At 47.2% G+C, this 55,497-nt stretch carries 43 protein-coding genes and 4 pseudogenes; 24 read left to right on the top strand and 23 right to left on the bottom strand.

Annotated elements, in window-relative coordinates; translation table 11 throughout:
* Positions 1 to 59: 59 nt before the first annotated feature.
* The 21 genes and pseudogenes from KGF70_RS08110 to dnaA form a co-directional block, all read right to left on the bottom strand.
* Positions 60 to 803, bottom strand: a pseudogene (locus KGF70_RS08110) (glycogen synthase); the annotation flags it as partial.
* The gene (gene glgD, locus KGF70_RS08105; RefSeq protein ID WP_216786431.1) at positions 796 to 1,968 is read right to left on the bottom strand and encodes a glucose-1-phosphate adenylyltransferase subunit GlgD; all 1,173 of its coding nucleotides are present in this window, start codon (positions 1,966 to 1,968) and stop codon (positions 796 to 798) included. The pseudogene KGF70_RS08110 and the gene glgD, both read right to left, overlap by 8 nt.
* A complete protein-coding gene (locus KGF70_RS08100) occupies positions 1,965 to 3,104 on the bottom strand; it encodes a glucose-1-phosphate adenylyltransferase (RefSeq protein ID WP_003637282.1) in 1,140 nt (379 codons plus the stop codon). Before KGF70_RS08100 ends, glgD begins: the two co-directional genes overlap by 4 nt.
* The gene (gene glgB, locus KGF70_RS08095; RefSeq protein ID WP_216768310.1) at positions 3,094 to 4,995 is read right to left on the bottom strand and encodes a 1,4-alpha-glucan branching protein GlgB; all 1,902 of its coding nucleotides are present in this window, start codon (positions 4,993 to 4,995) and stop codon (positions 3,094 to 3,096) included. The genes KGF70_RS08100 and glgB overlap by 11 nt, the downstream gene beginning before the upstream one ends.
* Positions 4,996 to 5,482: 487 nt before the next feature.
* Positions 5,483 to 7,099, bottom strand: coding sequence for a peptide ABC transporter substrate-binding protein (locus KGF70_RS08090; protein ID WP_216768311.1), 1,617 nt, complete (start codon positions 7,097 to 7,099; stop codon positions 5,483 to 5,485).
* A gap of 31 nt (positions 7,100 to 7,130) precedes the next feature.
* Positions 7,131 to 7,256, bottom strand: coding sequence for a hypothetical protein (locus KGF70_RS17590; protein ID WP_260197975.1), 126 nt, complete (start codon positions 7,254 to 7,256; stop codon positions 7,131 to 7,133).
* A 1,300-nt stretch (positions 7,257 to 8,556) separates the two neighbouring features.
* A pseudogene (locus KGF70_RS08085) lies at positions 8,557 to 9,795 on the bottom strand (glutamate-5-semialdehyde dehydrogenase).
* A gap of 23 nt (positions 9,796 to 9,818) precedes the next feature.
* Positions 9,819 to 10,616 carry a glutamate 5-kinase gene (gene proB, locus KGF70_RS08080; protein ID WP_216768312.1) on the bottom strand — a complete coding sequence of 266 codons (798 nt, stop codon included), beginning with the start codon at positions 10,614 to 10,616 and terminating at the stop codon, positions 9,819 to 9,821.
* Between the two features lie 20 nt (positions 10,617 to 10,636).
* Positions 10,637 to 11,854, bottom strand: a pseudogene (locus tag KGF70_RS08075) (MDR family MFS transporter).
* 230 nt (positions 11,855 to 12,084) lie between these two features.
* A complete protein-coding gene (dnaB, locus tag KGF70_RS08070) occupies positions 12,085 to 13,515 on the bottom strand; it encodes a replicative DNA helicase (RefSeq protein WP_088770332.1) in 1,431 nt (476 codons plus the stop codon).
* Positions 13,516 to 13,530: 15 nt separating this feature from the next.
* Complete coding sequence (gene rplI / locus KGF70_RS08065; protein WP_050338056.1) at positions 13,531 to 13,983, bottom strand: 50S ribosomal protein L9; 453 nt, start codon at positions 13,981 to 13,983, stop codon at positions 13,531 to 13,533.
* A 13-nt stretch (positions 13,984 to 13,996) separates the two neighbouring features.
* Positions 13,997 to 16,009 carry a DHH family phosphoesterase gene (locus KGF70_RS08060; RefSeq protein ID WP_050338057.1) on the bottom strand — a complete coding sequence of 671 codons (2,013 nt, stop codon included), beginning with the start codon at positions 16,007 to 16,009 and terminating at the stop codon, positions 13,997 to 13,999.
* 176 nt (positions 16,010 to 16,185) lie between these two features.
* Positions 16,186 to 16,422: a 30S ribosomal protein S18 gene (gene rpsR / locus KGF70_RS08055; protein ID WP_003637273.1), complete on the bottom strand. Its 237-nt coding sequence runs from the start codon at positions 16,420 to 16,422 to the stop codon at positions 16,186 to 16,188.
* Positions 16,423 to 16,460: 38 nt separating this feature from the next.
* Positions 16,461 to 17,054, bottom strand: a complete 594-nt coding sequence (ssb, locus tag KGF70_RS08050) for a single-stranded DNA-binding protein (protein ID WP_216768313.1) — start codon at positions 17,052 to 17,054, stop codon at positions 16,461 to 16,463.
* 36 nt (positions 17,055 to 17,090) lie between these two features.
* Entirely contained in the window at positions 17,091 to 17,390 is a 300-nt protein-coding gene (rpsF, locus tag KGF70_RS08045; RefSeq protein ID WP_003637271.1) for a 30S ribosomal protein S6, read from the bottom strand.
* A gap of 1,414 nt (positions 17,391 to 18,804) precedes the next feature.
* Complete coding sequence (gene gyrA, locus KGF70_RS08040; protein ID WP_216768314.1) at positions 18,805 to 21,414, bottom strand: DNA gyrase subunit A; 2,610 nt, start codon at positions 21,412 to 21,414, stop codon at positions 18,805 to 18,807.
* Positions 21,415 to 21,586: 172 nt separating this feature from the next.
* Entirely contained in the window at positions 21,587 to 23,533 is a 1,947-nt protein-coding gene (gene gyrB, locus KGF70_RS08035; RefSeq protein WP_120769445.1) for a DNA topoisomerase (ATP-hydrolyzing) subunit B, read from the bottom strand.
* A complete protein-coding gene (gene recF, locus KGF70_RS08030; protein ID WP_216768315.1) occupies positions 23,530 to 24,654 on the bottom strand; it encodes a DNA replication/repair protein RecF in 1,125 nt (374 codons plus the stop codon). The genes gyrB and recF overlap by 4 nt, the downstream gene beginning before the upstream one ends.
* Entirely contained in the window at positions 24,655 to 24,888 is a 234-nt protein-coding gene (yaaA, locus tag KGF70_RS08025; protein WP_216768316.1) for a S4 domain-containing protein YaaA, read from the bottom strand.
* A 523-nt stretch (positions 24,889 to 25,411) separates the two neighbouring features.
* A complete protein-coding gene (gene dnaN, locus KGF70_RS08020; protein WP_003637266.1) occupies positions 25,412 to 26,551 on the bottom strand; it encodes a DNA polymerase III subunit beta in 1,140 nt (379 codons plus the stop codon).
* 175 nt (positions 26,552 to 26,726) lie between these two features.
* Complete coding sequence (gene dnaA / locus KGF70_RS08015; RefSeq protein WP_056952913.1) at positions 26,727 to 28,094, bottom strand: chromosomal replication initiator protein DnaA; 1,368 nt, start codon at positions 28,092 to 28,094, stop codon at positions 26,727 to 26,729.
* A 507-nt stretch (positions 28,095 to 28,601) separates the two neighbouring features.
* On the opposite strand from dnaA, the gene rpmH reads away from it, so the two are divergent.
* The 11 genes from rpmH (at position 28,602) to KGF70_RS07960 (ending at position 42,239) form a co-directional block, all read left to right on the top strand.
* The gene (rpmH, locus tag KGF70_RS08010) at positions 28,602 to 28,736 is read left to right on the top strand and encodes a 50S ribosomal protein L34 (RefSeq protein ID WP_003640225.1); all 135 of its coding nucleotides are present in this window, start codon (positions 28,602 to 28,604) and stop codon (positions 28,734 to 28,736) included.
* Between the two features lie 112 nt (positions 28,737 to 28,848).
* Positions 28,849 to 29,193: a ribonuclease P protein component gene (rnpA, locus tag KGF70_RS08005; RefSeq protein WP_003640224.1), complete on the top strand. Its 345-nt coding sequence runs from the start codon at positions 28,849 to 28,851 to the stop codon at positions 29,191 to 29,193.
* A 15-nt stretch (positions 29,194 to 29,208) separates the two neighbouring features.
* Complete coding sequence (gene yidC / locus KGF70_RS08000) at positions 29,209 to 30,042, top strand: membrane protein insertase YidC (protein ID WP_082230195.1); 834 nt, start codon at positions 29,209 to 29,211, stop codon at positions 30,040 to 30,042.
* Positions 30,043 to 30,879: 837 nt separating this feature from the next.
* A complete protein-coding gene (locus KGF70_RS07995) occupies positions 30,880 to 32,517 on the top strand; it encodes a peptide ABC transporter substrate-binding protein (RefSeq protein ID WP_216768318.1) in 1,638 nt (545 codons plus the stop codon).
* Between the two features lie 132 nt (positions 32,518 to 32,649).
* Positions 32,650 to 33,903, top strand: coding sequence for an amidohydrolase family protein (locus KGF70_RS07990; protein ID WP_050338064.1), 1,254 nt, complete (start codon positions 32,650 to 32,652; stop codon positions 33,901 to 33,903).
* A gap of 545 nt (positions 33,904 to 34,448) precedes the next feature.
* Positions 34,449 to 35,567 (top strand): RNA-binding cell elongation regulator Jag/EloR, encoded by a 1,119-nt coding sequence (gene jag / locus KGF70_RS07985; protein WP_216768319.1) that lies wholly within the window; start codon positions 34,449 to 34,451, stop codon positions 35,565 to 35,567.
* Positions 35,568 to 35,798: 231 nt separating this feature from the next.
* Positions 35,799 to 37,190, top strand: coding sequence for a tRNA uridine-5-carboxymethylaminomethyl(34) synthesis GTPase MnmE (gene mnmE / locus KGF70_RS07980; RefSeq protein WP_003640219.1), 1,392 nt, complete (start codon positions 35,799 to 35,801; stop codon positions 37,188 to 37,190).
* 18 nt (positions 37,191 to 37,208) lie between these two features.
* Positions 37,209 to 39,122 (top strand): tRNA uridine-5-carboxymethylaminomethyl(34) synthesis enzyme MnmG, encoded by a 1,914-nt coding sequence (mnmG, locus tag KGF70_RS07975; protein WP_216768320.1) that lies wholly within the window; start codon positions 37,209 to 37,211, stop codon positions 39,120 to 39,122.
* A gap of 526 nt (positions 39,123 to 39,648) precedes the next feature.
* Positions 39,649 to 40,236 carry a signal peptidase I gene (gene lepB, locus KGF70_RS07970; RefSeq protein WP_003640217.1) on the top strand — a complete coding sequence of 196 codons (588 nt, stop codon included), beginning with the start codon at positions 39,649 to 39,651 and terminating at the stop codon, positions 40,234 to 40,236.
* A gap of 239 nt (positions 40,237 to 40,475) precedes the next feature.
* The gene (locus tag KGF70_RS07965; RefSeq protein WP_216768321.1) at positions 40,476 to 41,792 is read left to right on the top strand and encodes a C1 family peptidase; all 1,317 of its coding nucleotides are present in this window, start codon (positions 40,476 to 40,478) and stop codon (positions 41,790 to 41,792) included.
* Between the two features lie 12 nt (positions 41,793 to 41,804).
* A complete protein-coding gene (locus KGF70_RS07960; RefSeq protein WP_216768322.1) occupies positions 41,805 to 42,239 on the top strand; it encodes a helix-turn-helix domain-containing protein in 435 nt (144 codons plus the stop codon).
* A 374-nt stretch (positions 42,240 to 42,613) separates the two neighbouring features.
* Here KGF70_RS07960 and KGF70_RS07955 read toward each other — a convergent pair whose 3' ends face one another.
* Positions 42,614 to 43,486, bottom strand: a complete 873-nt coding sequence (locus KGF70_RS07955) for a DegV family protein (protein WP_216768323.1) — start codon at positions 43,484 to 43,486, stop codon at positions 42,614 to 42,616.
* A gap of 147 nt (positions 43,487 to 43,633) precedes the next feature.
* Between KGF70_RS07955 and KGF70_RS07950 the strand changes: the two genes are divergently transcribed.
* From KGF70_RS07950 to KGF70_RS07910, 10 genes and pseudogenes are all read left to right on the top strand, one after another.
* On the top strand, positions 43,634 to 44,101 hold the full coding sequence (locus KGF70_RS07950; RefSeq protein ID WP_216768324.1) for a GNAT family N-acetyltransferase: 468 nt from the start codon (positions 43,634 to 43,636) through the stop codon (positions 44,099 to 44,101).
* 734 nt (positions 44,102 to 44,835) lie between these two features.
* Positions 44,836 to 45,639 (top strand): 2-keto-4-pentenoate hydratase, encoded by an 804-nt coding sequence (locus KGF70_RS07945; RefSeq protein WP_216768325.1) that lies wholly within the window; start codon positions 44,836 to 44,838, stop codon positions 45,637 to 45,639.
* A gap of 732 nt (positions 45,640 to 46,371) precedes the next feature.
* Positions 46,372 to 46,641, top strand: coding sequence for a helix-turn-helix domain-containing protein (locus KGF70_RS07940; RefSeq protein ID WP_216768326.1), 270 nt, complete (start codon positions 46,372 to 46,374; stop codon positions 46,639 to 46,641).
* Positions 46,577 to 46,777 (top strand): annotated as a pseudogene (locus tag KGF70_RS17760) (hypothetical protein); the annotation flags it as partial. The gene KGF70_RS07940 and the pseudogene KGF70_RS17760, both read left to right, overlap by 65 nt.
* Positions 46,778 to 46,816: 39 nt before the next feature.
* Positions 46,817 to 47,563: a replication initiation factor domain-containing protein gene (locus tag KGF70_RS07935; RefSeq protein ID WP_253954783.1), complete on the top strand. Its 747-nt coding sequence runs from the start codon at positions 46,817 to 46,819 to the stop codon at positions 47,561 to 47,563.
* A 148-nt stretch (positions 47,564 to 47,711) separates the two neighbouring features.
* Complete coding sequence (locus KGF70_RS07930; RefSeq protein ID WP_105960699.1) at positions 47,712 to 48,275, top strand: TetR/AcrR family transcriptional regulator; 564 nt, start codon at positions 47,712 to 47,714, stop codon at positions 48,273 to 48,275.
* A gap of 58 nt (positions 48,276 to 48,333) precedes the next feature.
* Entirely contained in the window at positions 48,334 to 49,179 is an 846-nt protein-coding gene (locus KGF70_RS07925) for an SDR family oxidoreductase (protein WP_105960698.1), read from the top strand.
* Positions 49,180 to 49,191: 12 nt separating this feature from the next.
* Positions 49,192 to 49,722, top strand: a complete 531-nt coding sequence (locus KGF70_RS07920) for an RICIN domain-containing protein (RefSeq protein ID WP_120769434.1) — start codon at positions 49,192 to 49,194, stop codon at positions 49,720 to 49,722.
* Between the two features lie 251 nt (positions 49,723 to 49,973).
* Positions 49,974 to 50,285, top strand: coding sequence for a transposase (locus KGF70_RS07915; RefSeq protein WP_162937054.1), 312 nt, complete (start codon positions 49,974 to 49,976; stop codon positions 50,283 to 50,285).
* Positions 50,252 to 50,509: a hypothetical protein gene (locus tag KGF70_RS07910; RefSeq protein WP_120769432.1), complete on the top strand. Its 258-nt coding sequence runs from the start codon at positions 50,252 to 50,254 to the stop codon at positions 50,507 to 50,509. The genes KGF70_RS07915 and KGF70_RS07910 overlap by 34 nt, the downstream gene beginning before the upstream one ends.
* A gap of 97 nt (positions 50,510 to 50,606) precedes the next feature.
* Here the strand turns inward: KGF70_RS07910 and KGF70_RS07905 are convergent, their stop codons facing one another.
* Positions 50,607 to 51,143: a phenolic acid decarboxylase gene (locus tag KGF70_RS07905; protein WP_050338072.1), complete on the bottom strand. Its 537-nt coding sequence runs from the start codon at positions 51,141 to 51,143 to the stop codon at positions 50,607 to 50,609.
* Positions 51,144 to 51,258: 115 nt separating this feature from the next.
* Here KGF70_RS07905 and KGF70_RS07900 point away from each other — a divergent pair, with 115 nt between their 5' ends.
* The 3 genes from KGF70_RS07900 (at position 51,259) to adhE (ending at position 55,444) form a co-directional block, all read left to right on the top strand.
* Complete coding sequence (locus KGF70_RS07900) at positions 51,259 to 51,813, top strand: PadR family transcriptional regulator (protein ID WP_216768328.1); 555 nt, start codon at positions 51,259 to 51,261, stop codon at positions 51,811 to 51,813.
* Between the two features lie 264 nt (positions 51,814 to 52,077).
* Positions 52,078 to 52,539 carry a universal stress protein gene (locus KGF70_RS07895; RefSeq protein WP_050338074.1) on the top strand — a complete coding sequence of 154 codons (462 nt, stop codon included), beginning with the start codon at positions 52,078 to 52,080 and terminating at the stop codon, positions 52,537 to 52,539.
* A gap of 301 nt (positions 52,540 to 52,840) precedes the next feature.
* Positions 52,841 to 55,444 (top strand): bifunctional acetaldehyde-CoA/alcohol dehydrogenase, encoded by a 2,604-nt coding sequence (gene adhE / locus KGF70_RS07890; RefSeq protein WP_216768329.1) that lies wholly within the window; start codon positions 52,841 to 52,843, stop codon positions 55,442 to 55,444.
* Positions 55,445 to 55,497 lie beyond the last annotated feature (53 nt).

Here is a 55,497-nt window from a genome sequence, read left to right as displayed (position 1 = left end):
ACTACTACGGCCCACAGCGGACTTGCACCGCCTAGTTATCACCCATGCCGGGCGCACTTCAAGATGCCACTCAGCTTATGCCGATTGGCCCGCAAGACCCCGTCCAGGTGCTCACCAAACGCCGGTGTCTGAATCTCCTGCGCGTAGGTCGGTGAGACGGTGTTGACGGCATCCGCAAAGTTAATGCCACCCTTTAGCCAGTTCACTCGGTCATAGAAGGCGACCCCCGACTCGGTATACGTCTCGGTCCCGATGTGAAAGAGGCTATCTAAGATGATTGGGTCATAAATGCCCTGAAATTGTAAATTGTGAATCGTCAGCAGCGTCTTGATATCGCGATAGGCTTCGATCCAGTAGTACTTCTCGGCAAGTAAGACCGGGATAAACGCGGTGTGCCAGTCGTTGAGTTGCAAAATGTCTGGAATGTAATCGATGCGTTCCATCATTTCACAAATCGCCATCTGGAAAAAGGCGAAGCGTTCGCCGTCATCCCAGTAACCGTATAGGCCGTCGCGGCCAAAGTAGTCTAAATTATCAATTAAATAATATTGAACGTGCGCCACCGTCAGCGTCTTAACGCCACAATACATCGCGTGGGCGCCCACCTGAACGGTAAAGTGCGTCACCGGTTTTAGCTGCTGCTGATACTCAGCTGGCATCCGCCGGGGATAGTAGGGAATCACGACCCGCGTCTCGACGCCTTCTGCTTGTAACGCACGCGGCAGAGCCATGCTGACGTCACCCAGTCCCCCCGTTTTATAAAAGGGCGCTGATTCTGCCGCTGCAAATAACACCCTAGTCATTGACCGCCACCTCCGCTTGCTGGAAGACGCGCTGGCCCTTGCTGATAATTAACAGTGCCGTTGGCGTGCCTTTGAGTACCAGGTTAGGCCCAATCACGGCATCCTTATCAATAATGACATTTTCGAGCTTACAGCCGGCTCCGATACGAGCGCCTTGCATGATGATGGCATTCTTGACTTGGGTATCGCGATTGACCAGAACATCTCTGAAAATGACAAAATGCGTGATTTGTCCCTCGATGTAACCACCCGTTCCGCAGAGGCTGTCACGACACAGCGAGCCCGTCGCAAAGAACGTTGGAATCTCGTTTTTGACCTTGGTATAGATGCGCCGTGAACTGTAGAACAGCGCCCGGAAGTTGGCTTCATCCAGCACGGCCATGTTGGCGGCGAAATAACTCTTTATATCATGAATATTGGCTTCAAATCCAGTGTATTCAAAGGCGTTCGCATTGTGCTGAATCACGGCTTGGCGCATCAATTCTTCCAAACTGATCATGTCGCCGCGCTGGTTTGCAGACTGTAATAGTTCAATCAAGTCGACGGTACTCATCAGATAAATCGCCATACTTTTGGCCACTTTTTTAGTCCGCGGCCCGATTTTCGCCTTACTCATTGGCACTACCGCCGCTGCTTCACCCTTGGCAGTCAATTGTAAAATGGTGTTTTCAGGAATCAGACTGGCTGGGTCGACTCGTTTATAAACGGCCGTTACGGGACTATTGCGTTCCTCGTGGTAGCGTAATAGCGCCTTCAAATCAATGTTACCGACGTTGCGAGTACTCATGACGACCGAGTACTCGCTCTGACTGCATTTGAGGAACTGAATCGAATTATCGTAGTAGTGATGCAACAGCGCCGCTTTCTTCTCCGGGGCGACTAGCTTCAAATCGTTATAGGGCGATAGGAACAGTCCCCCGCGAATCGTGTTCAGGCTCCAATCACGGCCGCTTCTGAGATGGTCAGTAACGGAGCGACCAGAACGGGGCACCGTCACCATCACATTTTGAATACCGGCATTAATCACGCTTGAAAGTTGAAAATCGACTAAGCGGTACCGCCCGCCAAATGGTAGCATGCCGACGGGTCGCACGGCCGTTAATGGCTGTAACTCATCACTTGGTTCTAGTAGGTTGATAATGGCACTAACTTGTTCACGTCTCATGGCTGTTCCACCCCCATCGTTTCGTGATACCCAACGACTGCAATCTCATCATCCGTTCCGATGATTTGGGCATCATCACCAATCACTGCATCTTCCCCAATTAGTGCGTGGTCGATCACCACGTTTTTGCCAATCGTTGCGCCCGGCATGACCATACTGTCGACGATGCGACTGCCCATCCCAACGGAGACCCGTTGCGATAAGATCGAATGGTCGATCTCACCCGCGACGTAACAACTATCGACGACCATCGCGTTATTGACCTGACTCGTCTCAGTCAAAAACATCGGTGGCAAGACTTCCGCCTTAGAATAGATGCGCCAGTAGCGGTCGCCAATATTCAACCGATTGTGTGGCGACAAGAACTCCATGTTGGCTTTCCACAGACTCTTGATGGTCCCGACATCGCGCCAATAACCCTTAAACGCGTATGCGTAAACGGATTCATTATTGGCCAGGTAAGATGGGATGACGTTTTTCCCGAAATCTTCCAACGATTTATCGGTCGCATAACTCTTGACGAGGTAGTCCCGAAGCGTCGGCCAGTTGAAAATGTAGATGCCCATCGAGGCTTTGTCGCTCTTGGGATGTTCGGGTTTTTCTTCAAATTCGATGATCCGATCAGTGGCATCCGTATTCATCATGCCGAAGCGCTTCGCTTCTTCCTTAGACACCGGAATCACGCCGACCGTCAGCGACGCTTTCTTCTCCTGATGATATTTCAACATCGCGTCATAATCCATTTTATAAATATGGTCGCCAGACAGGACGAGCAAATACTTCGGGTCCTGTTGGTCGATATATTCGATATTTTGATAAATGGCGTGCGCGGTTCCTTGGAAGAACTTCTCGCCTTCACTTGACGAATACGGCTGCAGAACAGTCACGCCACCATTCAAGCTGTCAAAGCCCCAACTAGCGCCACTGCCGATGTGCGCATTCAACTCTAAGGGTTGATACTGCGTAATGACGCCGACCGTGTTCACGCCGGAGTTCGCACAGTTACTGAGTGTAAAATCAATGATCCGATAACGGCCACCAAACGGCACGGCTGGTTTGGCCGTATCCTTCGTTAACTTACCTAGACGGGTCCCTTGACCGCCCGCTAAAATGATTCCTAACATGTCATCTTGCATGCTTAACTCCCCCTCGCATTATTTTGACTGGTCGAATTAACAGCGCGCCCATCGCGGGTAACGTTACTGTAAAGCTGGCTGGTTGGCCGCGATACGGAATCGCGTCGGCCGTAAAGTCCGTTTCGAGCTTGGTCCACGTGCCGCCAAAGGCTTGGTCTTCTGTATTGAGTAACAGTTCGTAATGACCCCGATATGGGACGCCGATGCGGTATTCTCGCCGTTCGACGGGCACAAAGTTAAAGGCCGCTACGACAAAGCTGTACTTGCGTTTGGCTTGGCGAATAAAACTCATCGTCGAGCTTTCTGGATCATCGGTATGGGTATAAATAATCCCTTCAGGCGCATGGTCGAGTTCCCATAGCGGCCGATTTTGCCGATAAACTTGGTTCAAGGTCGCGGTAAAGTGCTGCATCCGCTTATTTAACTTGTCCTTCAAGTCGACCCATTCCAAGGCACTCCAATCCCGCCATTCCAGGAACTGGCCCCATTCGGCCCCCATAAAATTCAGCTGCTTGCCTGGAAATGCCAGCATGTACGTCAGCATCGTGCGTAGATTGGCGAACTGATTGTAGCGATCGCCCGGCATTTTATGCATTAACGACTTTTTGCCATGCACGACTTCATCGTGAGAAAACGGCAAAATGAAGTGCTCATCGAACATGTAAACAAAGGCAAAGGTCAGCAGGTTAAAGTGGTCGTGGCGATAGAGCGGATCCATCATGAAGAAGTCGAGCGTATCGTGCATCCAGCCCATATTCCACTTATAGTTAAACCCCAGCCCACCGTCAGCGACCGCCCCGGTAACTTGGGGGTAAGCGGATGATTCTTCGGCAATCATCAAAACGTCTGGATGACGCGCTAGAATCGTCGTATTGAGCTTTTGCAGAAAGGCGATACCTTCGAGATTGCGATTATCACCATACTGGTTGACCTGGCCCTCACGTCCTTCGTCATAGTCGAGGTACAGCATGTTCGAAACGGCGTCAACACGAAGCCCATCGAGGTGGCACTGATCGAGCCAGAACAGCGCACTTGAAATCAAAAAGCTTTGGACCTGCGTCTTACCAAGATCAAAGTTCCAAGCCCCCCAGCGCCGATTATCCGCTCGTTTCGCATCCGCATATTCAAAGGTCGGCGTCCCGTCGTACTGATACAGAGCATCGTAATTGCGGATGAAGTGGCCGGGCACCCAGTCGACTAACACGCCAATGTTAGCTTGATGGCACTGGTCGACAAAATTCAGGAAGTCATCGCGACTGCCAAACCGACTCGTCGGGGCAAAGTAACCGAGCTGCTGATAGCCCCACGAAGCATCTAATAAATGTTCCATCACGGGCATCAGTTCAATGTGCGTATACCCCAATTGTTTGACGTAGGGAATCAATTCCGTCGCCAACTCAGCATAGGTCTCATAACTATCATCCGCGTGCCGGCGCCACGAGCCTAAGTGGACTTCATAAATATTGATTGGTCGGTTGACCGCGTGTGATTTTTTCCGCCGTGCGAGCCATAAACTGTCGTGCCACACCATTGAGACGGGTTCGACGACGACGCTCGCATCGCCGGGTTTACGTTCAAACTGTTGGGCAAACGGATCAATTTTGAGGGTCACCTGACCAGTGGCGGTCGTAATTTGAAACTTGTATAAGTCCCCCGAATGGACGCCCGCGAGTTGTCCCTGCCAAATACCGGTCGCCCCTAATAACTTCAGGCGATTCGGCTGCCAATCGTTAAAATCGCCGACAACGGCGACCGCTTTTGCATGTGGCGCCCAGACGCGAAAGACCGCGCGACCTGTCGCTGCTAAGTGGCACCCGAGGTAATCCTGACTGTTAAAACCCGTGCCGGTATTAAATAAGTAACTTGCATCGTTTATTTCAGTAACTTGCATCGTTTATTTCAGTAACTTGTTTGACCAACACCTCACACCCCCTATGTGATTAACTGAGCAGTTCCATAAAATTAATCTTATTATAAGTAGTTGATTGTCGTTTGCCTATCCTTGATAAGGTGGCCTTACATAACCCCTTCAACCGGTACAAACGCCGAAAATATAAGGATTATTATTGGTTGGTCGTCAATTCTCTGCAAACTGAGTCATGACAACTATTCGCAGTGAAGCCCGTGGTGACTAACGTTAACTTGTCTAGTCTCACAATTGATCAAAAAAAGCCGAAAAAACGTGGTTTTTTCGGCTTAGTTGATTTATTCAATTACATTTCTATCAAATTATTAATATTCCTGGCGGTGGTTGGACCTAAAAACGCCATTCAGGCGCGTAGACCTGAATGGCGTTGTGGTTGAGAGTTGGCACTTCAGAAGCTTCTGATTTGAAGCTTCTAAAACTTCTTAAAGTAGTGTTTGCCCCACATAAAGTACTATTTCCAATAAGCGTACCGATAAAGCGTATCCCGCAACAGGGTGAAGTGTACGCCGCCGACTTTTTTACTGATCAGGTGTGCGGCCGACGTTTGATAGATTGGGGTTACCCCTTGTTCTTGAGCAACTAACTTAGCAGCTTGTTGCATCGTCTGGTAACGCGCCTTGGTGGACTGCTTATCAGCGGTGATCGTTGAAATCAGCTTCTCGTACTTGGCGTTGTTGAACTTCCCGAAGTTAACGGAGTTGGTCATTGACGCCTTGTTCAAGAAATCAATCGGGTCTTGGAAGTCACTGGACCAGGACAAGGTCGCAAAGTCAAAGTCACCCTTGCTGAGCGTTGAAATTTCGTTGGTCAGTGGGACTGACTTCACGTTGACGGTCACCCCTTTGAGATTCTTCTGGATGGCCGCTTGAATATATTCAGCGACAGACTTATTAATATCATTGTCATTCGTTAATAATTGCAGCGTCAACTTCTGGTTACCAAGACTAGCCTGGGCTTTCTTCCAGTATTGCTTGGCCTTCGCGGGACTGTATGGATACAAATTCCCCGTATCCGTATTGAAGTCCTTGCCGGTCGTTGGATTCGTCGTATTACCTGATGGGACTAACGACGTCGCCGCAACGGAACCATCTTTCAGAATGTTCTTGACCAGTGATTGCCGGTTGAGCGCGTAGCTAACTGCCCGCCGTAAATCCGTGTTCTGTAGCGCAGACCGTTTCTGATTCCAGAGCATGAAGTAGAGCTGGTTCAGCTTCGTAATCTTCAACTGACTCTTAAGCGACCCGCGTTCTGCCTCGGAGACTTGAGTCCCGGTAATCTGGGTCACTTGAACCTGATCGCTTTGGAACAAGTTTTCAGCGGTACTATTATTCTTGACCGTCTGAACCTTGACGTTCTTGATTTTAACCTGTTTATGCCCATAGTAGTACGGGTTCTTCACGTATTTCCACGTGTCATTAGTTCCCGTCCAGCCCTTGAGGACGTATGGGCCATTCGACAAGGTCTTCGTGGCTGAAGTGCCGTACTTATTGCCATATTTTTCCGTAAAGGTCTTATTCAACGGATAAATTTCCGTGGCCAGCCGGTAATTGAAGTACGGCACCCGTTGTTTCAGCGTGATTTGCAACTTGTACTTGCCCAGCGCGTTAACGCCTAACGTCTTAACAGCTTTTTTACCCGCCGTGATGGCCGTAGCATTCTTGATTTCAGCCACGTGCCCAACTTCTTGGGACTTCGTATTCGGATCAACTTGACGTTGTAAAGAATAAACGAAGTCGGCCGCCGTGACTTCTTTACCATTCGACCACTTCGCATTGTGCCGCAGATTGAAGGTGTACGTCTTCCCATCATTAGTTGGTTTGACGACCTTCTTGGCAATCGCGGGTACCACTTTACCCTTTTGGTTGGTGGTGTATAGCCCTTCCATGAACTGTGCAATGGCGGCCTGGCTGACGATATCATCAGCTTTATCCGGGTCGGCCGTTGCCATCGCTTGGCTGGCAGTGACGTTCAGAGTCTTCTGCTGACTAGACTTCTGACTGCCACACCCTGCTAAGACTAACCCTAGTAACTCAATACTGACACCGCTGACCCATAATTTAATTTTCATCACTCATAACCCCTCACCTAGTAATCCTGTGTTATTGCCGACTGTCAATTGCTTGGCAACAACAACACATCAACGGTAAGCCGCCATTATCCGTCGTGAGCCGCATACTGCTGGTCTTCACAACTAATTGACCGTTTTGTGATCCTAAGTTAGTCATCGTGATTCCTCCCAAATAATTAAAAACTAGTTAAGATAAGATTAGTGCCGGAGTTTACATCTGTCAACTAAAAGTTTTCATAGGCACGTGTAACTGTCGCTGATTAAGGGTTTCAGAGTGTGAGGTTCAGACGGGTTGGGACTGAGGATTGGCCTAGCTAGAGCGTTAAGCGGTGAATTTCCGCTTGGCGTTCTAGCGTAGCTAACCGGAAGGCCCAGTCTGACCCGAACACGTTTCGACAATATTGCTGACGAGCTAAAATTAGCTTTGTCAGCAGGGTAAATGAGAAGTGGTGCTGTGCTAGATAATTGACTATGACTAAAGCGTGCAGTTTTCAAGTTCAAAAGTAGTCAGCTGAGACCCGCTGGAAACAGTGCGAGCTAGCGTAAACTTGCTGTTGTAGTATCGTCCTAAGGCGGCTTCCAGGCATTCTGGGCAATGGCCGTGACGTGGTGGACACAGATTTAAGCCGACAACCCACGTCTTAAATACTGGTCTTCCACTAACCAAGCCAAAAGCGCTTGCTAAGTGGAATTTCACCACTTGGCCTTGCCCAGAATACCTTCCAGCCGGGATGGTATTCGAAAGGCAGACATGTGTGGACTCAACTTTTTGTTGAATTAGTCGTTGGTTCCTTGTTACATAATGACTTTGATATTCATCTGTCAGTCTGTTTTTTAGAAATAGCTAAGATTCCTTTGCCATGATTTAATGCTGTCAGACAAGCAGTTCACTGAACTTATCAGAAATTACTCTAGTCGTCTGAGATAACAAAATCTTGAATTCTAAACGAAGGTAATTTTGTCGACTAAGTTCAAGACTAGGTGCCATTGAAATTGGTATCATTAAGATAAATGACTAATATTCAGTGGTCAGTTGTGCCCAGATAGGTGGACGTTCATCAGCCATTCGAGCGGCTTCCCGACTGTAGAGGCTGGCTGACAATGCTCAGTAGCCAAATTATTCTTAGTCGGAAGTGGGCTGCTTCCGACTTAGAATAAGACTCGTATTTGAAATTGCGCAGTGATTTTCTGCGTGAGTTCAAATCGATGTCGGCTTACGTTCCAGCAATTGTCAGCCGGCCCCGGAAGTCGGACTAGGGCGCACATCGGCTGACGAACAGCAAAACAAATATTTGGCATTTTTTGATCATCTTTAGTACTAAAATACTGAAGTACTAAGACATTAAAGTACTGAGTTACCAAAGTACTAATATACTAAAAAAGTGCCACAGCACACAGTCATCCATCAGGAATAACTGTGCACTGTGGCACTTATATTGGCTTAAGTTAACATCCGCTTAATGGCGAACTTGACCATTACCGTCAATCACATATTTATATGAGGTGAGTTCGGCTAAGCCCATTGGTCCACGGGCATGTAACTTCTGCGTTGAAATGCCGATTTCAGCCCCGAAGCCAAATTCAAAGCCATCGGTAAACCGAGTTGAAGCGTTGATGTAGACTCAAGCCGCATTGACCCGTTGCTGGAAGATCTTACCTGCTTGGTAGTTATCCGTCACAATGGCTTCCGAATGTTGCGTATTGTAGCGGTTGATGTGTGCAATGGCCGCTGCTTCTGAATCCACGACTTTCACCGCAATGATCAAATCATTGTATTCAGTACCCCAGTCAGCATCCGTCGCTGGTACGACGTCCGGTACGATTGCTTGGGTCGCTTGGTCACCACGGACTTCGACACCCTGGTCACGTAACGCTTGAATCATGCTTGGTAAGTACGCTGCCGCAACGTCTTGATGGATCAAGAGTTTTTCGGTGGCGTTGCAGACGGACGGCCGCTGAACCTTGCCGTTAATGACAATGTCTGTGGCCATTTGCAACTGCGCATCCTTATCAACGTAAACGTGGCAATTGCCAGCACCCGTTTCAATGACGGGCACCGTGGCTTTGGCGAGGACCGTCTGAATCAAACGTGCACTGCCCCGCGGAATCAAGACATCCACGTAGTCCGTCAGTTGCATGAACTTCTCGGCCGTGGCGTGCGAGGTATCCGTAATTAATTGGATCGCGTTTTCATCCACATCGTTAGCACGTAAGGCGCCGCGGAGGACTTGAACTAACGCTTGGTTAGAGTGAATTGCTTCCTTGCCACCCCGTAAAATGACGGCGTTGCCCGTCTTAAAACAGAGCGCGGAGGCGTCAACCGTCACGTTCGGGCGTGCTTCAAAAATCATTCCGATAACTCCGAGTGGCACCCGTTCCTTAGCGATCATCAGCCCGGCTTCATTGCGCCAAGCGCGGTCGACATTGCCGATTGGATCGGGTAAAGCGACCACTTGTTTGAGACCAGTAGCCATCGCTTCGATCCGGTCAGCAGTCAGTCTGAGTCGGTCCACGAATTTTTCAGGAACTTGCGGGTTTTCTAAATCCTTCGCATTGGCTGCTAGAATTTCATCCTGCTGGGTCGTTAAGGCCGTTGCCATCGCTAACAATACTTGATTCTTTTGCATCGTGGACAGTAATCCCAGCGAATAGCTGGCCTGCTGTGCGCGCTGCCCTAATTGTGCTAAGTCTTCCATGCGATTTGTCCTCCTATTCTTGTCTAACCAAAGAGCGTGCCGACGGGTTCACCTGCCAAAATTTGAAAAATCACGCTAGGGTCCGCACCATTCGCCAAAATCATCTGGCCGTGCGCGTCGATCATCCGTTCTGCGGCTTTGAGCTTCGTGACCATCCCACCAGTACCGAAACGACTGCCACTACCACCAGCGAGTTCGTAAGTATGCTGGTCGACCTTCTCGATATGGGCCAGTAACTGTGCTTGCGCATCAGCATTCGGATTCCCATCATAAAAGCCATCGATATCGGATAGCATAATCAGTAGATCCGCGCCAATATTGGTCGCCACGATGGCCGAAAGTTGGTCGTTATCACCGAACTTAGTCTCATGGTCCAATTCATCCACGGCGACCGTATCATTTTCATTCACAATTGGCACCACGTTTTGTTTGAGCAACGCTTCAAAGGTATTCAACACATTGTGATGACTCTTGGGATAAACAAAAATATCGCGCGTTAATAGTAACTGGCCAATTTTTTGCTCATAAATGGCAAACCGTTCTTTATAAATCGAAATCAATTCAGTTTGACCGATTGCTGCAATTGCCTGTTGTTCTGGAATCGCTTTGGGCCGTTGCTTTAAGCCCATATAATTCAAACCGACACCAATGGCCCCCGAGGAGACGAGTACGACCTCGCGTCCCCGATGCCGCATTGCACTAATCACAAAGGCTAATTGATCGATTGCACGTAAATTGATCGACCCATCAGGATAGACCAACGTACTCGTCCCAACCTTGATTACGACGCGTTTGATGTGCAATTTTCGCATCACTTTCATAACGACACCATCTTTTCTGATTATTTTGTTTCACGTGAAACATTGGTTTTTAAATCTGTTTTCATATAATTAACCGCGCGTGGGTGATTCAGATGGACCACCCCAACATTGACTGCTAACACGATTAGTAGGACCACGAACGCCAGGAGAAACAGCGCTTTATACGACCAGTTGTCAATGATCACCCCACCGAACAGCGGTCCAAGTGAGCGTCCCAGCGCACAAAAGGCCTGGACTAATCCTTGGTAGCGGCCCTTGGCACTGATTGGCGACAACTGGCTGACTAGCGTTGGCATTGCCGGCGACCAAGTAGCCTCGCCAATCGTTAAGAGGACCATCGCAAAGATAAAGTGCGGGTAGTCGTGAGCAATCACTAACGATAAAAACGATAGCCCGACAAATAACATGCCAAAGAAGAATTGATAATAGAGGTTCTTGATCCGGTCACCTAACAAGCTCAAGATACTTTGAATCAGCACCAGCAAGCCCGCGTTGATCGTCCACAAAAAGCTGTAGTTGCGCAGTGGCATCCCCAGGTTGGTCATGTAGACCGAGAGATTGCTGACCCATTGTTCATATAGCAACCAAATAATAAATAAACTAATAAAGAAGGTGATATGGAAATTAGCACGGGGCAATTGGACATTTTGACCCTGCCGCGGATCAACGCCCGTGACATTCGATGAATCCACGTTGTATTCAAACAACGCAATAATCAAGAAAATCACGAATAAACTGGTCGTCAGTGAGAACAATAGCTGCATGCCCATGCTGTAAACGATTCCCACCAGCATCGTACCGAACACCACGCCAAGATTGGCGGCTAAGTACATTAACGTGAAGGTTCGCCGAACTTTGTCGCGGGGCACACTGGCCGCCAACGCGTTAAACATCGTATTCAGCCAACCGCTGGCAAATCCGGTCACTACCAACAGTAACGGATACCACGGCCAACCATGAAAGAAAATCAGCGCAAAGTTAGCGAGTCCGTTCAGGCCAATTCCCATTAATAATAAGTGGTACGGATTGCCGCGGTCAAAGATTCATCCGCCGATGGTGCTTGCTAACACGTTGGCGACCGAATTAAGCATTAAGACCACACCCGTCTCCGTTAACGACTTTCCTAAGACGTTATGCATGTAAATCGTTGTTAACGGCCAAATAAAGCTCATACCGATGTTATTCATGAACTGCCCGGCAATCAGCCAGGGGGTCTTAATTAACTGTTTTTGTGCCACACCATCACCACCATCTTCTACCTAAATATTGATTAATACTTACTTTGAGCGAACGCCATCCAGGATTTATTGAAAAGCGTTCACTTGAGATTTTAATCCGTCTACTTTTCATCATAGCAAAATTTATTCAAAATAACAGGGGCATTTATATTTTGATTGCCGGCTCTCATCCGGTCCCCCAAAAAAGCCAGCTAAAAAAGCCCCCTTAAGGACAATTAAGGAGGCTTGGTTTAAGCTTGCGGATCCTGTGCATAGGATACCGACGAGAATTTATTGAATGGTTTGACGAATAATAATTTGACTGTTCCCCGCGCACCGGCACGGTTCTTTTCAATGATGACTTCCACTTCACCAACGTCTTCGGAAGCGTCCTGCTCACGAGGATCACCACCGTTAAAGTCGCCGCCACCACCGCCAAAGTTACCGCCGCCATCTTCATCGTCGCCGCCTTCACGTTCGTAATAATCTTCCCGGTATAGGAAGGCAACGATATCCGCATCTTGTTCAATTGATCCAGATTCACGAATATCAGACAGCACTGGGCGCTTATCTTGACGTTGTTCAACGCCACGTGACAATTGAGATAGCGCAATGACGGGCACGCCGAGTTCCTTTGCCAGCTTCTTCATTTGCCGTGAAATTTCAGAAACTTCTTGTTGCCGGCTTTCGGTATTACTACCTTCGATCAGCTGCAAGTAATCGACGACGATCAGACCCAGGTTACCTTGTTCCTTCGCCAACCGCCGACTCTTGGCACGAATTTCAGACATCTTGATGCCAGGCGTGTCGTCAATGAAGATGCTGGCCTTGGAGAGACTCCCCATCGCGACCACCAAGTGTTCCCACTCTTCTTCATTCAACTGCCCCGTTCGCAAGTGGCCGGCATCGATACTACCTTCAGCACACAGCATCCGGTTAACTAACGATTCGGCCCCCATTTCAAGACTGAAAATTGCCACTGTCGTATCGGTTTTAGTCGCCACGTTTTGCGCAATGTTTAAGACAAAGGCCGTCTTACCAACGGCCGGCCGGGCTGCCAAGATAATCAAGTTATCCGGTTGTAGTCCCGCCGTCATCTTGTCGAGTTCGGCAAAGCCAGTCGGTAATCCGGTAATATCATCGTCATTTTGGTATAACCGGTCGATTTCTTCGATGGACGCATTCAACACATCCGAAATCGACTTAAACCCACTCTGATTACGCTGTTCCGACACATTCATGATGTCGCGCTCGGCATCATCCAACAACGTCGTCACGTCGTCATTTTCAGTATAGGCTTTTTGCGTGATTTCCGTCGCGGTCTTGATCAACCGCCGCACTGTCGCTTTTTGCGCCACGATTTTAGCATAGTAGCCCGCATTAGCGGCAGTTGGTACTGAACCAGCCAGTTCAGCAATGTAGCTCATCCCACCGACGTCTTCCAATTGATTTTGGGCCGTCAATAAATCGCTGACCGTCACCGCATCAATCGCTTCGTCCCGGTCGTTCAAGGTCACCATGCTAGCAAAAATGATTTGATGTGCGCGGCGATAGAAATCTTGCGCTTCGACAAACTCCATGGCTTCCACGAGGGCGTCACTATTCAAGAAAATGGCCCCTAAGACCGCTTTTTCAGCTTCAATATTTTGTGGTGGGGTTTGATCCAGCACATCGTTGTTCATTTATGATCCGTCCTTTTACTTTTCGACAACGTGTACGCGAATTTTCGCCGTTACTTCTGGGTGTAACTTAACGGGCACGTTGGTGTAGCCTAATACCCGAATTGGTTCTGGCAATTCGATTTTACGTTTATCTAACTTGACTTGGTATTGGTCAGCTAAAGCCGTGGCAATTTGTTTGCTAGGAATTGAGCCGAACAAACGGCCATCGGTACCAGCCTTAGCTTTCAATTCAACGACTGTTTCGTCAGCTTCAAGCACCGTTTTGACTTGCTTAGCTTCCGCTAACTCTTCGGCAGCCCGGGCTGCTTCGGACTTCTGTTCAGCCTTCAACGTGTTGATTGCTGCTTTGGTGGCTTCCTTCGCCAATCCTTTTTTGATTAAAAAGTTAGTGGCGTACCCATCCGGCACGTTCTTGATTTGACCACGTTTTCCTTTTCCACGAACATCACTCAAAAAAATAACTTGCATCTTGTCTTCACTCCTAATTAGATTCTGAATCGGTCGTATCAGTGGCCGTTAACAAATCAATCAATGATTGTTTAACCTCATCAACCGACTGGCCTTCAATCTGAGTTGCGGCGTTAGATAAGTGACCGCCACCACCCAGTTTTTCCATATAAACTTGGACGTTGATCTCGCCTAGCGACCGTGCGGAGATGCCGACTCGACCGTCTTCACGGCGCGTAATCACAAATGACGCGTCGACGCCTGACATGGACAACAGTGAATCCGCAGCTTGGGCCGCCGTCACCGGATCATATACTTGGTCGTTTTCACCAACACAGAGCGCCATGTCCTGGTTAACAAACTCAACCGTCTCAATGAGGTGATTGCGTTGGAGATAACTATCGACATTTTCCTTCATAAACTGTTGTACGAGCAGCGAATCAGCACCCGCTGAACGTAAGTAACTAGCCGCATCGAAGGTCCGTGAACCAGACCGCAATGAGAACGACTTGGTATCAATTACGATCCCCGTCAACATTGCGGTGGCTTCGATCTTATTGATTGGTTCCGCATCATGAGACTGATATTCGAACATTTCAGTAATCAGCTCACACGTCGATGAGGCATATGGTTCAATATAAACCAAAACTGGGTTTTCTGGAAATTCTTCGCCCCGACGATGGTGGTCAATAATCATGACGCGATTTTCAAGCCGTTCATAAAGCGCCTGCGACATCGAAATACTTGGCTTAGAATGGTCGGCCATAATCAATAAACTTTGGTCAGTGGCCTTTTCGAGGGCCTCCTCTGGTGAAATAATCGAAGCTTCGATATCTTCATCAGACTTCAATTGATCTAGTAACCGTTGAATATCTGAATGGACATTTTGTTCATCCAAAACGATCCAACATTGTTTGTCATTCATTTTGGCGATCCGCCGAATACCCAAGCAGGCCCCCACCGCATCCATATCTGGTTGGCGATGCCCTTGGACAAAGACCTGGTCGGACTGATTCATCAATTCCTGTAGGGTCTGACTAATCATCCGTGCCCGGACCCGCGTCCGTTTTTCCATCGGGTTGGTCTTACCACCATAGAAGCGTGCTGGTTCATCTTCAGCCTTCACGACAACTTGGTCACCACCCCGCCCTAACGCCAGGTCCATGTTACTTTGCGCTAAGTCGGCTAAATTATTCATGTTCCGTTCGCCGTAAGCAATCCCAATACTCAACGTTAATGGGAAGTTTTGCTTCGAAGTCGATTCTCGAATGCGGTCCAAGATGCGGAACTTATTTTCTTCGACCCGGCGCAAACTGCTTGCGTAGCCGAGTAAGAAAAAGTGGTCATCATCGAGCCGCTTCAAGTACATGCCGAACATCTGCGTCCACTTTGACAATTCGTTGGTCACGTAATTATTCAGATTGGAAATGTCCGTATCAGTCATCGACTGGGTAATCTCATCGTAGTTATCGAGGAAAATCTGACCAATCACTAACTTTTCGTCTTCAAACTGGTCGGTCAGTTCAGCGTACTTGGTGACGTCCATCATATAGACGGTATTGGTGCTCTGTTGGACGCGTAAATCAAATTGATAGTCTTGCCAGCGAATCGTGGCTGGTTCGTCCATATGCGCGCTCAGCGTCTCTGCCAAGGCTGGATCGATATCTTCCAAGCGATAACCTAAGACGTCCTTATCACCAAAATACCGTTGCAGATAAGGATTGACCCATTCGATGGTCTGATCAGCGTTAAAAATCATCACACCAATTGGCATCTGAATCAAGGCTTCCTGCTCACCGCGTTTGATACGATAAGACAAATCCGAAATATATTCGTTAGCACTCGAGCTCAGCTCAATTAGCGTATTGTAGGACATCACGCCTGCCATCACAATTAAGATGAGGACAACTGTCCCAAAAATCCAATTCATCAAATAACCGGTCACGAGCATAATTAGCGACAAGCCAAAAATAACCAGCGCTAAGAGCCGTAACTGTTGGTTTTGTAAGAAAAATGGAATTTTTTCGCGCGAAAAGATCTTTTTCATTTTAAAAATCCCTCAAGCCTTCTCAGTAATGTCTATATTTTATCACAAACCACCATTTGCTTCAGCGATTGGTGTTGAACAACGTAAACGCTTCATTTGCCGTAGCTAGCTAGTCTTCGCCATTTTCAGGGTAAATAAAAACCACAGCACTGAAGTCTGTGGTTTTAAATGACTGATTAGTCTTCGGATACGAATGCTAATAAGCCCATGATCCGTGCACGCTTGATAGCGATCGTTAAAGCACGTTGGTTCTTAGCACTAGTCCCAGTTACACGACGTGGCAAAATCTTTCCACGTTCTGAAATGAAACGACGTAATAAGTCAGTATCTTTATAATCGATGTATTCGATATGGTTAGCGGCGATGAAGTCGACTTTACGACGACGACGGCCACCTCTTCTTTGTTGTGCCATTGATAGTTCCCTCCTCGATGTCTGTCTAAGCAATTAGACTAGAATGGTAAATCATCATCCGAGATATCAATCTGATCGCCATTATTCGCAAATGGATCGGCTTGGTTATTGTTCGCACTGCTTGATGGTGCGGCACTGTTCGCATTACCGGCGTTTCCATTCCCAAATGGGTTGTTGTTATTCGCTGATGATTGTTGAGGAGCCGTATTTTGGCCTTGATTACTATACCCACTATTATTGTTGTAATTCGAATTACCATTGTTGTAATTGTTATTACTACCACCATTAGCAGCCTGATGACGTTCAGACTCTGCACGTGATTCTAGTAGTGAGAAGTTTTCAACGACAACTTCTGTAACGTAAACTCGTACCCCTTGTTGGTTTTCGTAGTTCCGGGTTTGAATCCGGCCATCGATTCCAACAAGCGAACCTTTATGGGTGAAGTTAGCAAAGTTTTCAGCAGCTTTACGCCAGATGACGCAGCTGATAAAATCTGCTTCACGTTCCCCATTTTGATTCGTGAATTGACGGTTTACGGCAATTGTGAATGTCGCGACGGCGGCACCACCATTCGTGTAACGTAATTCCGGATCTCTTGTTAGTCGGCCAACAAGAATTGTACGGTTAATCATGCAGAAGCGCTCCTCTCTTGAAATTAATTTTGTCTATTAGTCTTCGCGTTTAACGATCATGTGACGTAAGATGTCATCATTGATCTTTGAAAGACGGTCGAATTCGTTCAAAGCAGCATCGTCAGTAGCTGTTAAGTTAACGATATGGTAAGTACCTTCGTTAAAGCCACCGATTTCGTATGCGAAACGACGCTTTGACCAGTCTTTTGAATCAATTACTTGCGCACCGTTATCAGTTAAGATTTTGTCAAAACGATCAACTAAAGCTGTCTTAGCAGCATCGTCGATGTCGGGACGTACGATGTAAGTAATTTCATATTTCTTTGATTCACTCATGAAATTTGCACCTCCTTATGGACTTCAGGCCCTTCTCTGCGAAGAGCAAGGAAAGTAATCTAGCGAACGCCAGATACTCACGAATTTAAAGTATATCATCTAAATCAGTTTGTTGCAAGGGTTGCAGCGGCCGACTGTTACAAAAAAATCCTGAATCCGTTACATCAGTTAGTTACGCAGAAGTCGGGTAATTTCCGCTTTATTTCCCGGGAAATATTTTCATTTTCTGAAAGTGCAGGTCAATTTTGCACATGACGCCTGCGCTCGAAGTCAAATATATCGTCACACATTGCCTAGATTATTCAATTCGCGCTACCTCGTTATAAGCCAGCTAGTTTTTAAGTTCAAAGGCTGCCAGCTGAGATCCACTGGAAACAGTGCGAGTTCACGTAAACCTGCTGTTGTAGTATCGTCCTAAGCCGGCTTCCAGGCATTCTGGGCAATGGCCGTGACGTGGTGGACACAGATTTAAGCCGACAACCCACGTCTTAAATACTGGTCTTCCACGTTGGCTGTAGTATGGATGAAACGTGCTCGGGTCAGACTGGGACTTCCGGTTAGCTACGCCAGAACGCCAAGCGGAAGTTCGCCGCTTAACGCTCTAGCTAGGCTAATCCTCAGTCCCAACCAGCCTGAACCTTACACTCTGAAATAGTACTTGGCCTTGCCCAGAATACCTTCCACCCGGGATGGTATTTGACAGGCTGACATGTGTGGACTCAACTTTTGATGAACTGGTCATTGATTCAAGGTAAGCCATCACTTTTATTGCCAACTGTGAGACAATCGATAACCTCTAAGCTGCTTTCTTCTTTTTTAATTATGCGAACCAGTTGCATTACTGAACTTTTCAGAATTTTTCTAGCCGGTCAAGACGGCAAAACCTAACTTCTCTACACGAGTATCAATTCAATTGCTTAACTCTCAGATTAGTTTCTCTTGGAATTGATTAGTAATCCGGCTAGTAATTTCCAGTCCTTCTTCTCGGTATTTAAATGCCATAAATCATCATCCATGTCGATTCAAAGTTTCATGAAGGTCGAATTTCCTAATATTCAATGGTCAATTGCACCAGAGTATGTGGTCGTTCATCATCCATTCGAGCGGGTTCCCGACTTCCGGGGCTGGCTGACAATGCTCAAGGGCGAAGTTCTTCTTGTCCTGGTGGTCTTCCCGGGCTAGAAGAAGACCCGTATTTGAAATTGCGCAGCGAACTTCTGCGTGAGTTCAAATCGATGTCCGCCCTGTTCCAGCGTTGTCAGCCAGCCCCGGAAGTCGGAATAAGTAGATCATCAGCTGACGAACAGTACGCCAACACCATGACACTTTTCGCCAATCAACCGCCGTACTTCTCACTTTAAGTTCAAAAAAAGCTTCGCGAACACTGTCGCGAAGCTTTAAAATCATTAATTCACTATTCAGCTGAATCGTCTGAACTATCCGTACTGTCTGAGTCCTCTGAACCAGTCGTGCCGTCGTTTGGCGTAGCGGCTGGGGTTTCTTCAACTGACGCAGTCTCGTTTGCGGCTGTGTTATCAGTGGTGCCTTCAGTTGCGTTAGCATCCGTTGGTTCGTCACCTTCAGGCTCTGGATCGACCTTGGCCATCGTGGCAACTTTGCCGTCATCGTCTAAGCGAATCAAGCGAACACCTAACGTGGCCCGGCCAGTTTGTGAGACCGTCGCAATGTTGAAACGAATCATCACACCCTGGTTGGTCATGACCATGATATCTTCTTGACCGTCAACTGTCGTCAAGCCAGCTAAATGACCGTTCTTGTCTGTCACGTTCGCCGTCTTGATTCCTTTACCACCACGACCCTTGATTGGGTAATCAGCGGCTGGCGTTTGTTTCCCGTAGCCTTTTTCAGTGATGATAAAGACGTTGCTGTCAGGCTTCAAGACGTCAAAGCCAATCACAAAGTCATCGTCGCGGAGACGAATCCCACGAACCCCAGAGGCCGTCCGACCCATCGAACGTACCGTGGTTTCATCGAAACTGACCGCATAACCGTCATGGGTCCCGATGATCACGTTCTGGTGACCGTCAGTAATCGTGACGCCAATCAATTCGTCGTCATCCTTCAACGTAATCGCCTTTAAGCCGTTACTCCGGATATTGGCAAATTCTTGAACCGGTGTCCGTTTAACGACCCCGTTGACCGTGGTGAAGAACAGGTAGTTGTCTGACGCACTGGCATCGCCCGTAACGTTAACGACCGCCTGAATCTTCTCACCGGAATTAACACCCAATAGGTTGATGACTGGAATCCCCTTAGCGGTCCGGCCGTATTCAGGAATTTCGTAGGCCTTCATCCGATAGACCTTACCAGCATTCGTAAAGAAGAGTAAGACATCGTGCGTCGATGTCGTTAAGAGGTGCTCGATAAAGTCATCATCGTGCACGTCCATCCCTTGAATCCCACGGCCACCACGATGTTGCGACTTAAATTCAGTCGTTGGCAAGCGTTTGATGTAGCCATTGTGCGTCAAGGTCACGGCAACTTCTTCTTCTTCGATCAAGTCTTCGTCTTCGATACTTAAGACTTCACCGACCATGAGTTCAGTCCGGCGCTTGTCACCAAATTTCCGTTGAATTTCCATTAATTCTTCGTAGATGATTTGGTTGATGCGTTCCTTGCTGCCTAGAATTTCTTTGTAGTCCGCGATCGACTTCAGTAAGTCTTGATACTCGCTCTCAATCTTTTCACGTTCCAAACCGGTCAGGCGAACTAACCGCATATCCAAGATGGCTTGGGCCTGTTTGTCTGACAAACCGAAGTTATCCATCAATTGGTTCTTAGCGATTTCACTCGTTTCAGACTGACGAATGATCCGAATGATTTCATCGATATGGTCAAGCGCGATTCGTAACCCTTCTAGAATGTGGGCCCGTGCTTGGGCCTTCTTCAAGTCGAATTCCGTCCGCCGCCGAATAACGTCTTCTTGGTGTTCCAAGTAATAGATCAAAATCTGCTTGAGACTTAAGACTTTTGGCGCACCCTTGACGATGGCCAACATGTTGAAACCAAAGTTCGTCTGCATCAACGTCATCTTGTATAAATTATTCAAGATGACGGAGGCACTGGCATCCCGGCGAACATCAATCACGATCCGCATCCCTTCACGGTCACTTTCATCATTGATGTCGGTAATGCCTTCGATTTCCTTGTCCCGAGCCAGGCCCGCGATTCGTTCAATCAACTTGGCTTTATTGACCATGTAAGGTAATTCGGTCACGATGATCCGTTGCTTGCCGTTCTTCTGGTCTTGGATATCGACCTTGGCCCGCACGATAATGTTACCGCGTCCGGTCTGGTAAGCTTTCCGAATCCCAGATTTACCCATGACGATTCCGCCAGTTGGGAAATCTGGTCCTGGTAAGACTTCCATCAAGTCCGCAGTCGTTGCATCCGGATTATCCATCAACAAGTGAATGGCAGAAATAACTTCAACCAAGTTATGTGGTGGAATGTTGGTCGTCATCCCAACGGCGATCCCGGTCGCCCCGTTGACTAATAGGTTAGGGAAACGGGCAGGTAAAACTGCTGGTTCCCGCTCCGTATCGTCATAGTTAGGTTGCCAATCAACCGTGTCTTTATTAATATCGCGCAGCATTTCAACCGCGATTTTACTCATCCGGGCTTCGGTATACCGCATGGCAGCGGCACCATCACCATCGACGGAGCCAAAGTTCCCGTGACCATCGACTAGCATGTAGCGATAACTAAAGTCTTGGGCCATCCGCACCATTGACTCGTAAATTGCGGAGTCACCGTGGGGATGATATTTCCCCATGACGTCCCCGACGATCCGGGCCGATTTCTTATAAGGTTTGTCCGGCGTCACACCCAGTTCACTCATCCCGTAAAGGATCCGCCGGTGCACTGGTTTTAATCCATCTCGCACATCCGGTAACGCCCGCGCCACGATAACACTCATGGCGTAACTTAAGAATGACGTCCGCATGGTTTTGGAGAGGTTCACATCCGAAATGCGATTGTTTGATAAATCTGAATCAGCCAAAATATTCGTCCTCCTTCATCCATTTTGCCGCGATTAAAGCTCGTTTAATAATATGTCTACTGGGCAGTCCTACCGCCTAATCGGTTGAGCAGAACTGACGGATTGACCAGGTCATTAACTAACCATGCCAATGTCTCCCAGCCACTCAGCGTTGAACCACTAAGCTGACACACTAAACATCCAGATCCTGGACGAACTTGGCATTATCTTCAATAAATTCCCGGCGCGGTTTGACTTGGTCGCCCATTAACATCGAGAAGACGCCGTCAGCATCGGCCGCATCTTCATCACGAACGCGCAAAAGCCGCCGCTTGTCTGGATCCATGGTCGTTTCCCATAATTGTTCCGCGTCCATTTCACCAAGCCCCTTGTACCGTTGCACAACTGGCTTAGGTGATGGGGCCAATTGTCCCAAGACCTCGCTCAATTCTTCATCGGAATCGATATACTTCACGAATTTACCTTGGCGCACTTGATACAACGGTGGCTGGGCAATATACACGAACCCAGCATCCACTAACGGCCGCATATACCGGTAGAACAACGTTAAGAGTAACGTCCGAATATGCGCACCATCGACATCGGCATCGGTCATGATGATCAACTTGTGGTAGTTGGCCTTGCTCAAGTCGAAGTCACCACCGAAACCAGTGCCCATCGCTGTAAATAGTGACCGAATTTCTTCGTTAGCTAGAATCTTATCGATGCTGGCCTTTTCGACGTTTAAAATTTTCCCCCGGATTGGTAGGATTGCTTGCGTTAACCGCGAACGCCCCTGCTTAGCTGACCCACCGGCGGAATCCCCTTCGACGATGAATAATTCACTGATTTCAGGGTCTTTACTGGTGTTATCGGCTAATTTACCGGGCAGATTACTGATTTCAAGTCCGCTCTTCTTCCGCGTCACTTCCCGCGCACGCTTGGCAGCGACCCGGGCCTTGGAAGCAAGCATCCCTTTATCAACTACTTTGCGCGCAACACTTGGGTTTTCCATCAAGTACTTACTGAAGTGTTCTGAGAACAAGCGGTCCACTGCAGCCCGCGCATCGGAGTTCCCCAACTTGGTCTTCGTTTGACCTTCAAATTGTGGGTCCGGGTGCTTGACACTGACAACGGCCGTCATTCCTTCACGCACGTCTTCACCAGATAGGTTCGCGTCGCTTTCCTTCAACAGGTTATTTTTACGCGCATAGTCGTTGATGACCCGCGTTAAGGCGCGTTTGAACCCTTCTTCATGGGTCCCACCTTCGTAGGTATGAATATTGTTGGTAAACGTCATCAGATTGCTGTGGTAGTCATCCGTATATTGGAGTGCGACTTCCACCGTGATACCGTTTTGTTCCCCTTCCACGTAGATTGGTTCTGGGAACAAGACCGTCTTGTTCTTATCGAGGTATTCAACGTAGTGCCGAATTCCACCTTCATAGAGAAAGTCGTCTTCAGTCGGTTCGTCTGGTCGATTGTCGCGAATCGTGATGCGCAGGCCCTTGTTCAAGAAGGCCAGTTCACGAATTCGTGTCGTTAAAATATTAATATCATAGGTCGTCGTTTCACGGAAAATATCTGGATCCGGCACAAAATGAACGGCCGTTCCATGCGCATCGTCCGGCGCGTCACCGATAATCTTCATCGGTGTCTTCACTTTCCCACGTTCAAAGTCCATGTAATAAACATGGCCATTCCGGGTAACTTTAACATCCAGGCTTGAGGACAGTGCGTTAACGACTGAGGCCCCAACCCCGTGCAGACCACCGGAGACTTTATAACCGCCACCGCCAAACTTACCACCGGCATGTAGAATCGTATAAACCGTTTCGAGGGCTGGTTTACCAGTCTTTTCTTGGATATCGACTGGAATCCCCCGCCCATTATCGGTTACCGTGATACTGTTATCCTTTTCAACGGTCACGTGAATGACGTTTGCAAATCCTGCCAACGCTTCATCGATCCCGTTGTCCACGATTTCCCAGACCAAATGATGGAGACCTTGGCTACTCGTGGTACCGATATACATTCCGGGACGTTTCCGGACAGCTTCTAATCCTTCCAAAACTTGAATCTGACTGGCATCGTATTCACGAGCCTGTTCAAGTTTGGTTTCTTTTTCGTTTTCGGTCAATGCGGTTCCTCCTCTTGTAAAGTGCCGTGACTAACTTCAAATACTTTTGGCGCATTAATTAATTTGCGGGCCACCCCGTCGAGACTCGGCGTGGTTAAAAAGGTCTGCACTTTATCTTGTATCGCTGTCAGCAGATGGGTCTGCCGCGCAGCATCTAATTCTGATAAGACATCGTCTAATAATAGGACTGGGTATTCCCCGGTCTCCGCTTTCATCAGATCAATTTCAGCAAGCTTAACCGACAAGGCGGTCGTCCGCTGTTGGCCTTGGGAGCCATATGTTTGGACATTTTTCCCATTGACACCAAACTGCAAATCGTCGCGGTGGGGCCCTAAGAGGGTCGTGCCTTGAAAGATTTCTTTGGCTTGCTGTTGCTCATACAAAGCTTGTAGCGTTTGATAAATATGGTCGACCGATGTCTGGTCGGCATCTGGGACTTGTGTGACATAGTGAAAGGTCAGTTGTTCTTGCTGCTGCGTGATTTCGCTGTGAACGGCCTGGGCCCACTGTTCGAGTTGTTGCAATAATTCCAGTCGTTTATGGATGATCTCCGCGCCAAATGCCGCTAACTGGTCTGATAAAACACCCAAATAGACCTTATCCTTGGCTTGTTGCCGATTCAACTGCCGTAAATACTGATTACGTTGTTTTAAAATCGTGCGGTACTGGCTCAAGTTATAGAGGTATTTCGGACTCATCTGACCAAATTCCATATCCATAAAGCGCCGCCGAACTGAAGGCGCGCCTTTGACGATTGATAAATCTTCGGGCGCAAATACAATGACGTTCAAATTACCCACGTATTGAGATAACTTGGCCTGTTCGAGGTGGTTCACCTTGGCCCGTTTGCCCCGCCGACCGAGCTCAAGCTCCAGTGGGACGGTACCGGTACTTTTATGTAACCGGCCTTGCAACGTCGCCGTAGTGGCCTGCCAACGAATCAGTTCTTTGTCATTAGCAGTTCGGTGACTACGCGTTAACGCTAACACGTAAATGGCCTCTAGCAGGTTGGTCTTGCCCTGGGCGTTCTCACCGAGTAATACATTGACACCCTGACTAAAATCAATGGTCAGATCCGCGTAGTTTCGAAAATCATGCAAGACTAAATTTTCTAAGTACATCTAATCAGTCGTTTCTTGATTTGAGCGAATAAAAAATGACCCGTTGTCTTCAACTTCAATCGTATCGCCTGGATAAAGTTTCCGACCCCGCCGATCATCTGGTTCACCATTCACTAATACGGTCATTTCTTTAAAAAACCACTTGGCTTGACCACCTGACCCGATGATGGCCGTTTCTTTTAAGAGCTGCCCCAGTGTCATATATGGGGTATTGATATCTATTGGCTGTTTCACAATGTCACCTGCCTATCTGATTACAAGCTATTAAACGATCGTCTGAAGTGTGACGCACACTCCTAACAGGTTATATTATACTTGTTTTTTAATGAAAATTCAATTTATAACCGCGCTCAGAGCCATTTTAAGCCGATTTAAGCCATTTAAATATCGGGATACTAACCCCGGGGTAAATTTGCTGAAATTCGCAAAAATGGCGGATATTCATAAAATATCTTGTTTTTTCGCACACAAATTAGCTGAAAACGCAACTGTTGATTCTCGGATTAGTCAGTAATCGTCTGAAATTGATCAGTCAGTCTCCTCAGTCAGCACTTGCTATGGGCCTTAACGACACGTCGGTCATCAGCGAGCACCACCACTTATTTTTGAATATGCACGATTTAGAACTTCAAAAGTTACACCACAACAAACTAGCGGCTGTACCAGCATTCTGGCAGTTTTAACTGCAGCTAAAAAGGCGCCCAATCTGCATGCGATTGGGCGCCTTTTACTTGTAATTGTATATTTATTCAGCTAATTAGAAAGTCCGAACTGGCGTGATCAGTTGGATGAAGTTTTCGCCTTCTTCAGTTGGAACCAACGTGAATGGGCGTAATGCCATCGTGAATGAAATCTTGATCATCGCTTGGCCGAATGAACGTAAAGCTTCTTTCATGTAATCAGGGTTGAACGAAATTTCAAGTTCATCACCAGCTAAGTCGGTCGGTTGCAACTGTTCGGTTACTTCACCGACATCTGGTGAGTTCCCAAAAATCGTGATGGTTTTGTCCGTTGGGTTAACGGAGAAACGAACCACGTTATTGCGGCTTTCGTGTGAGAGCAAGGATGCCCGTTCGATAGCTGCGGATAATGCGGGTGCTGAAATTTCGACCGTCGTATTGGATTCTTTAGGAATCAAGCGGGACGTGTCTGGATAATTTCCTTCCAGTAACCGGGAATAAAACGCCGTGTTACCAAGCACGAAGAGCACTTGATTTTCAGATAAGCGCATTTGAACATCTGGGTTATCATCGCCGATCATCCGGGATAGTTCCGTGAGACTCTTCCCAGGGATAATCACGTCATAGTTGGCATTATTGGCTTCTGGTAACTTGATGCGGCGTTGACTTAACCGGTGTGAGTCGGTTGCGACGGCTAGGAATTCACCATTGGCCAAAATAAAATGAACCCCGGTCAAGATTGGCCGACTTTCTTGATTAGAAACGGCAATAACGGTTTGTCCGATCAATTCTTTGAGCACGTCACCGGCTAACGTAATGGTATTCGTCGTATCGATTTCAGGTAAGTGCGGATAATTTTCAGGGTCCAAACCATTGATGGTAAAGGAAGCTGCACCAGAAGTGATCTGGGTCTGGAAACCATCCGTAACGTTAACGGTCATGGTATCTTCTGGTAATTTCTTAACGATTTCACTGAAGAACCGTGCAGGTAATACGATTGAACCAGCATCTTCAACGACTAACGTATTGTTGTCATCACTGGCTGGAATCGTCGTTTCGATTGAAATATCGGCGTCACTACCGGTTAAGGTAATGGCATCGGTACTAACGTCTAATTTTAAGCCAGTCAAAATTGGAATCGTCGTCTTTGAAGAAATTGCACGTTGGACATTATTTAATTCTTTGATGAACGCTGATCGATTGATCGTGAATTTCATAAGTTAAATCCCCTCTTTCTAGCGACGGGCACTAGATATAGATTAGTAATAAAAGTTCGTAGTAATAGTAGAGCAGTGGGTACTGTGGAAAACTAAGTAAAAGCTAACGGCTATTGAGTTTTCCACATGTGCATAAGTTGTGGAAAACTTCTTGAGTTATTCTTTTTTATCCACACTACGATTTAAGCTGACCAGTCAGATCACCCACGGCTTTTTGTAACTCGGGGTCGGTTTTGAGGGCCTTCGTTATTTTGTCATGGGCGTGAATGACGGTCGTATGATCCTTGCCACCAAATTCGTTCCCGATCCGTGGGAGTGAACTTTCTGTCAGTTCGCGTGAGAGATACATGGCGATTTGGCGCGGAATCACGATTTGTTTGTTGCGTTTCTTCCCTTTAAGGTCAGCCATTGAAACGTGGAAATACTTGGCGACCTTTTCCTGAATGACGGGAATTGAGACCTCTGATAGTTTACTGCTAAGGTGCAAACTCTTCAACGCATCGGCCACTAAACTAGTGGTAATTGGCGAATTATTGAGTCGCGAATAAGCTTGAACGCGGGCCAGTGCCCCTTCTAGTTCACGGACATTAGAATCGATTTGTCCGGCGATATAACTGAGCGTATCGTCGGGAATCTCGATGCCTTCTAAATCAGCTTTATTCCGCAAAATGGCGATCCGTGTCTCGAGGTCCGGAGGTGTAATATCAACGGATAAGCCCCATTTGAATCGCGACACTAACCGATCTTGCAGTTGCGGAATTTCGTTTGGCAACCGGTCTGAAGTCAGCACGATTTGCTTATCATCTTCATATAAAGCATTAAATGTATGGAAGAACTCTTCTTGCGTTGCTTCCTTATTGGCAAAGAATTGAATATCATCGACTAATAACAGGTCGACGTTGCGGTATTCTTCCCGAAACGCTTCCTGTTTTTTCGTTTGGATGGCATTGATCAATTCATTGGTGAAGGATTCGCTAGTGACGTATTTGATGTTACTAGTCGGATCGGTTTCTAACAATTTGTTACCGATAGCGTGCATTAGGTGGGTTTTGCCCAGACCAACGCCCCCGTAGAAAAACAACGGATTATACATTGTCCCGGGCTCTTCCGACACAACTAACGCTGCGGCATGGGCCATTTGGTTCCCTTTGCCGATGACGAAAGTATCAAATGTATATTTCGGGTTGAGTTTCGTTTCCCGCATAAATGTGGGGGTAGTTGCGGTTGTTGGTTGTTGTCCCGCAACGTTACCGGTAGTCGCCTGCGCGTCGTTATCACGCGTAAGCTGCTGACGTTCTTCTTCCGTTATCATCACCGGCCGGATCTGCTCGTTAGTCGCTTGCATCGCAATGTCCGTGAACTTTGCGGCCAAGTTTTTCTCCCAGTAATCACGATGAAGTTGTGTTGGGACTTCGATCGTCATCTGGGCCTTATCGAGTTGGAGCGGTTTTGCCGGTTCGACAAACGTTTGAAACGTGATCTTGGATAGATCTTGTTCCATAGAGAACTTAATGAGATTCCATAAGTCATTACGTTCCAGCACGTGGATACCCCTTTTCTTAAAAAACGTAATTCTATTTTAGCATGAACATATCGAGTTTTCCACAGGTGGACAAGTTAAAGTTAAGAGAATTCACAAGGTGGTGATTGACAATCCACAGGCTGTCGAAAAATAAACTGTTTTGAGTAAAATTAACAGTTATCCACAAAAACGAGTTTAAAACTAGCCTTGATCTAGCAGCCTTTAAGATTGTTATGCACACAAGAAATACGTCCTGTGGATAACTAAATAACACCCCGTGATTTTGTCGAAAAGTCTGTGGGCAACCTGCGAATAACGGAAAGTTGTGTTTGGGTCGTCCACAATGTCATTCGCAACTAACCGGTCGTTAGTCCAGCAATCAGGTGAACGAAAATTAAATTTACTGGTTTTCAAATAAAGTAAAATATGCTATAGTAGTCAGGAAATGCATTTAGGATGTAAACTGCGTTTTGAAAATAACGACTTAATCGAATTGATTCATGTCATTATGGAGAAGGAGGTGTCATGATGAAGAGAACTTACCAACCAAAGAAGCGCCATCGTCAACGTGTACATGGCTTCCGCAAACGGATGAGCACCAGTAATGGCCGCAAAGTGTTAGCCCGTCGCCGCCAACGAGGCAGAAAAGTATTGTCTGCATAGGCCACTGATTATCAGTGGCTTTTTCTTTACAGTCCTGGACCGAGTGTTTAGGGCTGTAAAGTCGTGTAGCAATTCGCTCAGGTGAGCTTGAGCGCACACATGGAGATGGATTATGCGAAAATCATATCGGGTAAAAAAGGAAACTGAGTTCCAACAAGTTTTTGAGACCCGCAACTCGTATGCCAATCGTCAATTTGTCATTTACGTTTTGGAAAAACCGGGGCAACCTCATTTCCGCGTGGGTATTTCAGTCGGTAAAAAGATTGGGAATGCCGTTGCGCGTAACTGGGTCAAACGCCGGATTCGGCAATCAATCACCGAGCTAAAGCCGCAGCTTAAGCAAGATGCGGACTTCCTCGTCATTGCCCGACCAACCGTTGCCGGTAAGTCGCAAGCCGAAACCAAAGCTTATCTAAGCCATGCGCTAAAGCTAGCGCACCTGCTGGACAATGATTAAAGTGAGGACATTCGTTTGAAAAAGTACAGAAAAATACTGGCAATGCTGGCCGTACTAGCACTTGTACTAGTTTTGAGTGGGTGTAGCAATACTCCCATCACGGATAAGAGTACCGGATTTTGGGATGGCTTGATCATCTTGAACTTCTCACGGGCGATTATTTGGTTATCAAACTTGTTCGGTCATAGTTATGGTCTCGGGATCATCGTCTTTACGTTGATCATCCGGGTCATCATCTTACCATTGATGATCTTCCAAACCCGCAACATGGTAGCCATGCAAGAGGTCCAACCGCAGATGAAGGCTTTACAAAAGCAATATTCATCGCGGGACATGGAAACTCAGCAAAAGCTCCAAGCGGAAATGAAGAAGTTGTACGCCAAGCATGGTGTGCATCCAATGGCCAGCATGTTGCCATTGCTAGTTCAGTTGCCAATCTTGATTGCATTGTACCAAGCAATCTGGCGGACCCAAGTCCTGAAGACCGGTTCGTTCTTATGGCTTCAATTAGGTAGTAAGGACCCGTACTACGTCTTGCCGATTCTGGCGGCGATCTTCACGTTCGCCAGTTCCTGGTTAGCGATGAAGTCGCAACCAGAGCAAAATGGGATGACGACTTCGATGACGTACCTGATGCCCGTGATTATCTTGATTACGGCCATCAACGTGCCATCAGCCTTGTCCTTGTACTGGGTGATCTCCAACGCATTCCAAGTTGGACAAACCTTGCTCCTGCAAAACCCATTCAAGATCAATCGCGAACGGGAAGAGAAGCAAAAAGCAGAACGAGAACGCAAGCGGGCTTTGGAAAAAGCTAGAAAGCGTGCGATTCGCAATCATAAACGTTAAATACAAATGGACCTGCCGTGTGGTGGGTCTTTTTTTGTGCCTTGATTTTATCTTTACTGAATAGTCAAAATTCGCCGTCCGGGTATTTGCCAGCCGGAAATGTATCCTAGTCTGAACTGCGAGGCTGTCTGATAGCGTTGGAACGGGACACTTCAACGCTGACAATCCTCAGCCATGAAATGCTACTTAGTGAACGTTGTGTGCTTGATTATTGGAAGACCAGCACTTCAGAAGTGGGTGTCCGGCTTAAATCTGTGTCGCGTTCCGGTAGCGTCAGAAATTTCTGGAAGCTGGCGCAGAATGAATCTATCACTGTAGGTTTACGCCGATTTGCACTGTTTCCAGCGGGTCTAAGCGAGCCGTCTTAAGAACGCGCATTTTTTAACCATCCATGAATAGGCCTGATACGATAGCAATCTGCTAACCACAGTTGCGCACGCACTTAAAAAAATTCGAAAAAAAGATTTGACAAATCCAAAAATCACCGCTAAGATGTGAATCACATTAAAAAATAATTAGATTAAACGAACGGCCATCGAGGAGTCGGTTATCAGTCAGTCACAGAGAGTCGCGGCAGCTGCAAAGCGACCTGCACTGATCACTCAAAGTCGATAGTTAGTGAGCAGTCGTGTGAAGCGACTGCCGGTTGTACTCGATAGCGTACCAACATATCGTCAATTCATTTGGCCGTATGTAAGTGGCGAGTTGTCCTGACTCGCAAATGAGGTGGTACCGCGTGAAGACGTCCTTTTAAGCAATAGCTTAGTGGGACGTCTTTTTGTGTTTATCGGACGCCAGTTTAAGCTGATTAAGATCATACATATGGAGGGATTAGGGATGCAGGCAAAGTATACATATAGCATTATTGGGGTTGTGAGTGCCTTATTATTAACCGGCTGCTTAGGCGCGGTCTCTAATTCTTCAAAGACGACCAGCGCAGCCAACCAGAATAAGACGTTAGGCATCACGATTCCTGGGGAGCCAATGACCAGTGATCCAACCACGTCGATTGAAACCAATGGTGGTGCCGTCATTACACAAACCGGCGAAGGCATTTATCGCAAAAATGCGAATAATAAGATCGTCGCGGGGGTCGTTGAAAAGAAGGTCAAACCGACTGAGAACAAGACCCGCTACACGTTTACGATTCGAAAGAATGCGCGCTGGCAGAATGGCACGAAGATCACGTCACAAGACTTTGTCACGGCGCTACGGCGGCAGGCTAATCCGAAAACGAAGTCACAAAATCTAGATGCAATCAGTTACATCAAGAATTTCGATGCGGTCAATAAAGGGAAGATGGCGGTCAATAAGCTAGGTGTCACAGCGATCAACAAGCGCACGTTTTCAATTAAATTGAGCAAACCCGTGCCGTATATGAATTACGAGTTCACCAGTTTTTACCCACTCAATACGGCCGCCGTTAACAAGTACGGGTCCAAGCTCGGTAGCAATTCTGCGACAACGGTGGCAAACGGGGCCTACGTCATCAAGGGCTGGAAAGGCTCCAATGATAGCTGGTATTACGTCAAGAACAAGTATTACTGGAATGCTAAAAACGTCAAAATCAAGCGTATCAAAGTCACGGTGACCAAGGACGATAATACGGCGCAGAACCTATTCAACGCTGGGACCGTGCAAGTGACAAATATTTCGGGACAATACGTCAAGAATAATGCCAACAATAAGGAAATGACGGTCACCAAAACTGGGCGGAATAATTACATTTACTTCAATAGTAAGAAGTCGGTCACGGCTAATGAGAATTTCCGGCACGCCCTGAGCCTCGTCGTTAATCAGAAGACGTTGGCCAAGGATGTGTTACAAGATGGCTCGCAAGCGGCAACGAACATCGTCCCGAAAAACTATGCGAGTGATCCAACGACCGGTGAAGATTTCGTCAAGGAAGTCGGCAATCTATCGCCAACGAATATTAAGAAGGCCAAGCAATATTGGCAAAAGGCCCAACAAGAGCTAGGCAAGCAGAAGGTCACGTTGAACTTCTTGTGTGATGACACGGATACCGAGAAGAAGCTGGCGGAATACGTTCAGGGCGTGGCTGAGAAGTATTTGAAAGGTGTGACAATCAAAATCGTGGCGGTGCCACACGCGACCCACGTTTCACGAGATTTCACGGGGAACTTCGACCTAGTCACGGTTGGCTGGGGCCCAGATTACCCGGACGCGCAGAACTTCTTGGATGGCATGCAGAGTTCTAACAGCATCAACTTCACCCAGTGGAAGGATGCCAAGTATGATGCGTTGATGGCGAAAGTCTCCGACACGGCCAAATACACCGCGGCACAGCGGTGGGCCTATGAGAAACAAGCTGATCGCCGGTTGATGAAGCTAGCCGCGGTCATTCCAACTTATCAAGCCTCATCCGCGTTCTTGGTCAGCAAGGATGTCGGTGGATTGAAGTGGGATGAGTTTTCTGGAACGGACAGTCAACTTCAATATGCTTATTGGAAATAATAGATAACCCTGAAAGGTGGTGAGGCGTGGTGGCCAGTCAGTTAAAGAACCAACAATGTTGTGATGAAAACGATGGTCCGTTACCGTTACGAGACGGGACGCGACCTGCCAAAATGAAAGGAAGTCATTATTATGACCAAAACCAACTATATCAACGCCTCAATCTACAGTTCAGAAAAGCAAACGTTTATCGACAATCAGTTTATGACCGTTGACGATACAACTGGTAAAATCATCGCGATTGGTACCGGGACACCCGATACGATTGCTGAACAGACGACCGACATGCAAGGTAAGTACGTGATGCCGGGGATCATGAACGCGCATACGCATATCACCAGTATTCCAACGTATTGGTGGCATGATGGGCAAGAAGACCGCCATCCAGCGTCTCGTGAATACAATACGATGTACGCCATTCGCAATATGCAGGATATGATCAATCATGGCGTCACCTACATCCGCAATGTGGGGGCCCAATATGATATTGACGTCGCCATTGCAAAAATGCAACGCGAAGGTAAGATTGCCGGACCCCGCGTAATGACGTCCGGGCAAGCCTTCTCGATCACAGGTGGTCACGGTGCGGATGGCGGTCATGAAGTTGATGGTGTTGACGCGGTGATTCACGGCGTTCGGCAAGCGCTCAAGATGGGCGTTGACAATATCAAGATGATGGTCACGGGCGGCGTGCTTCGCAATGGTGAAACGCCGGATGACATTCAATTTAACTTCGAAGAGGTCCAGGCAGCGGTCGAAGAAGCCCATCATAAAGGCAAGACAGTCGCGGCCCATGCCCAAGGTAATGCGGGTGTCAAAGAAGCCGTTCAAGCCGGCGTCGATACGGTCGAACATGCCTTTGATATTGATGATGAAACCATTGAAATGATGCGTAAACACGGCACGGTCATTGTGCCGACGATGAATGCGATGTATGCCATTTATAAATATGGTGAAAAGACTGTGCCAGCCTGGGCGCGCGAAAAAGTTATCGTGAACATCAAGAAACACTTCGCAAGTATCACGAAGGCCGCTGCAGCGGGAATCCCAATTGCGATGGGGACGGATGCCGGGACGCCGTACAACGGGTTCGAGGATGAATCCGCTTATGAAATGCAGCTCTATGTCGATAAAGCGGGGATGACACCGGCTCAAGCCATCGATACAGCGACGATCAACTGCGCGCGGGCGATGCATGTGGATGCCGAATACGGGACGATTGCGGCCGGCAAATTCGCGGACTTTATTGCAATGACGGCCAACCCAATCGAAGATATTCGCGTGATTCAGCATGACAAAGACGTCTTCCAACACGGTATCCAAGTCCATCAGGCGGCCCAGGTGGCGGATGTTGAAGAAAATGAACCAGTGCGGCAAGTGGGCTAAGATTGGTCGGATGCCTGCTGGGTGTGGGCAGCGGGCAGTGCTGAACGACAACCTGAACAAGATGGTCAGTAGTCTGAACAAAAACTATTTTGAATACGGCAGTTTATTTTGAAGTCGATAAACTTATCGGTACGAAATGATGACTAATCAACTGAATACTTAGGTTAATGACGAACCGATTTTCTAGGGCAGTACAGCTAGAAAATCGGTTTTTCGTTGGAGATGAATTGGACCGCTGAATGGCTAATGCCCATGAATCTGAAACGGACAAAAACGAGTGCATTGTCGATGTTGGGAGGCTAGGCGTCGATTTCTGTTGCCCAGGTGCTAGTTTAGTAGGATTCCAACTAGCGCCTAGTTCTAGCACGGTCGCCGTAGATAACGGTGCAGTTCGGTGAATGTGGACCACGGCTGCACGACAAATGCAGGTCGTTACGCCCGCCGAATCGTTGTAAGGGTTCATTAAGTGTTGCTAGTCAGCTGTTCGCAAGGGGAATGGTAATGCTATAATGAGAACAGGATTGTTAACGAGGAGGATTTAAGTCATGACAGTATTTGAAGGTAATACCGTCGCGGCCGCAATTGCGGCCGGTTTAAAACAACTGCACCGAACACGCGATCAGGTGACTGTTGAAGTCATTGCTGAAGCGAAGAAGGGCTTTTTAGGGCTGGGAAAACAGCCGGCTCAAGTTAAAATAACGGCGGTGCCGGCCTCCACAGCAGCGGAAACCACGACTGCAGCTAAACAGCCACAGACCGCTGAAACGACTGACCAGTCGGCGGCGCTTCAGCGTCCAGCAACGTCATCAGCACCCGCATCCGCTGAAACGTCGCCAGCTAAGTCCATTGTGACCCCGGATGTCAGCACGGGTCCCGTCGTTCCTGGTGATGCTGGGTTAGCGGATGAGACGGTTGCCCCGGCAGACGCAACACGGCATTCAGCCAACGCTCAGCCTACTGAAGTGCAGGACGTTGAAACTAAAGTGAGTGCTGCTGGCAAGCCTCAAGCTGGCGTTGAAACCAAAACGACGACTAAAGTGGCAGCCACTAAAGCGGTGAATACGCAGGACGCCGACCACCAAACCAATGGCAAGGCGGCTAAATCGGCAGCGCCCAAGGCCAAACCGGCTAAAGCGAAAGCAGCGCATGACGCAGCAGCAACCACCCCAACGCCACGGACGCCGGCAGAAATTGCCGCCCGCCAAGCTGCTAACGAAACGGCGATTCGGGATTTGAGTGCCTACTTATTGGAAGTCGTCAAGCAACTGGGCATTGCCGCGGACCTCGATGTTGATTTTGGCAACCGGTACGCGACGTTGAACTTCAACACCGCCAAACAGGGCTTGCTGATTGGGAAGCATGGGCGCACCATCAATGCGTTGCAAGATCTCGCGCAAGTCTATATGAATCACCACGGCGCTTCCCACGTCAACGTCGTCTTGGATGTCGATGATTATCGCGATCGGCGCGTGGCGACCTTGAAGCGTTTAGCTGAAAGTACGGCGCGGGAAGTAATTGCGACTGGCAAGCAAGTCTTCCTAGACCCGATGCCGTCGTTTGAACGCAAATTGATCCACGCTGAATTGGCCAATAACCATCACGTCACAACTTTTTCAGAGGGACGGGAGCCGCACCGCGCCGTGGTTGTTGCGATTCGGAAATAGTTCATAACGGTGAACGCAAACAGGCGTTTGACAAACTCCGGGTGAGCTATTATAGTAGGTGTTAATCATTCTTATCTTTTAGATAAAGTAGTCAAAGTGCTTTATCCACGCTTTAAGGTGGCGTGGACTAGGCGCTTTTTTTCTGCATTTTAGGACATATTATTAACTAATTGTAAGTAAATTTGGTATGGTATTAGGCGATGAAACGCTGACAAGAAAGGACATGATGGTATGCCAACGACCACAGAATTTGATACGATCGCGGCAATTTCAACGCCGCCTGGTGAAGGTGGTATTTCAATTATTCGGATTAGCGGGGACCAGACGTTTAACGTGGTCACCCAGATTTTCAAGGGCAAGGACCTGAGTCAGGTCAAATCTCATACGATCAACTATGGGCACATTGTTGACCCGGACACCCATCAAGAAGTCGATGAAGTGATGGCGTCTGTGATGCGGGCACCTAAGACCTATACCCGTGAAGACGTGGTCGAAATCAACTGTCACGGGGGCCTGGTTGCGACCAACGAAATCTTACAACTGATTTTGAGTCACGGTGCGCGGATGGCGGAACCCGGTGAATTTACCAAACGGGCCTTCTTAAATGGACGGTTGGACTTGTCACAAGCGGAAGCCGTTATGGATCTGATTCGCGCTAAGACGGATAAATCCATGAAGGTCGCCCTAAACCAATTAGATGGTGATTTGTCGAAGCTGATCCGGCATTTACGCCAGGATATTTTGGACGTTTTAGCTCAAGTCGAAGTTAATATCGATTATCCAGAATACGACGCGGTCGAGACGATGACGACCAAGATGCTGAAGGAAAAGGCCACTGAAGTTGCGCAGAGCATCGACCAATTGTTGGCGACGGCGAAGCAAGGGAAAGTCCTACGTGAAGGACTAGCGACCGCCATTATTGGCCGGCCAAACGTCGGAAAATCAAGTCTGCTCAATCATCTGTTACACGAAGATAAGGCAATCGTGACGGATGTTGCCGGGACGACTCGTGATGTTATCGAAGAATACGTCAATGTTCGCGGGGTGCCGCTCAAACTGGTCGATACGGCCGGAATTCGCGACACCGAAGATAAAGTCGAAAAAATTGGGGTCGAACGCAGTCGTAAAGCAATTGGCGCTGCCGATTTAGTGCTATTAGTCCTAGACAGCAGTCGGCCGTTGACCACTGAGGACCAAGAATTGTTACAAGAAACAGCGCAGTCGAAGCGGATCGTGATCTTAAACAAGACGGATCTGCCCGCCCAGCTGGACCAAGCTGAACTTGCAAAATTCGTGGACCCCAAAGACGTGTTGAGCATGTCCGTCCTCGAACAGAGCGGCGTGACGCAATTGGAACAACGAATCGCCAAGATGTTCTTCAGTGAAGGCATTGAAAGTAATCAAAACAGTGTTATGGTCACGAACGCCCGCCACATTGGTTTGCTTAACCAAGCCAAACAGGCGCTACAAGACGTTCAGACGGGCTTGGCCGCTGGCATGCCAGTGGACTTGGTCCAAATCGACATGACCCGTTGCTGGGAATTTCTCGGTCAAATTACCGGGGACAGCTATGAAGATGAATTATTAGACCAGCTATTTAGCCAGTTCTGTCTGGGTAAGTAGTGGTAGGAGGAAATTGTAATGACAGAAGTAAAGCAGTATCAGGGCCGCGACTATGATGTGATCGTCGTTGGTGCTGGTCATGCCGGTTCAGAAGCTGCACTAGCCGCTGCCCGGATGGGAAACCGGACACTTTTAATGACCATTAACCTGGATATGGTGGCATTCATGCCATGTAACCCGTCCGTCGGTGGCCCGGCGAAGGGAATCGTTGTTCGTGAAATCGATGCGTTAGGCGGCGAGATGGGCCGCAACATCGATAAGACTTATGTTCAGATGCGGATGCTCAATACGGGTAAGGGTCCCGCTGTCCGTGCATTGCGGGCCCAAGCTGATAAGCATGCATACCACTCAGAAATGAAGCATACGATCGAACGTGAACCTAACCTGACGTTACGCCAAGGTATCGTTGATGGCTTGATCGTCGAAGATGGCGTCTGCAAAGGGGTCATCACGAACACGGGGGCCCATTATCGCGCCAAGAGTGTCGTGTTGACGACTGGAACGGCTGCGCGTGGGAAGATCATCATTGGTGAATTAATGTATTCATCTGGTCCAAACAACTCACAACCGGCAATGAAGCTATCCGGTGACTTGGAACGCTTAGGCTTCAAGCTGGAACGGTTTAAGACCGGGACGCCACCACGGGTCGATGGCAATACGATCGATTACAGTGTCACCGAAGAACAACCCGGTGATCCAGAACCCCATCACTTTAGTTTTGAAACGAAGGATGAAGACTACCTTGATTTAAAGCACCAGTTATCTTGCTGGTTAACGTATACCAACGAGACGACGCACAAGATCATTCGGGAAAACTTAGACCGGGCACCGATGTTTACGGGTGTCATTGAAGGTGTCGGTCCCCGCTACTGCCCATCGATCGAAGACAAGATCGTGCGGTTCGCGGATAAGAAGCGCCACCAACTCTTCTTGGAACCAGAAGGCCGGAATACGGACGAATGGTACGTTCAAGGGTTGTCAACGTCGATGCCAGAAGAAATTCAACAACGAATCTTGCACTCCATCAAGGGGTTGGAAGATGCTGAAATGATGCGGCCGGGCTATGCGATCGAATACGATGTCGTCGCCCCTTATCAATTAAAGGCCACGCTGGAGACGAAGCTCATCAAGAACTTGTATACCGCTGGTCAAACGAACGGGACGTCTGGTTATGAAGAAGCCGCTGGTCAAGGCTTGATGGCCGGTATCAACGCCGGTTTGCGGGCACTCGACCGGGGTCAATTCACCTTGAAGCGTAGCGATGCCTACATCGGGGTCATGATTGATGATCTGGTAACGAAGGGGACCAACGAACCTTACCGGCTGTTAACGAGTCGGGCCGAATATCGGTTGATCTTGCGTCACGATAACGCGGACTTACGATTGACGGACAAGGGTCATGAATTAGGCTTGATTGACGACGACCGGTATGCGGCTTTTGAGGCCAAGCGGCAAGCAATCAAGGACGAACTTGACCGTTTGGGCAAAATCCGTATCAAACCTAACGATGACGTCAATGCCTTCTTACGGGCTCACAATTCTGGTGAGCTGAAAGATGGGGTTCTCGCTGCTGATTTCTTAAAGCGGCCAGAAGTGCGGTACGCTGATTTGATGAAATTCATCCCAGCGGCGCCAGAACCATTGGAACGCCACATCATTGAACAAGTTGAAATTCAAATCAAGTACGCAGGCTACATCGAAAAGGCCGAAGAACGGGTTGAACGTTTGAAGAAGATGGAAGCTAAGAAGATTCCGGACCGGATCGACTATGACGCCATTGACGGTCTCGCGACTGAAGCCCATCAAAAGCTGAAGAAGATTCAACCGACCACGATTGCGCAAGCGTCGCGAATCAGCGGTGTTAACCCCGCTGATATTGCAATCTTGAGTGTTTACATTCAACAGGGCCGGATTGCGAAGGTTAAGGACTAAGCTTAAGCTGATAAGCGCTGGTGACCTGAATTCTGGGTCGTGTTGAATCAGTGGTGCTTGCGCTAGGAATCAGTGCGAAAATCAAAAGTTAGTGCGAAAGACCAAGAATTAATGTAAAACTAAAATAAGTCGTTTCAAGAATTATGACTGGTGCGTGGGTGCCGCGTGATTCTTGGAACGGCTTTTTTGTCGTTCGCCTAAAGGGCTGTTTGTCGGACGAAGCACTAGAATTGGAAGGGCCTGCTAATTTCTCGTTTGAACGGGGCTACGGGGGTTACGGATGCAAACCTGAAATTGACGTTAAAGCCCGTGGTGTGGTGATTGCCAAACCATGTTTTCAGCCGTAGCAAGATGATCGTCCGGTCTGCTGGTTTGCAGCCAAACGACTTCCACACATCGGAATTAATTGACGGCCGTCATTAGTGAACTTATAAAATCTTTTTAAAGGGGTCATCGATTCCAGACAAGCCGTGTCGATTGGACTATAATAATTGAAGGTTAAGCGTGGGGTAAGGGAGAACGTTGGATGAAAACTGTTAAAAGCATTATGAGTTGGGTGTTACCGATCGTGGTCGGCTTACTGGTCGCCATGGTGATTCGCCATTATATATTTACGATGGTGCGGGTGGACGGCCCATCAATGGAACCTAATCTGGACAATAATGAACGGGTCGCCGTGGTCAAGACTGCCAAGATTCGGCATTTGAGCGTGATCGTGTTTAATGCGTACCATGTCGATCCAGATGCGCGGTCGAAATCGGTCAAGTATGTCAAACGAGTGGTCGGGATGCCTGGCGATACTGTCAAGTCTCAGAACGGCAAGCTATATGTGAACGGTAAGCTAGTCCCGCAACAGTTCATTAGTCAATATGAGCGGACACAGGGCACGACCAACTGGACCTTGAATACCTTGTCGACGCGCTATAGTTGGCGGTTAAAGACGACCAAGGTCCCGAAAAACACGTACTTTGTGCTCGGTGATCATCGCTCGGTCTCCAACGACAGTCGCTACTGGGGCTTCGTTCCCGCTAGCAAAGTGCTCGGCGTGGTCAAGGTGCCATTTTGGGACTCCAGTAGTACGAAGCGCCACAACGTCAATTCAATCAGCTATTAATTATCAACAGGTGTTGCTCACGGTGGGCAGCGCCTTTTTTATTGGCAGGCATGCGTAATAACCACGAGCAGAACGCGCTTATTGGTGATTATTACTAATTTAAAAAATGGTGCCTGTATAAAATAACTAATAAAATTCAGAAAAGTAAACAAAAACTTGCATCTAAATTGAAATCGCTATCTAATAGGCCTAGAATGAAGGCTAAACTGGTAACAGGGCTACAATGGAGGCTGGTAAATATGGCAACTGAATTAACACCCGCCGCGCTTGCCGCATTACGGACAACGCACGCAGATGATCGGATGGCGCCGGTACTAACGCGCGCCATCACCAAAAATGGCATCAAAGCCGCAAGTTTTGATAATCAGGCGGCAAGTCGCTTGGACCGGACGTTTTCGATCGAAGTTCCGACAGGCAAGGTTAGTAATCAAAAGAGTAGTGGTCGCTGCTGGGAGTTCTCGTTACTGAATACCCTGCGACACAAATTCGCGACGAAGTATCACGTGAAGGATTTCGAATTGTCACAAAGTTATTTATTTTTCTGGGATAAGATCGAACGGGCCAACACGTTTTATCGCAACGTTGAACAAACGGCGCGGCAACCAATTAGCGACCGCTTAGTCCAATTCTTGTTCGATAATCCTGGTGAAGATGGTGGCCAGTGGGCGATGGCTGCGAGCTTAGTTCAGAAGTACGGCGTCGTACCAACGAGCGCGATGCCGGAAACGTTCAACACTGAAAATACCGCTGCTTTTCAAGCCGTGCTATCGCGGCAATTACGCAAAGACGGCTTGAAATTACGGCAGTTGGTCATGGACGGCGCTAATGAGGCAGAGCTGCAATCACTCGAAAAGTCGATGTTACAGGCCGTCTACCGGATGACGGCGTATTCTTTCGGTGAACCGCTGACTAGCTTTGACTTGACGTATCGCGACGATGATCAGCAGTATCATCGGCTGACGGATCTGACGCCGCAACAATTCTATCAAGATTATTTTGACACTGACCTGGATGATTACGTTGTCGTGACGAACTCGCCTGATAAGCCGTTCAATCGCTTATACAGCCTGCCTGACGAAGATAACGTCATCGGTGGCAAACCAATCGAATTCTTGAACGTCGATATGGGGGTCCTGACGGATGTTGCGGTACAGCAATTGAAGGCCGGCGAGACGGTCTGGTTCGGCAACGATGTCTTGCGGCAGATGGATCGCCAGACCGGGTATCTGGATGCCCACTTGTTTGAAACGGGGCAGTTATTCGGGGTCAACGACCATTTGACCAAGGCCCAACGGCTATTGACTGGCGACGGTGAGGTCAGTCATGCGATGACGCTCACCGGTGTTGATTTGGTGGCAGATACGCCAACCAAGTGGAAAGTCGAGAATAGTTGGGGCGAAAAGGTCGGTAAACAGGGCTACTTCGTGATGAGCCAAGATTGGTTTGACGCCTACGTCTATGAAGTGGTGGTCCACAAACAGTTCTTAGCACCAGAATTTCAAGTGTTAGTCAACGAACGCGCGCAACGGCTGCCGGCATGGGACCCGTTGCACTAGGAGGACGAAATTATGGGAATTTTTGCAGACCGATTAAAACAAGCCATGCAACAAGCAAACCTGACGTCAGCCCAGTTGTCCAAACAAACGGGAATCGGGCGCTCTTCAATCAGTCAGTGGTTGAGCAACAAGTATGTCGCGAAACATGATAAGGTCGTGACGTTAGCGGGTGTTCTCAACGTGTCGCCAGACTGGTTGTTGGGGACGAGCGATGTGGCCACGCAACCGACGCCAGAAGCGGCGCCAATTCCAGTCGCGGTGACACCTACGCCCGCCGTAGACCCCGAGTTAGTCACCCTGTGGGAGCAGCTAGATCAGACGCAACGCGCCAAGTTGGTCAAAAAGGCACATAAGTTGTTAGCCAAAGCTCAGGCTAAAGCGCAAGATCCAGCACCGAAAAAGACGGGTAAAAAGAAGAAAAAGAAAAAGGGTAAAAAGCGGAAGTAAGGCGGAATCGCTAGCCGAATGCGGCCAGGTGGCATGGTGATTTTAGATCACCGCGCATGGCTGGGTCGACTAGCGATTAACCGTTTGACTGATCGTTTATGACCAGAGACTAGACGCTAAAAACGACGCTTCAAGAAATCAAATTCTTGAAGCGCCGTTTTGTCATACTTAATTGATTTAGTTGATTGCTGGAGCTGGCTGAAAAGACCAGTACAGCTCCGGATGAGTGCTGTAAACCAGGCGTGAGCCGGGCAACTGGCGCGGCTACATTTTCAAGCCGTCCGATTTTTGACGGCATTGCTGGTTCCGCTGGACGTGCTAGTCCGCCGCGTTCAAGCTTGGTGACAGCGAACGCGAATTAGACGGCATACCGTTTAATTATCCAGCGGCCATTTTTCCCAATCACGTGCCCAGATGAGGCCCATGACGCCTTCACCAACGTGGACACAGACGACCGGACCGATTTCACCTTCGTCGATCGTGAGGTCTGGGAAGCTGGCCTTTAAGTCAGCCGTCCATTCGGCTTGCAGCTTCGGATTATTCCCATTTTCAATCGTCACGCGCAGTGGGTAGTCGGCAGCGTCAATGGCTGCGGCTAACTTGGCCTTAATGGCGGTGTAAGCACGACGCATCGTCCGCTCTTTCTGGATGGCGACGATTTTGCCATCTTGGAACGTCAAGACGGGTTTGATGCGCAATAAATTGCCGACGAGCCCGGAAGCATTCGAGAGGCGCCCCGTGCGAACCAGATGGCTTAAGTTATCGACGACGAAGTAAACGTCCGTCGTTTCACGAATTTTCTTAAGCTGTTCGATGACTTGTTCGGGTGTGTAACCCGCAGCCACGAGTTTGGCAGCTAAGAGCACCATGTCGGCTTCACCGGCGGCGGTAATCAGGGAGTCGAAGGGATAGACTTTGATGTTCGTCACGTTCGGGAGATAACTCTCGAGATTGGTGATGAAGCTAGTGATACCAGATGATAAATGAATACTGATGACGGCGTCGTAGCCCGCTGCTGCGAGTTGGTCATACATCGTTTGCATTTGTCCCAGTGTGATCTGGGTGGTCGTTGGCAGTTCTGGTGCCGTTCGCATGCGTTCGTAAAATTCTTTGGAAGTGATTTCGACGTTTTCTAAATAAGTCTGTTGGCCAAAAATAACAGTGATTGGAACGACGTGAATATCATACTTTTCAACGTCGGCCGCTGATAGGTAACTGGCACTATCCGTAACAATTGCGGTTTTCATTTTTTCCCCGCTTTCATTTGGTGAAAGTATTGCCTAACATTATACCGCTTATTGGTGGGGGAAAGCTAGCATTGTTGGCTAAGTAAACGGTTGTAATTGCTAGCGACTAACGTCATAATGAAAATAATCAAATGGGGGAGGCACAAGATGAGGAAACGAATTGAGATCAAACCGGCGACAGATGCTGACCGGGCGGCGTTAGCTGAAATTTACTTAGTCGACCGCCAGCAAGAGTTTCCGTGGGTCACAGATCCTAAGTTACAGGATTTTGACTATGACAGTCGCGGCGAATTTGTCTTGGTGGCGTGGGTCGATGGCCAGCGCGCTGGCTTCTGCTCATTGTACCGACTGGCTAACTTCATTCATTTATTGTTCGTCGCACCGGATTTTCGCCATCTCAAAGTTGGCGAGCGTTTGTTGACCGAAATGCGCCAGTACGCCACGGAACCACTGACGTTGAAATGCGTCATGGCTAACGAAAATGCGCTGCGATTTTATGCCAAGGTCGGCTTTCAAATCGTCAAGGCAGACGCGGACGCGTTACCGCCAAACTACACGCTACGGGACACGCATACGGAGCAATATATTGCGTTGGTCGATTTGGGCAATGACTAGCTGGTGCTAGCAGCCTGTGACGGCGGGTGGTTGAATGTTAGTCTGATGTGAAATCTAATTTATTTTTAATTTCAGGGTTGACATTCTGATTTTACGGCGCTAAACTCTAATCATTAATTAAATTTAGATTAAAGACCGTGATAAGGAACGGTGTTAAGCCGGTTAGTTAGCGAGCTGTAGATTGGTGCAAGGCAGTCAATACCACTTAACATAGATCACCTTGGAGTCGCGCCCCGAAATTATTTGGAGAAGGCGTTGGATGGTACCCATTAATGTACCGGCGTATCGCATTAGCTGTACGTACTAAGGTGACTATTGTGAAGTAGTCGCGAATAAAGGTGGTAACCCGTTCTGGACGTCCTTTAATTAACTCGTTGGAGTTAGTTAAAGGGCGTCTTTTATTATTTAAAGGTGGTGAGGAGTATGGAATCGGACATTCTGGTGGCTAATTGCCAATCAGTGTGGGCAACGGCAATTAGTCGCGCGGGAGCAGCAGCTCCTCAGATAAGACGAGAAGCTAACAGCGGCATTTAGCACCGCGTTCTCGCAGGTTCTTGTAACACATAGATCAATCAATCGCAGTCATGCGACACATAATTAACAAATGAAGTCATCACAAACGAAACGATTTAGGAACGATTTCAACACATAGTCAGTCGATTTTGCAAACGCAACACATAGTAGAGACACATAAGCATTAGTCAATGATCAAACACATAACGGAGGTTACGCCTATGACAACCACAACAACAGAAACAGAAACGCAAGTCGCACAACAATTATTTGATGCCTATCAAACCCAACACGCCTTAACGATGGCGGATTATGCAACCAGTGTCACCGATGAGGACGCCGCATACCGCGTTCAAGTTGAACTGACGGCGTTAAAACAGCAACCCGTTGGCGGCTACAAAGTCTCATTAACCAGCGCCGAAACCCAGAAGATGTTTGATGCGCATACACCACTCTATGGTGCGCAAGTCGCGGATCATTTCCTTGCAGCACCTACCACAGTTCGACGGGGTCAATTGATGGATCCACTCGTTGAAGTCGAACTTGTCTTTAAGGCCAAGGAAGATTTGAGTGCCACTGATTCATTAACTGATTTATGGCATAAAACCACGGTGGCACCTGGCCTAGAATTACCGGATTCTCGGTTTAGTGACTGGTTCCCAGACTTACCAAAGAACCTAGTGGTAGCTGATGCAGCCGTTGGTGGGTTAGTGGTCTACGGGACGGAAGAAGATACCGACAAGCGGTTCGCTTCCGTTGACGCGGTCGCAACGCCGAAATGTACCCTCGTCCATGATGGTGAGACGGTCAAGACTGGTCAAGCGAGTGAAGTATTGGGGAATCCCCTTAAGTCATTGCAGTGGTTAGTCAGCAAGTTAGCTGAGCAGGGCAAGACACTTACTGCCGGCCAACGCGTCTCATCAGGAACGTTCGTCTTACCGCCACATTTAACCACGGGGCACTGGCAGGCCGACTTTGATTGTGGACTGGGACAGGTCGCACTAGATGTGACAGACGAAGGATAAGTGGAATTACTGGCCTAGGTCAAAAGCCGTTCAAGGGTTGTTGTGAAACAATCCTTGAACGGCTTTTTTGGGGTGTTGACGTTATAGGTGTGAAACAAGCGGGATAACTGCTAAGCAGGTCGACTGCAGAACTCAGGTGGTCCTAACCAGCAAAATTGGTGCTTAGGGTCGCAAGGCTGATGCTACGGGCAATTTTAGTCCCGTTATCGCTACTGTGCCCAATTGTTCTCGACAATGTTTCACGTGAAACCGATTAAACTATTATGTTCTAGCAACATTGCTGATATATCAGGCTTTGAAGCCATTATAAAAAACTAAAAAATACTAAATTGACCCCGAAGTGTGCACCAACTGTGCATCTCAAAATTTAAAATCAAACCATTCTAGGCGACTAATTCATTCCGAATTAATCGTCTTTTTCTGTCGCAAAAATCAATCAAACAAATTAAGAATACGATCAAGTATCAGCCAGTAAACTGTAATCCATATAAATTGGTGTAGCTTCCCATCAAGCTTGACCGTTGCCGCGACGCGCGGGCAGCGGGCGGTCGGCGTAAGCCGGCCGCTTTAACCCCCAGTATCTAACTAGGGGGGTACAAAATAACATTTAACTATCCTTAGAACACGGTACAAATAGCGATATAGCGCGGTTTAGTGGCTATGTAGTTCAACCCAATCAAAATTCATTTGTTGGGGTTAGACAGTAATTTTGAATAGAAAGCAGGTATTGTAATGACGATGACTTGGAATGAACAAATTAAAGCACGGCGTCACGAACTACAGTTGACGCAAACAGCGGTTGCTAGCCGCTTAGGGATTACAACTAATTACTTCGCCCGTTTGGAAAACGCCCACGCCCATCCAAGTAGTGGACTACAGGCACAGATTGATCGGACGCTGAAAGATTGGAGTGACCTACCGCCACTAACGGTGCAAGTTGACTACTTACGGGTTCGCTTTCCCACTAATAAAGTTGACCATATCATCGAAGATTTATGCTGAATCGACAAAGATTTCATCAACTATAAAGATTGGGGGACGCTATGGCTATGCCGATCAATATCAATTAGGCGATATCACTATTTTAACGTCTACTCCAACACAAAAGTTAGGGACTTTACTAGAAATGCACGGTTCCGGCTGTCGGCAATTTGAAAGTATGCTGGTTGCGCACGGTATGGTTTGGGAAGATTTTCTCTACACTTGTTTACAAGAAAAAGGCATTATCAAACGGATCGACTTTGCGATTAACGATCACGTTGGCCTACTCGCCATTCCTGAACTAGTTAAGAAATGCCAAAACAACGAATATATTTCAGTCATGCGCAAATATGAAGCGCTAGCCTCCGGTAAGTTGCTAGATGATAAAAGTGAAGCGACTGGTGATACGCTGTATCTAGGCTCTAAGAAAAGTGATATCTATTTCTGTATCTATAACAAGGAAGTTGAACAAGCGCAAAAAGGCGTCACTCTAAATGCAGAGCAACGCCCAATTAAAACGCGGTTTGAAGTGCGCTTATTCAATGATCGCGCCATATTAGCGGTCAAAGATTTCCTCAGCCACCGTAACTTGGAAAATACGGTGTTTGGGATTGTTCAACGATACGTACGCTTTGTCGATAAACGTGCTGGAAAAGTCCGTAATCAATGGCCGCTGAATAAGCGCTGGGCACAATTCTGTGGTAAGAACCGCGCACCGGTGCAATTGACCTTAGCCCCAGAACTACCCAACGTTAACCGCCAACGTGCGTGGATTCGGACGCAAGTGGCGCCCACCTTGAAAGTATTATTCAATATTGATGGCTATCAAGGAACGCTGGAAACCATGCGGGACATCAAGAACGCCAAGTTATCTGCACAGCAGAACGCCATGATTAAGGAACAAACTGTCGGTGTTGATTACCTCATTGAACAATCTCAATAGAAACAACTGGCTAAATTGTGCTACTGCTGACAATAATATATGCCAAAAACTGCGAAACAAATGAATCAACAGTATGAGAAGAGCAGATTTTTGCAATTAGATGGCATAAGGGTTGACTATAACTAACTAATCAGTTATTATTAAAATCATGAGAACAAAAGATGAAAACAAAACAAAAGCAATTAAACACGCTGTAATCGAGCTTAGTCAATCTGAGGGATTAACTAATTTAACAACTGCTAAAGTTGCAAAATTAGCTGGGGTTAGTCCCGCAACTATTTATCTAAAATATAAAGATAAAACTGATATGTTAAGTCGAATTTATGAAGAGGTTAAAACTGAACTTCACGCCGGCGTTCAGGAATCTATATTAGATGCTGGAGACGATGTCGAAGCTCAATTAAGGGCAGTATTGAATTATTCGGTACAACAATGGCATAAATATCCAAAAGAAAGTGAATTTATTAATGCTTTATGGACTAACCAAGAACTGCTAGACGCTTCTGCAATCGAAAGCGGCAATCAAAAAGAAGGACCTCTAGTTGACCTTTTTGCTCGAATCGATGCTAATCCAGCATTTATCAATGTACCACGGGTAATTTTAGAAGCATTTGCGTCACTACCAGGAACGGTACGTCAACTTGCATCAAATAATGATCAGGCATTAATTGATCAGACAATTGATTTAATTTTAAAGGCTCTAAAGGTTTGAGCCTTTATTATTTGGCAATTAAAAACTAACTAGTTAGTTATAAAATGGAGGGATTTTTTTGAAACAAAATGTTGTCGTTATTACAGGTGCTTCTAGTGGCATGGGCAAGGCTGCTGCGGAATTATTTGCCACTAAAGGTTGGTTGGTTTTTGGCGGAGCACGTCACAGTGAAAATATTCCGACTATCAATAATATCCAAGCACTTCATTTGGATGTTACAAGTGAAGAATCGGTAGAAAATTTCATGAATCTTATTTGGGAACGTACTGATCATGTTGATGTACTTATTAATGCAGTTGGTTATGGAGAGTATGGTCCAATAGAAGAAGTGCCGCTTTCTGCAATCAAAACCGAATTTTCGACTAATTTCTTTGGCGCAATTCGTATGACACAAGCAATATTACCTTCAATGCGTACGAATAAAAGTGGCCGGATTATTAATGTATCATCAGGTATTGGGACGTCATATATGCCAACTGGTGGTTACTACGCTGCCAGTAAAGCAGCTCTACAAATTTGGAGTGATACATTAAATATAGAGGTACAACCGTTTGGAATTCAATCAACTATTGTAAGTCCCGGAGCTACCAAAACTGATTTTATTTCCAAAATGTTTGCAAGCTTTGAACGAAATACTCACCCAACCTCGGTATATACATCTTTGATGGCTGGTGTTGCTAATATGTCCAAAAACTATAAGGCAAGTGCAACGGCAGAAGATTTAGCAAGCGTATTTTATAGGGCGGCAACAGCTTTGAGACCTAAAATGCGCTACTACAAAAGTGTCTCTGATCGGATGAATGTGTATATAGCGCGTAATCATCCATTGATCTGGAAGTGTTTGATGAGTAGAGTTACAAAACGGATGATGCGAGTGTCAACAGACAATAACGAAGAAAGCTAGAGTGTTTTAATTATGAATGCAGGTACTATCTTAATCATTGATGCGGTAATCGTCATTGGCTTAATTGTTGTGTTTGGACATCGACTGATAAAAAATTATTACAGAAAGATTCAAACTCCAGATGCGTATATGATACAAAATGTTCAGTCAGGATTAGTCATTCGACCGCAAAATGCTGAAATAGCTGATTGTGTCCCAATTATTCAGTACACACCAAAGAATTGGGAATGCACAACTTGGCAAATGATTGGAATCGGAAATAATGAGTACTTATTAAAAGATCTATATACACAAAAATCATTTGCTCCAGTTGGAGAAATAAAAGCTGGTGCATTGCTGGAACAGCGACCGATTGGAAATGATCAACATCAGCACTGGATTTTTGAACGACAAACCGACGATAAGTACTCTATTCGATTGGCAGATAGTAATTTATTTATAACAAGTGTTGGTGGTGCTGTTGATGAACGAATAACATTGCAAACAGAAACAAATTCAGCTAATCAACTGTGGACCTTACATCAACAGAATCCAATAATTTAGGAGAATAAAATGAAATCAAAAAATAAACCTGTTGCTTGGATATTAATATTATCCTTCTTTGCGTGGATAGTACCCCAACTCCTTGCTGAATTTGCTTGGAAATCACCTGTATATAACTAAAGGTTGAAAGTTAAAAAAACACAGAGAAGCCCCGTCAGTTCGGGGTTTTTCTATACAAAAATAGACATGAAAGACTCCACATCTGTATAATATAAGCATCACACAAACACATACAGAGGAGTTTCATGTCCATGTCTACTATACAACAAAATGCAGCCAAAACAACTTACCTTTACAGTCCAATCGTAACCTTTGAAGTCGATGGGCAAGCTATGACAATGAAGCTCGTATACGTGACTAAGCGTGGTCAATCAGACCAATACCTAGTCTTAGCGACGACTAAATTAAGCTTAAAGCCTGATGAAATTATTCAAATGTATGGTCGGCGCTGGCAGATCGAATGCTTTTTTAAGGTCGCAAAACAATATCTTCAATTTGATCAAACGCAAATCCAAAGCTACGATGGGTTGTGTGGCCATTTGGCAATAGTTCTGATGGGATAGACATCTTTGAAAACAAAGACGAACGCACACTGGGCGATCTATTTTATGACTACGGCCGACCAATGCCGGACATCGAAGTAGCTGAAGCCTTGAATTGGTTATTAGAAACTATTACTGGTCTAGGTAAAAAATTCGCCATGGAAGCAGCCGTTTTAGACGCAATTTTTGATGAATTTATAAAAGCCTTACCAAGTAGTCTGGTAAAACTACTTGATAAGGCCTAAAAAGTGAAAACGACTAATTTATGTAACCGTAACTCAATGATACCAATGAGTGCGGTCTGTTTTGGTACTTTCAACCTTTAGTGTTTCACGTGAAACATTATTTGTTTACGCGGTGATAGTTTTCGTCAAAGTACTTACCAGCACGGATTTCATCCGGTAAACCAGAGTAAGGGGCTTCGCTGATGACGTCTTCGTTATTTTGACCAGCATCACCCATGTAAGTGATGTGGGCAAATTCTGGAACAACTAGTTTTGGATAAGTCGCGTACTTTTCACGAGACTGTTCCATTAAATCAATGTGTTCGTTTTGGAACGTGACCGTGATTTCAGGATGGTCTTGGACCCACTTAGGGAAGAAAATCGTCCCGTTTAATTTGTTTTCGTTAGGCAAGAAGTCAAGGGCGACATCGGTACCAGTTGGTTCTGTCCAGGCAACTTTGTAAATGCCGGGTGTCAACATGACGATGTTCGCTTCTTGATCCTTGACCCACCGACCGGCGACCATGCCACCGTGAATCCGGTAGTCAACGGTGTGGTCGTTTTTCGCGTACCATTCATATTCCCAACCGTTGTCGTAAGTGTAAATAAAGTGGGTGCCGAGGAAGTCATCTAGCGTTTTAAATTCTTTCGTCATTTAAATTACCTTCTTTTAAAAATATATGTCATTTAAAACGTGTAAATTATTACATGTTTTAATCAACAAGGTTAGTGTATACTGTTATCAAAGAATCGTCAAGGAGGAATATCCAATGGCGCAAAAAAATAAGTTGCAATTTATTATTCTAGGGTTGTTAAATCAACAACCGTTAACGGGTTACGACCTGACGAAGGCCTTTGATGATGAGATCGGGGAATTCTGGCAAGCCCAACATAGTCAAATTTATCCGCAATTAAAACGCTTAGAAGAGCAGGGCTACGTGACCCATGAAATCACCGTCAGTGGCGAAAAGTTGGAAAAGAAGCTCTACCACGTGACGACAACTGGCCGCGATTTACTCCATGAGTGGATCAGTATCGGCACGTCGGATTTGACGGCCACTAAGGACGAATTTATTTTAAAACTCTATTTCATTCAAACGAATCAAGATCCGCGTTTGCGCGAGATGCTTACCGAACAACTGACCTTGCACACAGCCAAGCTGACTCACCTGCAGCATCGACTCGAGAGCGTGTTTCCAAAACCAGCGACTGCGAAGCAACACTATGGTCATTATTTGATCTTGCAACACGCGATCGGCCGTGAGACGTACTACGTTGACTGGCTTAAGCAGACACTGCAGGCATTACCGAAGAAGTCGGAATAGGCGCATACTGGCGTGACGGTGGCATCAGGCGACTAGTGTGATTGGTACATTGACGTTCGCGTACCGTTTGGTTTGGCAGTCGATGGTAGTTTTCAAGCAGATGTCGCGGGTCAACCAGGGAGTAGCAGGCGTGTGTTGAGCCGCGGCGATGATTTAAGCTGCCGGCGAGTGTGCCGCTGGTGAGAAATCGTCCGTTAGGGGTGTGAAACTGGTATAATGACAGTGGTCAATATCAATTCAACTCAATGAGACGAGGAGATTACTATGGAAAACTCAAAAATGCAAGAACCACTCGTTTATCGACGAATTCTGCTTACCGTTGATGAGGACGACAATACTTCATCTGAACGGGCCTTCCGTTACGCAACGACATTGGCCCGCGATTACGACGCACCGCTGGGGATTTGCTCGGTGCTGGAAAGCGAAGATATTAATATTTTTGATTCACTGACCCCGTCGAAGATCCAAGCCAAGCGTAAGCACGTTGAAGAAGTCGTCGCTGAATATGTTCAGCTTGCTGAACAACGTGGCGTCAAACGGGTCGAACCACTGGTTTATGAAGGTGGCGACGTGGATGATGTGATCTTGGACCAAGTGATTCCAGACTTCAAACCTGACTTATTAGTCACCGGTGCGGATACGGAATTTGCTCACTCTAAGATTTCGGGCGCAATTGGGCCCCGGTTAGCACGAAAAGCCCCAATCTCCGTGATTGTGGTCCGATAAAGCGGTCCAACAGGAGACATCGACTGATGTCATGATTACTCAGTTATTACTAAAAAGAATCGTGGTCCGACAAGTTAGTCGTCGGCGACCACGATTCTTTTTTAGTTTGACTTGTTCATTAATGAACTTAACGATCGAAAAAACTTTGTTGGTGATAAACACTGTTACAAAGGCAATTTCACTATCGTTTATATACTAAAAACCAATTATTTTATAATTTATTGTTGCATTATGAGCAAGGATAGCTATAATGGAGTTTGTAAATTAATTCACAAAGGAATTGAAATGGAGGAAGCACTTCATGATTAAGACAGAAAAGAACCAAACCACCAAGGTTACCGACGAAGTAGACCAGTTAGTTCAACGTTCAAAGAAAGCATTGGCCGTTTTAAAATCGTATACACAAGAACAAATTGATGATCTATGTGAAAAAGTTGCAGTCGCTGCACTTGATAATCATATGAAACTCGCCAAGTTGGCCGTTGAAGAAACTGGCCGTGGGGTGGTTGAAGATAAAGCCATCAAGAACATCTACGCCAGTGAATATATTTGGAACAGCATGCGCCACGACAAGACCGTTGGCGTCATCAAAGAAGACGATGAAGAACAACTAATGGAAATTGCTGAACCAGTCGGGATCGTAGCTGGGGTCACACCCGTTACGAACCCAACTTCAACGACAGTCTTCAAGACCTTAATCTCCTTAAAGGGTCGTAACACGATCGTCTTTGGTTTCCATCCACAAGCCCAGAAGTGTAGTTCCGCGGCCGCTGATGTGATGCGTGAAGCCATCAAAGCTGCCGGTGGTCCTGCCGATGCCGTTTTATACATCGAACATCCAAGTATTGAAGCGACGGATGCGTTGATGCACCATACCGACGTAGCGACGATCTTAGCTACTGGTGGTCCAAGTATGGTTACCGCAGCCTACTCATCAGGTAAACCAGCCTTAGGTGTTGGCCCTGGTAACGGCCCGACCTACGTTGAAAAGACGGCTGACATCAAGCAAGCCGTTAACGACATTGTGTTATCCAAGACGTTTGATAACGGGATGATCTGTGCCTCTGAAAATAGCGCCATTATTGATAAAGAAATTTATGCGGAAGTTAAATCAGAATTTATTCGTCTCGGTTGCTACTATGTAAAACCAAAGGACGTTCAAGCTTTGAGTGATGCCGTTATCGATCCTAACCGGCACACCGTTCGGGGACCAGTTGCTGGGAAGACTGCTTACGAAATCGCCCAGATGGCTGGATTAAAGGATGTTGCCAAGGATTGTCGCGTCTTGATTGCCGAAATCAACGGTGTCGGGGTCAAATACCCATTATCTGGCGAAAAATTATCACCAGTTTTGACCGTTTACAAGGCTGATTCACATGAAGCTGCGTTCAAACGGGCCGATGAATTACTTCATTATGGTGGTTTAGGCCATACTGCTGGGATTCATACGACCGATGATGATTTAGTTAAAGAATTCGGTCTTCAAATGCCAGCTTGCCGGATCTTAGTGAATACACCATCCTCAGTAGGTGGTTTAGGGAACATCTACAACAATATGGAACCTTCATTAACACTGGGCACGGGGTCATATGGTGGCAACTCGATTTCTCATAACGTTACGGATATGGATCTGATTAATATCAAAACTGTGGCAAAACGGCGTAATAACATGCAATGGGTCAAAATGCCTCCCAAAGTCTACTTCGAACGCAATTCCGTTCGCTACTTGGAACACATGGCTGGGATTAAAAAGGTTTTCCTAGTTTGTGACCCTGGGATGGTGGAATTTGGCTACGCTGACCGTGTAACGGCTGTCTTGAACAAGCGGACAGATCCGGTCGACATCGATATCTTCTCTGAAGTTGAACCGAACCCATCGACGGATACGGTTTACAAAGGGGTCGCACGGATGAAGGCCTTCAAGCCAGATACGATCATCGCCCTTGGTGGTGGTTCCGCAATGGACGCGGCCAAAGGGATGTGGCTCTTCTATGAACATCCAGAAGCTTCCTTCTTAGGTGCTAAGCAGAAGTTCTTGGATATTCGGAAACGGACCTACAAAGTTCCCGTATCTGAAAAGGTCACCTATATTGGGATTCCAACGACTTCTGGGACGGGTTCTGAAGTGACGCCATACGCCGTTATTACGGACTCCAAGACGCACGTTAAGTACCCAATCACCGACTACGCAATGCAACCAGACATTGCCATCGTTGACCCACAATTTGTTGAAACGGTGCCAAAGCGGACGACTGCTTGGACTGGCCTGGATGTCATCACCCATGCTACTGAAGCGTACGTTTCAACGATGGCCTCTGACTACACGCGTGGCTGGTCAATTGAAGCCTTACAATTAGCCTTCAAGTACTTGAAAGCTTCTTATGATGGCGACAAGAAGGCCCGTGAGAAGATGCACAATGCGTCAACCTTAGCCGGGATGGCCTTTGCCAACGCCTTCTTAGGAATTAACCACTCCATCGCGCATAAATTAGGTGGGGAATTCAACTTACCACACGGGTTAGCGATTGCCATCACTTACCCACAAGTTGTGCGCTACAATGCTGAGATTCCAACCAAGTTAGCAATGTGGCCGAAGTACAACCACAACACTGCCTTAGCCGACTACGCCAACATTGCCCGGGCCTTAGGGTTACCAGGTAAGACGGACGAAGAACTCAAGGAAAGCTTAGTTAAAGCCTATATCGACTTGGCTCACTCAATGGATGTCACCTTATCCTTGAAAGCCAACCGGGTTGAAAAGAAGCACTTTGACGCCACCGTCGACGAATTAGCTGAATTGGCCTACGAAGACCAATGCACGACCGCAAACCCTCGCGAACCTTTAATCAGTGAATTAAAGGCGATCATCGAACGCGAATGGGACGGCCAAGGTACTGAAAAATAGCCCTTTGTGAATTAAGGGAGCCCTCGCTCGGGTGAGCGGGGGCTTTTTTGAGG

The sequence above is a fragment of the Lactiplantibacillus sp. 7.2.4 genome (genome assembly GCF_018991185.1).
Classification (GTDB): domain Bacteria; phylum Bacillota; class Bacilli; order Lactobacillales; family Lactobacillaceae; genus Lactiplantibacillus; species Lactiplantibacillus pentosus.
The sequence above is the reverse complement of the archived record's forward strand: the minus strand, read 5'-3'. Positions and strand labels throughout refer to the sequence as shown.

What these genes read in the sequence shown, in the direction of transcription:
- rplI (WP_050338056.1), bottom strand. Translation starts at nt 13,983, where the DNA reads ATGCAAGTTATTTTTTTGAGTGATGTTCGTGGAAAAGGAAAACGTGGT.
- jag (WP_216768319.1), top strand. Translation starts at nt 34,449, where the DNA reads ATGACAGTATTTGAAGGTAATACCGTCGCGGCCGCAATTGCGGCCGGT.
- dnaN (WP_003637266.1), bottom strand. Translation starts at nt 26,551, where the DNA reads ATGAAATTCACGATCAATCGATCAGCGTTCATCAAAGAATTAAATAAT.
- rnpA (WP_003640224.1), top strand. Translation starts at nt 28,849, where the DNA reads ATGCGAAAATCATATCGGGTAAAAAAGGAAACTGAGTTCCAACAAGTT.
- KGF70_RS07950 (WP_216768324.1), top strand. Translation starts at nt 43,634, where the DNA reads ATGAGGAAACGAATTGAGATCAAACCGGCGACAGATGCTGACCGGGCG.
- KGF70_RS07995 (WP_216768318.1), top strand. Translation starts at nt 30,880, where the DNA reads ATGCAGGCAAAGTATACATATAGCATTATTGGGGTTGTGAGTGCCTTA.
- KGF70_RS07960 (WP_216768322.1), top strand. Translation starts at nt 41,805, where the DNA reads ATGGGAATTTTTGCAGACCGATTAAAACAAGCCATGCAACAAGCAAAC.
- KGF70_RS07900 (WP_216768328.1), top strand. Translation starts at nt 51,259, where the DNA reads ATGGCGCAAAAAAATAAGTTGCAATTTATTATTCTAGGGTTGTTAAAT.
- mnmE (WP_003640219.1), top strand. Translation starts at nt 35,799, where the DNA reads ATGCCAACGACCACAGAATTTGATACGATCGCGGCAATTTCAACGCCG.
- rpsF (WP_003637271.1), bottom strand. Translation starts at nt 17,390, where the DNA reads ATGAGTGAATCAAAGAAATATGAAATTACTTACATCGTACGTCCCGAC.
- dnaB (WP_088770332.1), bottom strand. Translation starts at nt 13,515, where the DNA reads ATGAACAACGATGTGCTGGATCAAACCCCACCACAAAATATTGAAGCT.
- KGF70_RS07915 (WP_162937054.1), top strand. Translation starts at nt 49,974, where the DNA reads ATGTCTACTATACAACAAAATGCAGCCAAAACAACTTACCTTTACAGT.
- recF (WP_216768315.1), bottom strand. Translation starts at nt 24,654, where the DNA reads ATGTACTTAGAAAATTTAGTCTTGCATGATTTTCGAAACTACGCGGAT.
- KGF70_RS07905 (WP_050338072.1), bottom strand. Translation starts at nt 51,143, where the DNA reads ATGACGAAAGAATTTAAAACGCTAGATGACTTCCTCGGCACCCACTTT.
- rpsR (WP_003637273.1), bottom strand. Translation starts at nt 16,422, where the DNA reads ATGGCACAACAAAGAAGAGGTGGCCGTCGTCGTCGTAAAGTCGACTTC.
- KGF70_RS08060 (WP_050338057.1), bottom strand. Translation starts at nt 16,009, where the DNA reads ATGAAAAAGATCTTTTCGCGCGAAAAAATTCCATTTTTCTTACAAAAC.
- KGF70_RS07930 (WP_105960699.1), top strand. Translation starts at nt 47,712, where the DNA reads ATGAGAACAAAAGATGAAAACAAAACAAAAGCAATTAAACACGCTGTA.
- KGF70_RS07965 (WP_216768321.1), top strand. Translation starts at nt 40,476, where the DNA reads ATGGCAACTGAATTAACACCCGCCGCGCTTGCCGCATTACGGACAACG.
- rpmH (WP_003640225.1), top strand. Translation starts at nt 28,602, where the DNA reads ATGAAGAGAACTTACCAACCAAAGAAGCGCCATCGTCAACGTGTACAT.
- KGF70_RS07940 (WP_216768326.1), top strand. Translation starts at nt 46,372, where the DNA reads ATGACGATGACTTGGAATGAACAAATTAAAGCACGGCGTCACGAACTA.
- lepB (WP_003640217.1), top strand. Translation starts at nt 39,649, where the DNA reads ATGAAAACTGTTAAAAGCATTATGAGTTGGGTGTTACCGATCGTGGTC.
- KGF70_RS07895 (WP_050338074.1), top strand. Translation starts at nt 52,078, where the DNA reads ATGGAAAACTCAAAAATGCAAGAACCACTCGTTTATCGACGAATTCTG.
- adhE (WP_216768329.1), top strand. Translation starts at nt 52,841, where the DNA reads ATGATTAAGACAGAAAAGAACCAAACCACCAAGGTTACCGACGAAGTA.
- proB (WP_216768312.1), bottom strand. Translation starts at nt 10,616, where the DNA reads ATGAAAGTGATGCGAAAATTGCACATCAAACGCGTCGTAATCAAGGTT.
- glgB (WP_216768310.1), bottom strand. Translation starts at nt 4,995, where the DNA reads ATGCAAGTTACTGAAATAAACGATGCAAGTTACTTATTTAATACCGGC.
- KGF70_RS07920 (WP_120769434.1), top strand. Translation starts at nt 49,192, where the DNA reads ATGAATGCAGGTACTATCTTAATCATTGATGCGGTAATCGTCATTGGC.
- KGF70_RS07935 (WP_253954783.1), top strand. Translation starts at nt 46,817, where the DNA reads ATGGTTTGGGAAGATTTTCTCTACACTTGTTTACAAGAAAAAGGCATT.
- mnmG (WP_216768320.1), top strand. Translation starts at nt 37,209, where the DNA reads ATGACAGAAGTAAAGCAGTATCAGGGCCGCGACTATGATGTGATCGTC.
- glgD (WP_216786431.1), bottom strand. Translation starts at nt 1,968, where the DNA reads ATGAGACGTGAACAAGTTAGTGCCATTATCAACCTACTAGAACCAAGT.
- KGF70_RS17590 (WP_260197975.1), bottom strand. Translation starts at nt 7,256, where the DNA reads ATGACTAACTTAGGATCACAAAACGGTCAATTAGTTGTGAAGACCAGC.
- KGF70_RS07955 (WP_216768323.1), bottom strand. Translation starts at nt 43,486, where the DNA reads ATGAAAACCGCAATTGTTACGGATAGTGCCAGTTACCTATCAGCGGCC.
- KGF70_RS08100 (WP_003637282.1), bottom strand. Translation starts at nt 3,104, where the DNA reads ATGCAAGATGACATGTTAGGAATCATTTTAGCGGGCGGTCAAGGGACC.
- KGF70_RS07990 (WP_050338064.1), top strand. Translation starts at nt 32,650, where the DNA reads ATGACCAAAACCAACTATATCAACGCCTCAATCTACAGTTCAGAAAAG.
- KGF70_RS08090 (WP_216768311.1), bottom strand. Translation starts at nt 7,099, where the DNA reads ATGAAAATTAAATTATGGGTCAGCGGTGTCAGTATTGAGTTACTAGGG.
- ssb (WP_216768313.1), bottom strand. Translation starts at nt 17,054, where the DNA reads ATGATTAACCGTACAATTCTTGTTGGCCGACTAACAAGAGATCCGGAA.
- KGF70_RS07945 (WP_216768325.1), top strand. Translation starts at nt 44,836, where the DNA reads ATGACAACCACAACAACAGAAACAGAAACGCAAGTCGCACAACAATTA.